Origin of the sequence: Pandoraea apista (genome assembly GCF_001465595.2) — a bacterium.
In the GTDB taxonomy this organism is placed as follows: Bacteria; Pseudomonadota; Gammaproteobacteria; order Burkholderiales; family Burkholderiaceae; genus Pandoraea; species Pandoraea apista.
The window spans coordinates 2,808,900-2,866,570 of the sequence record NZ_CP013481.2; the positions used below are offsets into that span (position 1 = coordinate 2,808,900).

A 57,671-nucleotide genomic window follows, 5' to 3' on the forward strand; every position below is an offset into this window, starting at 1 on the left:
TGCGGCCGTAGTGGGAGCCTGAACCGTGTGGCCGACGGTGCCATCGTCAATGAAGCACAAGTTACTCTCGGCCATTTCGCTCAACGGTCGGCTGCGGTTACAGAACCTCGCCGTCGTCTCAGTCGTCGTCATCCTGTGCACCAGCCTTCTCACCTGGGCCTGGGGAAGTTACCGGCGTGCCGATGACGCGTCCGTTGCGCTCGACGCTCTGCGCGCCACGTTGCTGGCGATGGAGAAGGCATCTGCCGAACGTGGCCCGGCCAACGCCGTGCTGGGCGCCGATCTTCCGCTGCCGAACGACGCCGTCACCGCGTTGCGCAATGCGCGCGAGGCGACCAACGCACGCCTACAGGAACTGCTCTCCGCACTTTCGGCCGACACTTGCGAACAATGTGCCGGCGGTCTGCGTGCGGTAGAACGCGCTCGTCTCGATCTGGCCGCGGCCAGTGCCAATGTCGATCTGCTGGTACAGCGCCCGCGCGAAATGCGCAGCGACGCCTCGGTGCGCGACGCTGTCGAGCGCATGATTCGTGTCGTCGCCGATCTCAGCCCTGTGGCTTCGTCTCGTATCGACTTGATTTCGCGGGGCGCTCCCGACGCGCTGCATTACATTATTCTGGCCCGTCTGGCTGCCGATTTACGCGAATATGCGGGTCAGCTCGGCTCGGACTTCACCGCAACCCTGACCACGGGCAAGCCGCTTACCGAAGCGGAGCAACGCGCTATCGAGCGAATGCTCGGCCGTATCGACCAACTGCGCGAGATGATCACGTCGCGTATGGTTGCGCCGCCGGAACTCGGTCCCGAGACGCTCAAGGCGCTCAATGACCAATACTTTGCCGGCGGTCTGCATTACGTGGCGACGGTCCGCACGCTGGCCAGCCAGCCTCGGCCAACCTCGATAACAACGGCCGAATTCGCGCACAACTACGTGCCGACGATGCGCGCCATTACGGATTTTCGCGACAGCATGCTTGAGTTGGCGGCGCATGAGGTAGACGCTCGCCGCTCGCATGCGCTGGAGTTGCTGATCTTCATCGCACTGGCCGAGGTCACGCTGGTACTGTTGATTTTCTTCGTGTTGCGTAATTTCCGTCGTGGCGTGGTGCAGCCGTTCGAGGCGGCGGCGCGCTTCGTCGATGCGCTCGCGCAAGGCGATCTCGACGCGCCGTTGCCCGGCGAAGGGTTGCCGATGCGACGTCCCCAGGTACGCACCGTGTTCGACGCATTGCGCGTTTTGAAACAGAACGCTGTCGAGTTGGTGCAATTGAGACGCGAACGCATGCGTCTGGTGGGGGAGCTGGAGATGTGCACCGACACCGACGCACTGACGCGTCTGATGAACTGGCGGGCGTTCGAGCGGCAGGCGCGCGCCCTGTATGCGATGCCGTCGCCGGGGCGTGTGGCGCTGATCAAGTTCGACATCGACAATTTCTCGCAGATCAATGCGACGTGGGGACACGCCGTAGGCGACGAAGTGCTGCGTCGCGTCGGTGCCGTCTGTCTGAATACCTGTCAGCCCGGCGACGTCGTCGGGCGGCTTGGCGCAGACGCGTTCGTGGTTTTTGCCCGCGTGCTCGACGGACCGCGCGCGCAGCAATTCGCGGAACTGCTGCGCGGGCGCATTGAAGCCACGGCATTGACCTTGCCGCAGGGCAGCGTCTTGCCGTTGACGGCGAGCTTCGGCATCGCGATCGACAATGGCCTGCCAGCCGATGCAAAGGGTGAAACGGCTGGCGAGCCGTCCAACGTTTCGGCCCTCCTGAGTCAGGCGGAACGCCAGCTCAACGTCGCGCGACAGGCGCGGCGCCTTGTCATCGAGTAAGCGTGCATCAAGGCCACTGCGGCGTGGCCGTGCCTAACGCCATCGCAGGCAAGGCCCAGTCGACGGGGGTACCTGCAATCGACATGGGCGTCGCCACCCGTCGCACCGGCCCCCACGACGTGTCTTCGATCCGGGCGGATAGATCGTCGGGCGTTTCGGCGGCGAGCGGCAAGGGCGCCTGCTCGGGCGTGCGATGCGTGGTGAGCAAGCGGGCGGTCCGGGCCAGCGAGGCCCGCACGGCACTGCCGATGTGCTGCGTCTGGCGAAGCGCCAGTGCATGAACTGCCGCCGCCGCCATGAGATACCCCGTGGCGTAGTCAATGCCTTGCCCGGGCAGCGGTACCGGCCGCTGGGCGCCCGCCGCCTGCATACCGGCGTCGGCAATGCCGGCACTCATCTGCAAGAGACTGTCGAAACCGCGTCTTGCCTGCCAGGGGCCTTGCCATCCGTAGGCGTCGAGGCAAACATCAATCAGCATCGGATTGAGTTCGCGACGCCGCGTGGCGCCGAGGCCGAGATGCTCCAGCGCATCGGGGCGATAGCCATGCACCAGGATGTCTGCTTCGCGCAGTAGCGCTTCGAGCGTCGCGCGGCCGTCGGTCTGCTTAAGATCGAGGCGCGCGCAACGCTTGCCGAGGACCACCTCCGGCACGGTGCCCGGTTCCTCCCAGCCCGGTGGATCGATGCGTAGCACTTGCGCGCCGAACCCCGCCAGAAAACGTGTTGCGGTGGGTCCCGCCAGAATGCGGGTGAGGTCGAGCACGCGAATGCCGCTCAAGGGGCGTTCACGCATCGGCTTCCACGCGTCGATGTTGCGCTGCGTGCCCGCCGCGCCGACGTCGAACGTTTCCCAATGCAGCAAAGGTTCGCGGGCTACGGCTTCGCCTTGCGGGTGGGCGTCCCATTGCGCGAGCGTGCGCATGGCTGCCGCGCATCCGCCGTTAGCCACGACGGCGGCTTCCAGTGCGTCTGCCTGCCAGGTGGCCACAAGGCGTGCCACGGCGGCGCGATCGGCCGCTGCGCCAAGCACAGCGAGCGCGGCGGCGCGATGATGCGGCGCATTGGTGTGCAAACGAATCCAGCCATCGACTGTGCGATAGTCGCCCGCAATCGGATCCCACATCGGCCCGGACGACCATCCCTGCGCGCGCAACGACGTCAGGAACCAGAACGATGCGAGCCGCCGGTCGACATTCACCGACGGTACCGGCGCGCCATCCCCAAGCCCGAAATTCCCCGCCGCGCCGGTTGCGAGTCCGGCGACGGCGAGCGAGGCGTTGGCGATGGCCGCCGTGGCGAAATCGGTATACGGAAACGCACACGGTAACGCGCCACTGCCACTGATCGTCAGGTTGACTGGCAAGGTTGGGGGCTCGGCGCCATGTCCGGCGATCGCCAGACGCATATCGTGCAAATAAGGCGCGACGAAATCGTGGGTCTCGGCGAGCGGGACAATGGGCGAGGAAACGGCGGAATGCATAGGAAGTCCTTGAGCGATTCGATAGGTGACATCGCAATGTGCTGCGATGCGAGACTGCCGGCGCAGTGAAGCTTATGCCGATGGATTTTATTGTCAATATTGATTAACTTAATCAAGTTGTTGGCCAATTTTTGCCTTCGTCATCTGCCTTGAACACGATGAATTACTTCACTGCCACACAAGCGGCAGAGCGCCTCGGCGTGTCGCTGCAAACCCTCTATGCCTATGTGAGCCGTGGCTTGCTGCGTGCGGAGCCGGGCAAGACTCACCGTGAGCGCCGCTATCGGGTAGCGGACGTGGAGCGGCTGGCCAAGCAGCGCACGCGGGGGCGCAAGCCGAAAGAGGTCGCCAAGGCGGCATTGGATTGGGGCATGCCGGTGCTGGAGTCGTCGATCACGTTGATCGACAATGGCCGTTGCTACTACCGGGGGCGCGATGCTCTCACGATGGCCGAGACGGCATCGGTCGAGGAAACGGCCGCATGGCTCTGGCAATGCGATGAAGCGTCGGCGTTCGCGATGGACGACACTTGCGGCCGTCCGATGGCCGACTGGCCGGTGTCGTTGCTCGAACGCTATCGCGACCAGCGCGCAGAGAAGGCGTTGTTGCCCACGTTCACGGTGGCGAGCGACGACGCATCGACCGCCATCTGGCAACGCGATCCGATGCGTGTCGCGCAGGGAAGTGCGGCCCTGTTACGCCTGATGACTGCGTGTTTGCTGGGCACTTTGCCCGACAACGCCCCGATCCATGAGCAATGTGCGCGGGCCTGGGGCGTGCGTGACGCCGATGGCGCCGACCTCATTCGCATGGCGCTGGTGCTGTGTGCCGACCATGAGTTGAACGCGTCGAGCTTTACGGCACGTTGTGTCGCGTCGACCGGCGCGAGCCTGCGCGCAGCGGTTATCGCCGGGCTCGCGGCGCTGACCGGGGGGCGGCATGGCGGCACCACCGCCCGTAACGAGGCAATGTGGGAGGAAGTCGGTGAAACGGACGTGGCGGCGCGCATGCGCGAGCGACTGGCCCGTGGCGAGAGGCTGCCAGGCTTCGGGCATCACCTGTATCCGGCGGGGGACGTTCGGGCAAGCGCGATGCTTGCGCGGGTGTTGCCGGCACATCCCGCATGGCAAACGATGATCGACGCGGCCGACGCGCTGATCGGACAACGTCCTTCGCTCGACTTCGCGCTCGTAGCGGTGCGGCGTCACCTGAATCTTCCGGTGGGTGCGGCGTTTGGCCTGTTTGCACTGGGCCGTACCATCGGCTGGATTGCTCACGCGATGGAACAGCGCGAGAGTACCCAATTGATTCGCCCCCGCGCCGCCTATGTCGGGGTGCAGCCGGCGGAAATTCCGTCGGCATGAACGCCCCGATATATCGCATGGTCATCCACGCGAGCGTCGTCCGAAGACGATGCGGTCGCCGGCCCAGACGAGTGCCATCGTCGCGCCCATCAACGGAAAGAGGCAGCCGAGCGTGAACATGCCGATTGTCCAGCCGCGCATTGGCGGTCGTGCTTGCGGGCGAGTCGGTGCGCCGAGCGAGCGGGCCGGCCGCCGCATCCACCACATCACGGCGCCGGTCGCGGCCATCGCGAACAACCCCATCGAAATCAGCGCGCACAGCCATTGATTGGCCGTCCCGAAGTACTTGCCCATGTGCAGGGACGTGCCGTATGAGATCGCTTGTGCAATGGGGCCATAAGCGTTGTAGTCGATGTCTCGCAGGACCTTGCCGCTGTACTGGTCGATGTGCAGTGTTCGTTCGTCGCGCGGATCTGCCGGGAAGTACGAGACGGTATAGACGCCGTCTGGCCGTGAGGGCACGACAAGACTGTAGCCGCTCTCGACGCCGCGTTTCGCCGCAATGGCCATAATGTCGTCGACCGGCAGCGCCCCTTCGGCGCGCAGGCTGGCGGGCGACATGCCTGTACTGCCCATGCCTTCGTGCCCCCGGTGCCCTTCATGACCCGAATGTTCACCACCGGCTTCGCCATGGGTTGCGTGTACTCCGCCGTCGTGCGTCATGCCGGGCATCGACGCCATGGGGCCCGTCGCCGGCATTGTCGAGACCGGGACCGTCGTGTTTCCGACTGCCCAGGGAATTTGCGCGATGGGCAGGTCATCCATCTTCAACGGCTTGGCAGGCACCTGCGAGCGCACCGGGGCTTCGCCCCAGACGCCTGCCGGCGACCCCATGCCGGCCTTCGTTGCCAATGCCTTGAACTGCGTGCCCCACAAGCCGGACCACGGCAGTCCCGTCAGCACGAATGCCAGTCCACCCGCGGCCAGCCAGAGACCTGCCACGCCGTGCAGATTGCGCAATAACGGGCGGCCTCGCAATTGCAGACGCGGGCGCAGCGCTGCCGCCCAGGTCGTTCCGGCACGCGGCCACCACAACGCAAGGCCCGTGGCGAGCATCACGAGCGTCCAGCAACCCGCCAACTCCATGAGCCATTCGCCCGGCTTGCCGAGCATGAGCGAACGGTGGAGCGCGCGGGCCTGCTTCATCAGCCGATGCTCCACGCTCAGCGTGCCAAGCACCACGCCGCTGTACGGATTCACGTAGACACTTTCCCTTTCGCCGCTGGGCAGACGAAAGACGAATTCGGCGCTGCGAGCGGGATCGCGATTGACCTCGACGGAACTGATTTTCGATCCGGCGGGCAGCGCTGCCGCCGCGCGCTCCATCAATGCCTGCTGGCTCAGCCGGGGCGACGCGGAGGCGGCAACAACCATGCGGTCGTGGTACAGCCACGGCTCGATCTGCGGCTGGAAGACGTAGAGGGTGCCGGTGATCGCGAGCACCATGAGCCACGGCATGACGAACAGCCCGGCGTAGAAATGCCAGCGCCAGAGGGTTCGGTATTGCCCGGCGGTGGCCGCCGGTTGCGCTTCGCGCGTTTGGGAATAGGGGATCTGCATAGGGCAACGATTCCGTCTCGTGTTGCCGCTGCGGGGTGCGATGCGAGGCAGCGACAGCGCGTGCATGCCGGCAAGAAGTCTGTGTGGCCGGCCGCGGGCGCAAGTGATGAACGACGCGCTCGCCGGCAACGGCGAGGCATCGGACTGAACGCGAGATCAGGAAACGGCAGGTGGCGCGCGTGCGGGCGGCGTGAGGGCGAGTGGCGCGTTGGTTGGACGACTGTCGGCAACCGGTCCCGCACGGGCAATCCATGCGAACGACACCGCGCCGGTGAGCGCGGGCATGGCGAGCGGCGGATGATTGGCCAGCAGCGAACAGTACCCGCAGACGTCGCCCTGACTGTCGTGCGACGAATGCGACAGGGACGTGTCATGCGCCGCTTGGCCGCCGTGCGCATCGGCGGACAGGGTCAGCGCCATGGCAGGGGCAATCCCATCGACCGTGCAAAACGCGACATCCAGTATTCGCGCCTGTTCCGCACGATGCGCGGCCAGTACCTGACTGATGGCCGGCATGCAAATCGCGAGCCACATGGCGGCGAGGCCGAGCCATGCGAATAAGCGTTTGCGTGCGGTGAAAGACATGCGTTGGGAGCGATAGCCGTGCGAAGGAAGCCAGAATGCTATCACGCGGGCCGGCCGCTCGCCGCCTCAATCGGGCGGGCGAGCGGCGAGGCATTTATCCCTGCCACTGCTGCACGGCAAAGTCGTTGCGTATCAGGCGTGCGCTCAACAGAAAGCGCTTCACGCCGTCAAGTATCTGAATGCCGGACGGCGGCAGTGCCTCGGCCGGATAGTTCGAGATCGGATGCGCGATCTTGATCGCGTCGACCGTAACGCCGCTGGTGCGCTGGTGAAAGTCGAAGTATGCCGCAGGGTCGCGATCAATGTCCGCCAACGCGGCACGGCGCGCCCGGTTCCACGCGGCCGGCAGGTCGGGGGCCCGGGTCAGAACCTCCGTCGAGGCCACAATGACCGACGACCCTAGCAGCTCGGGATGTTGGGTTGCGCGATCGATAACGGGGTAGCCCAGTGCCGCCAGTGTTGGCGCGAGATCCGATTGCGCAGCATAGGCGCCGACAGCGCCGTGTTCAAGGGCGGCACCCGCGTCGCGTCCGAGCATGTGAACGACCTTCGTGCGCCCGGTGAGCCCGGCGCCGTCGAGCACACCGAGCAGATAGCGATGGATATACGAGCCGAGCGGCACTCCGACAGTCTTGCCGTCGAGTTCCTTTACGCTGCGCACACCGCCGCGCGGCGTCAGCAGCCACGCGGCCAGACCGATTTCTTCGAAGCCGATCAGGCGTCCCTTGAGCCCTTGCGACCGCGCAACGACGGCAGGCGTGTCGCCGTAAATGCCTACGTCCAGCGTACCCGAGAAGAACGCTTCGTTAAGATCGGGGCCGTTCAGGAACATGTCGAAGCGAACGTCCCTGAAACCGAGCGGCGCCAGCTCGCGCTGGAGATAGCCGCGCGCGAGTGCATAACCCGTTGGCGCGGCCGGTGCCCGTGCCGGGCCAATCACGCCGAAGCGCAACGTCTTTCCATTGCCGCTGGCGGCGTGCACACCGCTGCCCGCGAGCAGCAAACCGCCTGCGGCAACGCCCTTGAGCAGGGCGCGGCGAGTGGAGGAAACTTCGTATCGTGGGTCTTTCGTCATCAATGGGCCTTCGTCAACAGAACATAACTGGCGTCGAGTGCTGCGGTGGAGTGGCGCCCCGGGCCCCAGCCCACGGCGTCGCGATAGCTGCCCCAGGTGGCATCGCGCAACACTTGTGCGTCATCGGCGGTGGTGGGCCTATCGGCCTGTGGCGCCACGAACAGGGCGTCTTCGGGGCAGTAGAGTTCGCACATGAAGCACGTCTGGCAATCATCCTGCCGTGCAATGCGCGGAATGCCGCCGTCCACGGCTTCGAACACGTTGGTCGGGCACGCCCGCACGCAGATGTTGCATCCCGTGCAGCGGGCAGGGTTCACGATCTCAATCATGCGAGGGCTCCGTTCAAAGCGGGGTTATTGGTCGATGGCATGGGCTCGTGAGCGGAGCGGGGCGCGCGCGTGACGACGGCATGGCGGCGCACCCAGACATCGTCGAGACCGCCGCTGAGCAAGCGGTGACGTTGTGAGTCGTCGGTGGCGGTGTATTCGACCCGGCGATGCATGCCCCGCGTTTCCGTGCGCGCTTGCGCACTGCGGTACATCCAGCGCGCTGTGGCGAGCATCGCGGCCGCTTCGCGCGCGCGCACGGCCTCTTGCGCGTCTCGCGCGGGCGCACGCGTACGAAGTTGTGCCCACAGGGCATCGAGACGCACTAGCGAATCCGCCAAAAGATCCGCGCTGCGCCACCAGTTGCGCTCGTAGGGGAACACCTCGTTCTGAACGGCGCGAATGATCTGGGCACTATCGATACCCTCGTGGGCAGAAGTCTCGCGCAATGCCGCGCCCCCGGTGTGATACCGCGTGGCCGACGCCGGGCGGCGGTTGGCGCGGGCGAACGTGGCTGCGCCGGCGCCCGCCCAGAATCCCGAGGACATCGCCCAGGCGGCGTTGTGGCTGCCGCCGCCGGTAAAGCCGCCGCAGATCAGTTCACGCGTAGCTGCGTCGCCCGCCGCGTAGAGGCCATGGACCGACGTAGCGCAGTCGTGCCCAGTCACGCTCAGTCCGCCCGTGCCTCGCACGGTGCCTTCCAGACGCAAGGTGACGGGGAAGTGCTGTGTAAAAGGATCGATGCCCAGGCGGTCGAACGGCAGGAAGAAGTTTGGCTGCGCCGTGCGCATCCATGCACGGACTTGATCGTCGGCCAGATCGAGGCAGCCGAAGACCTTATGCGACGTCAGTTCGCGGGCGATCACGCCGCGCCCGCGGGCCGAGCCGGCGCCTTCGATCTTTCGACCGTCTTCGTCATAAAAGGTGGCCCACTTGTAGAACATCGACTTGGTTACGGAGGCGAATGCCGGTCCAAGTCCGTAAGCGTTCGAAAACTCCATGCCGGACAATTCCGCGCCGGCCTCGGCAGCCATGAGTTGCCCGTCGCCCGTGAGCACATTGCAGCCGAGGGCGCGGCTGAGGAAGGCGCAGCCGCCCGTGGCAATGACTACGGCGTTCGCGAGCACCTGCCACGTCTCGCCCGTCTGACGATTGACCCCGGCCGCACCTGCCACCGCGCCGTCGTCGTCGACCAGCAGTTCGAGCGCCGGGCTGTGATCGAGAATGCGCGCACCGCTTTCCTTCACGCGTTTGCGCATCAGCCGCATGTACTCCGGCCCCTGAACCGAAGTGCGCTGCGATTGCCCGAATTCGTCCACGGGGAACGGATAACCCCACTCGGCCAATTGCTGGACGTTGTCCCATGTCTGTGCCAGTACGCGATCCATCCAGGCATGTTCGGCCAGACGGCCGCCCATCTCGAAACGGCTTGCCTTGGCGCGTTCGCGCGAGTCGCCTTCATCGGGCACATACCAGACAGCCGTGCCCGACGGCGCAGTGGCGCCTGACGTGCCGCAATACCCCTTGTCGGCCAGCACCACCCTGGCGCCATTTGCCGCCGCGCTGATCGCCGCCCACGTTCCGGCGGGGCCACCGCCGATTACGAGTACGTCCACGTCGTGACGCTTGCCGACGAAGGCGTCGGTCACTTTGCGCCGCTGTGCATTTGTCTGAGTCATTTCCATACGCTCCCGAGTCGAATTTCGATATGCCGATTCATTACTTGGCCGATGGGCGAAACGCGGTACCGTGACCGGTCGTCTCACGCCCATTTCCCCCATCCCACGGCGTCATGCAGCAAACCTCCGCACGTCCTGCCGGCTACGCGAATGCCGGCCAAGACATCGCCATTCAGGCGGCGTCCCATCTACCGTTGCGCTCGAACGGGCGCGATCTCACCGCACCACAGCGCGAAGTCATCTGGACCGCGTTTCGCAACAACGCGGGCTTGCGCTCGTGGTCCGACGAGGTGCTCAACGCGCTGATTCAAGCCGGCCATTTGGAGACCTATCCCGATGGCGCGCTCATCTACGCTGCCGGCGAGCCTTGCCCGGATATCCACGTCATCCTGTCGGGCGTGCTCGAGTGGCAGTGGACCAGCCCGGACGGCGGGCGCGCCGTCGAAGACTTCATTCCCCCCGGCGAGGTGGCGAACTTCATCGCAGTGCTCACCGGCGAGACATCCGTTCATCACCAGCGCGCCAGAGGACTCACCCGGTTGTTTCACATTCCCGCGCAGGCGTTGAACGCGCAATTCGATCGCGATCCGACGCTCAGCGCGTCGCTGCTGCGGTTGATCGCCGCCCGGGCGCGCGGGCTGCATGACCGGCTCGGACGCCACAGCCTCATGCCGTTTCGTGCCCGTCTCGCCTATCAGTTGCTGGCCCTGGCCAGACGCTACGGCGTGCCGGACGGCGAGGGCGTAACCCTGAGCTTGCGGTTGTCGCAGGAGGACCTCGCGGCCTTGCTGATGGCGTCTCGTCAGTACCTCAACCGTGAGTTCCGCTGGTTCCTCGATCGGCAACTGGTGCGCACGCGTTATGGCCGCGTGTCCTTACTGGACATGGATACGTTGCGAGACATCAGCGAGGGCAGGGAGGCGCACCCCTGACCGACGCGACAGCACCATTGTGGAAGTGAGGCGATGGCGCGATCTGTCACCAATCGGACAGTGTTTCGCGAGTTTTCTTCTACCTAAAGCGCGCGAGCGACTAATGCGCGGGGTGGCCAACGCTTGATTTTTCCGCCCACACGCGCTTGAATCCGGTATTCCTTTCGCTCAGGGCGGAGACCGTGGTTCGCACACTGATGAAATTCTTGCCGGCACTGGCGTTATGCCTGACCTTCTCGGCAACGGCAGCAGACGGGCGGCCGTCGGCAAGCGCAGGCAACATCGATCAGCCTCTGAATCAATGTCTGAACGATCCGGAAAAACAGTCGACCGGCGATCAGGACGAGTGCATCGTCAACGCGACGCACGCGTGGGACGCGCGTCTGAACGCCAGCTACCTGGCGTTGCGCGATGATTTGCCGGAGGCGGCGCGCCCGGCGTTGCTTGCGGCACAAAGGGCATGGCTGGCGAGTCGTAATGCCGACCTGACACTGATTGCCGCGGTGTATGCCACGGTGCGGGGCACGATGTATGCGCCCATGAATGCCAACGATGTGATGGTGCTGACTCAACGGCGTGCACAGACATTGACGCGTTACGGCGCAGATCTCGAGAACGCATCGGCAGGCGCTTTCCGGCTCGATGGACGGCTGATGCCTGCGAAGATAGAGAGAGAAGACGGCGGGAGCGCCGTGCCGCAGCGAGGTCTGGGATTCGAGCGAAAGCACTGCCAGGGTTTGACTGAGGCGGCTTCGCTCACGCGCTGCGCCGATCAGGCGGTGCAGTACTACATAAAGGATATTGACGAGCAAGCGCAGCGCATCGAGCGGCGCTTGCCCGGAGCGTCACGGGGTGCGATGCGCGCATCCGCCGACAAATGGCGACTGTTTGCATCGTCGGAGAAAGCTCTCGTGAGCGCCGTATGTCCGGCCGCCGACACCGCGCTGGGTCAGGCTTGCCGAGCCGTGCAGGCGCGCAACGAAGCCCTTGCGCGCTTGCAGCAGCTCGTTCATCTCGAAGCGTTGATCGGTGCCGACTGACAGGCGTTGTGAGTCGTGCCGTATGCGTTGCCCGATCGGGACACTCAGTCGATGCGTCGCACGCGCACCAGCAACCAGGCCATGACCGCCGTGGCAACGACCGTCGCGAGAATCGATTGCCACACCGAGTGGGTGGCGGCCCATGTCCCGACAAATGCCCCCGCAAACACGAAAATCGCGACCCATTCGAGCACCTTGTCGAGTTTGTTCGGGTCGCGATAGCGGTGCTTGTCCCCCGAGGGTTGCGCATCCAGGGGCTTGGAGGCAGCATATCGCGCACGCGGCGCACAGGCGGGAAAAACTTCCACCAACGATTGGCTGGGCCAAGGGTTGACCTCGGCGCCGGGGTTACCCGCGCCAGTGGTGCGCCAGACAGCGTCGGTATCGGCCACGTGTTTCAGATCGGCGATCTCCTCCGCCAGATCCGCGTGGATCTGGGGGCCGTGGTCCAGCGCCGTGATCTGGTCGAGTTCCGTCGCTAGCCAGTCGGTGGCGTCTGTGACATCGGGCAGTCCGCTGGTGCGAACCAGAATGAAGGGGCCGTAGGCCGTCGAGATATAGTCGACGAAGGCGTCGTAGATCGGGCGAAAACGCTCGCCGAGCAACGCGATCAGGTGATCGCGCCGTCGGGTGGTACGTTCAAGCGCGAGCGCTTTTGTGGTCACCAGATAGGGATATTTGGCGTCCCTTTCGGCTGGCGTGGCGTTCTCCAGAAACTCCTCGAGTTCCACCGCTGCCTCGTCGGGATCGAAGTCGTCGACGACGTAAGCGAAATGAATGTCGTCCGCAGCAAACAAAGTCCGCCAAAAGAGCGGGATATGGGCGTTCGCTTCCAACGAAGGGCCGTCGGCGGAAAAGTACGTCTTTAGTTCGCCTTTACGGCCCTCCGGCATGCGTGGCCAAGGCGGACTCTCGAGAAAGACAGGGTGTGACATTTCTTGAGCCTTCAAAGGAGTGGGTCGGTGCAATCGGAGGTTGGCACGCCAAACTTTCCGGCCAACGCGGGGCGAGCCGGGGAAATTCTGGCTCAACTTGCGGCGTTTGTCATTGTGCGGCGCCCCTGATGTCGTACCAGGCCTTTGTTCGATTGACGACACGCACCACGACAAGCATCAACGGCACTTCGACCAGTACGCCTACCACGGTCGCGAGTGCGGCGCCCGAGCGCAGGCCGAAGACACTGATGGCAGTGGCAACCGCCAACTCGAAGAAGTTGCTCGCCGCGATCAGGCTCGACGGTCCGGCGACACAATGTGCAACGCCAAGCCGGCGATTCAACGCGTAGGCGAGCCCGGCGTTGAACATCACCTGTACCGCGATGGGAACGGCGAGTAATCCGATGACTACGGGCTGTTCGATTATGACGTCGGCCTGAAAGGCGAAAAGCAGAACCAGTGTGGCGAGCAGGGCGGTTATGCCGCAAGGCGCAGCGGCCGCCGTCGCCCGGGTGAGTGCTTCATGGCTACGCCGGAGCAGTGCGCGACGCAAGCCCTGCGCAATTGCAACGGGGATCAGAATGTAGACGGCGACGGAGACCAGTAGCGTTTCCCACGGAATACTAATGGTCGACACGCCGAGCAACAGCGCCACAATGGGAGCGAAGGCAACCACCATAATGGCGTCGTTCAATGCGACTTGCGAGAGCGTGAAATAGGCGTCGCCTTTGCATAGTTGGGACCATACGAACACCATCGCCGTACACGGTGCGGCAGCGAGCAGGATCAGCCCCGCAACGTAGCTGTCCAACTGATCTGGGGGCAGCCATGCAGCGAACGCATGACGGATGAACAACCACGCCAGCAACGCCATCGAGAATGGCTTGACCAGCCAATTCACCGCCAGGGTCACACCGACGCTGCGCCAATGCTCTGCGACGCGGCGTAGCGCCCCGAAGTCGATCTTCACGAGCATCGGCACGATCATGATCCAAATCAACACCGCCACGACGATGTTGACGTGAGCGAGCTCGAACTGGGAGATAAGCACGATATGGGCCGGCGCGACATGCCCGATGAGCACGCCCGCCACCATACAGAGCAGTACCCAGACCGATAGGTATCGCTCGAAAGCGCCCATGCCGGCTGCCTTTTCGGGCTTCGCCGCCGACGGATCGGTGTAGCGAACGGAATCGTTCAAGTCATTCATTACGCCTCCTCGGCGCTAAGCCGGTCGCCGATTGCCTGAAGTTGCTTCCGTGTCGCGACCGGGTCCAGCGTTTCCCAGGGAAGACCCAGGAGCAACTCGATGCGTGCGCGAAGTTGCAGATAGGTCTGGAAAAACGCCTTGCGAATCTCGTCCGGCGGGCCCTGTGTCTGCGACGGATCGGGCACCCCCCAATGGGCCACGGCGGGATGGCCGGGCCAGATGGGGCAGGCCTCGCCTGCGGCGTTGTCGCAAACGGTCAAGATGAAATCGATACGCGGTGCACCGGCCCGCGCGAATTCGTCCCATGACTTGCTGCGCAGTGCCGAGGTGTCTGTCCCGCGCGAGGCCAGCAACTCGAGCGCGTAAGGGTTGGGTTGACCGGCAGGCTGGCTACCGGCGCTGAAAGCGACAAACCGATTGGCACCCAGGTCGTTGAGAATGGCCTCGGCCAGAATCGAGCGAGCTGAGTTATGCGTGCAGAGGAACAGCACGTGGCACCTGGCGATGTCAGCTTGTATCATAATGCAAAGGTTCTGGAAATATAGAAATATGGAATCCGTGTAAACCACGGGGTCATCGACGACATGCAAACTACCTTGAACGATACCGACGCCGTCAAAGCGCTTGCCGCACTGGCGCAGGGCAGCCGCCTTGCCGTATTCCGGCTGCTGGTCGTTGCCGGGCCCGAAGGGCTTCGTGTGGGCAACATCGCCGAGACGCTCGGGCTTGCCAATGCCACCTTGTCATTTCATCTGAAGGAATTGGCCAACGCCGGCCTGATCTCGTCGCGACAGGAGGGGCGTTACATCTACTACGCCCCGGCCATCGACAAGATGAACGCGTTGATCGCCTTTCTCACCGAGAACTGCTGTCAAGGCGTGCCGGGACTCTGCGAACCGGCGTCGCCCCGGAAGTGCTGATCTGATCTCAGAAATGCCTTTTCGGCCGAACACCTATCCGACGACACGGCCTCACGCTATCTGTTTGATATTTCCAATAATATGGAATATTTAGGCCGTGTGCAAGGGGCTCCTTACGAGGACGGGAGCTTTTGGGGGGGGGCGCATCACTCCCCATGCGTCACGAGGAAATGTCTGACGTCGATGCGCTGTTCCTCGAACGCCGCCTCGCAATACTGGAGATACAGGCGCCAGGTTCGCACGAACGTGTCGTCGAAGCCTTGGGCGCGCACGGTGTCGATCTGGGATTCGAAGGCCTCGTGCCAAAGTCGCAGCGTTCTCGCGTAATCCCGTCCAAAGCTCAAGGTTTGGGAAGCACTCATGCCGCTGTCTCGAGACGCCCTCACAAAGCGCTCCGCGCTGGGCAGCATGCCGCCGGGGAAGATGTACTCACGGATGAAGTCGCTCGACGTGCGGTAGGCGTCGAAGGCGTTGTCGTCGATGGTGATCGATTGAATGAGGGCCCGGCCGCCGGGGAGCAGGCGAGACTTGAGCACGGAGAAGAACGTCGGCCAATAGGCTTCGCCCACCGCTTCGAACATTTCGATGGAGACAATGGCGGCAAATTGGCCCTGTACGTCGCGGTAGTCAGTTAGCGAAATCTCAGCCAGATGACCCAATGTCTCGGCGTCGATGCGTGATTTGGCGATCGCGTATTGGGCCTGCGAAATGGTGATGCCATGTACGGCAATCCCTTGCCGGGCAGCATGCAGCGCAAAGCCGCCCCAGCCACAGCCGATTTCCAGCACGCGGTCACCGGCGCGAAGCCCCAGAGTGTCGATGATCCGCTGGTATTTTGCGTGCTGTGCGTCGGCGAGCGAGCGTTGATCGTCGCCCTCGAACCACGCGCTGGAATACGTCCATGTCTTGTCGAGCCAGAGGCTGTAGAACGCATTACCCAGGTCGTAATGCGCGTGAATGTTGCGCCGGCTGCCTGTGCGGGAGTTGGCGCGAAGGCGATGTCGCAATTGATACCAGAGGCTCGCGATCCGCGAGCCCTCCGCAGTCTTGGCGACCGACGGAAGATTCCGTATCGCCAGTCGAATCAGCGCCACCAGGTCCGGGGAGTCGACCCATCCGGCTCGATACGCTTCTGCGAAGCCGATATCGCCGGCGTGCAATATCCGGCGGCAGGCGCGCCAATCGCGCACGTGAAGCGTGGCGTGCGGCAGGCTATGGGAATCGCCGAACGCATGCACGGTGCCATCGGGACAAACCAATGTCAGATGGCCGCTACGAATCCGGCGCAACAGGGTAAGTAACAGACGCGCCCAGATCGGCACAACGGCGTGCGGCGAGAATAGTCGGAGCGGAATCATGGGTGGATCTCCCGATCGGAGGACGTTGGGTGGTGAGGTGTTGCTGCCGACAGTGCGGGCGGGGTCTTGCCATAGAAAGGCACACGCTTTACCCAGAGCCGCAATGCCTGCCAGTGGATTCTGATGACGACGTTCAGCGCATTGAAGGGCTGAGACAGGACAGCCCGAAACACGCGAGCGCCGGTGAAAGGTTCTGCACGCATCGCGATCGCTGTACGCAGCACCAGCGTGTCGCCGACCCGATAGTCGATGGCGACCGACCACGCCGCGCCTTCCCGACGAACGCGAAATTCATACTGACCCTCCACGTCGCAAAACGGAGAGACATGGAACACCTTGCGGCAAACGAGCCGGGTATTGCCGTGAATCGCGACATGCCCGGGGGCGCTGAGCAAATACCCGTGATGTTGTCCGAACGTGTTGCGCACGTCTGCATACAGCGCGCGCAGGTTTCCTTCGCGGTCGTGGCAATACCAGAAACTCACGGGGTTAAATGCGAAACCCGCCATACGGGGAATCGTCTGCAACCAGATCTCGCCGTTGGCCGGGATGCCGGCTTCCGCGAGACGTTCGCGCATCCACGCCGAGAGGGCGCTTCCGTCGCGCGGCCCGTAGTCGCGTGATTGCACGCAGAGCGCCCGAGTCCGATCCATGGCGAACCAACGGCCGTGCAGCCTCTCGGCACGGCCGACGTTACAGGCGATCTGAAACATCGGGTACGCGAACGCATGCCGCACGGGATGCAGGCGCTCATGGGTGACACGGCCGCGCAACAACCAGATGGCCGCCGGTTCGGAGGCCGGAGGAGACGCCGGCATGTCTGTGCGACTCATAGCTTCGCCCATGCCGGCAAGACATCGAAGTCGGCGGCAACCCGTAACGCGGATTTCAGGCCGTCTTCATGGAAACCGTAACCCGTCCATGCGCCCGCGAACCACGTGCGCCTTTGGCCCTGTAGCTCGGGCAGGTGCGATTGGGCGTCGACCGCCGCAAGATCGAGAAGCGGGTGGTCGTAGGCATAGCGGCCCAGCACCGTATGTGGCGCGGGTTCCTCCACGGGGTTGAGCGTGACGATCACGGGCGAGGCGAAGGGCAGCGCCTGAAGCTGGTTGATCAGATAGCTCACACATACGGGACGCTGCGTGTCGGCGATCCGGCCGCCACGGCTGACGTAGTTCCATGCCGACCAGACACGGCGGCGGCGTGGCAGCAGCGTCGTGTCCGTGTGCAGCACGGCGCTGTTCGGCTGATAGCGAACCGCGCCGAGAATGCGTTGCTCTGCCGGGCTGACGTCGCTCAGCAGTCGCAGGCTGTCCGGCGCATGCCCGGCGAGCACGACAGCATCGAAGCGTTGTGACTGGCCGTCGCCGAACGATAGCGTGACGCCTTGCGCATCGCGCGACACCCGATGCACCGGCGTTCGCAGGCGGACATCGCCGAGCGTGGCAACCATGCGGCGAACGTAGTCGCGTCCGCCGCCGGCGACCGTTTTCCACTGGGGGCGATGACGGATCTGGAGCAGTGCGTGATTCAGGCAGAAGCGAAGGAATGTCGCGGCAGGAAAGTGCAGAATATCGGCCGCCCGGCTTGACCAGATGGCGGCAGCCATCGGCAGGAGATAGTGGTCCTGAAACGGTTGTCCGTAACCGTTGGCCAGCAGCAAGTCGCCCACGGATTGACGTTGGCTGACGGCGTCGCGCAAATGCGCGTGTGCCGTCGCGTTAAAGCGCAGCACGTCGCGCAACATGCCCAGAAAGCTCGGGGAATAAAGGTTGCGGCGTTGTGCGAACACCGTGTTGAGGTTCGTTCCGGCCCACTCGAGCGCGCCGCCGTCGACCGACACCGAGAACGACATATCGCTTGCGACGGCGCTCACGCCGAGTTCGTCGAACAAGGCAACCAGATTGGGGTAGGTGCGGTCATTGAAGACCAGAAACCCGGTATCGACGGGGGCGTGAAGCCCTTCGAGCGAAACATCGACGGTGTTCGTATGGCCGCCGGCGTAACCCGTTGCCTCGAACAGCGTCACTTGATGCTTGCGTGCAAGCAGGTAGGCGCTGGCGAGTCCGGCGATACCCGAGCCCACGACGGCAACGCGCTGCCCCGGCGGCAGCGCCAAGGTCGACGCGTTCATTGGCGCCCCCCTACGGATGGGTTTCGAACGAAGAGGTAATGGCCGACACCCCATTCGCGGCCATGGGCATAGCCGAAGAGTTCGGCAACGGCCATATAGAACATGCGCCACCGCTGAAACTGAACGCGTGCCTGAGCGCCATATCCGGCTTCCAGAATCGGCAGCGTCTGGGCGCGCGAGGCATCGAGCGCCGCCAACCAGTCGTTGGCCGTGCGCTCGTAATGACGACCGTCGAGCCACCACCGGTTCACAACGCGGAGATCGTCCTGAAAATGCAGAAGCAGGTCCGCACTGGGCATGGTGCCGCCGGTGAAGAAGTGCCGCGACATCCAGTCGGTGCCGTCGCGGTTCTGGAAGAGGTAGGCCACATGGCGATGGGCGAAAAGGTGGACGAAGAGCTTTCCGTCGTCCTTCAGCCAGCGTGCAATCTTGCCGAGCAATGCGCCGTAGTTCTTCATGTGCTCGAACATTTCGATGGACAGCACGCGGTCGAATTCGCCCGGAACGGTGTCATCGAACTCGAAGTCGGCCACATTCCCGGTCACGATACGCAGATTGGAAAGCCCCCGACGCGAGGCTGCGGATTCGATGTAACGGCGCTGACCGTGGGAGTTCGACAGTCCTACGATCTGCGCGTGCGGGTATCGCGCAGCAAGCCAGAGCGAGAGCGAGCCCCATCCGCAGCCGAGATCGAGGATGCGTTGGCCGTCGGCAATCTCGGCGCGCTGCGCGTAGAGCTCGAGCATGGCCTGCTCGGCCTGCGAAAGGGTTTCGTTGCCGTTCGGGTAATAGCAACATGAGTACTTCATTGCCGGTCCGAGGTGCTCGATAAAGAAGTCGCTCGGCACTTCGTAATGCTGGGCGTTGGCGGCGTGGGTGTCGACGGCAATCGGGCTGGCGCGAAGGTCGTTCACCAGGGCAGCAAGCGCTTCGGCACTTCGCTCGGGATCATGCGCGTGCGCCTCGCGCAGCCGTTGGCGCATCAGCATGCGCATGGCTGCACGCAGGACTACGTCCGGTACGAAGCCGCGTTCGCAGAGGCGGATCAGTCCTGTTTCGTCTGGCACGGCGGTGCGCACGGCGGGCGGTTGCGTCAGGGATACGGTCATGGTGTCGGGCTCCTGGCTTCGACGTTTGCGGTTCATGACAACGATGTCTCGGCCGCCTTCTTCGGCGGCCAAGGGATCAAAGCACTGGTGGTCTGCATATAGGTCTTGTAGCCGGGGCGGGATTGCATGAGATGGGCTTCGAGCAACGGAATACCCGATACCCTGAGCAGCAGCCACGCCATGAGCAACGGTGAGAAGAGCGTGATCCATGCCCACGGTGTGCCAAAGGCCAGCACCGGGTACACGCACCAGTGCAGGCATTCGAAGAAATAATTGGGATGACGCGAATACCGCCACCACCCGATCTGGCAAACCTGACCGCGATGGGCTGGCGCGCTGGTAAAGCGTCGAAGCTGGCGATCGGCCGAGGCTTCGCCCGTGACGGCGGCCAGCCAGACAAGCGCGGCGATCACAACGGCAAGCGGGGCCGGCGAATGCTGGCTGAACGCAGGTACGAAGAACGCCGTGGCTAACAGCAAGGCAATGACACCCTGCAACTGGAAGAACCAGAACATGTTGCGATCGGCGTGAACCCCCCATTGCTCGCGGAATTGCCGATAGCGCGCATCTTCCGGATGCCCATAGTTGCGACGCCAGAGGTGCGCCGCCAGCCGCAGGCCCCAGAGGCCGCCCGCGACCCCGACGAAGAGCCGGTTGGCAGCGTGACCTCCACCGAGCGATGCCGCCAGTACTGCCACGCCCGCGAGCGTGGCTGCCCAGACCGGGTCGACCATGCCCGCATTGCGTGTTCGCCGCTGGTAGTCCCATGCGGCGAGCATGGCAACGCAGGTTCCAGCAAAGGCGATGATGACGACGACGGCAGACGGCATGCGGACTCCGGCAGGTTTGGTACGCGATGGCGATATATACGGAGGCCGTGCGCGATCGGATGCAAAGGTCGAATAAATATTCGACGGGGCGGGGCGGGGGATGGGGGACGGGAGATCGGGACGACGGAAATGAAGAAGGGGTTGCCCAACGAATGGACAACCCCTTCAGAGATAACGACTACGGAAGCCGCCGGGTGCGATCAGGCAGGACGGATCGCGCCGGTCGCCACCACTGGCCCGGTCGGCTGACCGGTGGGCGAACCGCCAGGCGGCTCGACGGACACGGCAAGCACGGCGTTGGTGCCCATCTGCGCGAGGATTTCCGGCGATAGCGTCATAGACGCCGGCTGGTCTGCCGGGAATACCCCAAGCGCAATGGGCTTTGCGTCAGGTGGTATCAGCCACAGTTCAGTAGCGCGTCCCGCAGCGATGACCGGCTTGTCTGCCGGCACCACCACCATGCTCGCGCGGCGCGTGTCGACCGTTGCGGTCCAGTGGGCCACGCCGTCCTGCCGCGCGATGGTCGCCACCATATACGGGCTGGTCACGGCCGTGGGCTGTTCCGCTTGCCTCAGTGCGCCGAAGTTGACGGCAAGCAGCACCAGTGCGGCAACGCCTGCCCCGATCCCCAAGCCGCGCCAGAGGCGCAAATTGTTCCACCACGAGGCAGGCGCCGATGCGGCAGGCCGGGCAGCCCGGCCGTTGAGCGAGATGCCGAGATCGCGCTGAATGCGTTGCCACACGCGAGGGGGCGGCTCGACAGGTGGGACATCTTCTGCCAATGGCGCAACGCGGGCCTGCCATTGATGCAGACTGGCCTGCAAACGCGGATTCTCATTGGCGTCTTGCTCCAGCGCACGCCGTTCGGTGGCGTCCAATACCCCGAGAGCGTATTCGGCGCAGCGCAGTTCGTCGTCTTGGTTGGCGGGCGTATTCATTGATCGAGACACACCTTCAATTGCATCAGGCTGCGACGAATCCAGCTTTTCATCGTCCCCAGCGGCACGCTCAGACGGCTGGCCAGTTCGCTGTAGGACGCGCCGCTGAAAAAGGCTTCGCGCACCACGCCGCGCTGCTGCGGCTCAAGGCGCTGCATGCACTCCTCCAGCCGTTGCCGTGCTTCGGAGGCTTCGGCAAGGGCGGCTGGGGTGGGATCGTCGGACGGGATGGTATAGGCATCCGATTCGTCGAGGGGCGATTCGCGATGCTCGCGCAAGCGGTCGATAGTGCGGTTGCGTGCCAGCGCGATCAGCCAGGTCATGGCGCTGCCCCGCGCCGGGTCGAAGGCGCTGGCTCGGCGCCAGACATTCACGAAAACGTCCTGAAGCAGATCCTCCGCCTCGGCACGGTCGCGGATCATGCGCAGGATTACGCCGAACACCCGCGCGGAGGTCAGCCGGTAAAGCGTGGCAAACGCGTCGCGATCCTCTTGACCGACCGCTGATAGCGTGCGGTTCAAGGAGTCGCGAAATTCGGTGTCGGCCGTTGTGTCGCTTGAGCGCTGAGCACCTGAGAATTGGTTTTGGTCAGTGCTTTCGGGCAAGTCGTTCATTCGGACGAGGCCGTGGCGTAGGCCTGAGCGTTGAGGTTCCGCGCAATATAGCATCTCCAACGCGGCAAAGGGCGTTGAGTCAGGCGCAGAACGGTGCGCGCGCGGCACAGGGCGGTGTTGAACGGCTGTCATGGCGGGAGATACGGATGACGTTGCCGATCGGATGCAGAACCGCGAGGTGAATTGCAAATGCAATTGTTGCGTGGCATGATCACCGGCAAATGAATTGCAAATGCAATTGTTCGTGAGGGTGCGTTGCCGCATCCCCATTTCCCCCCAACGAGTTTGAAGAAGGACGGGCCCAATGGGAATTCAGCTTTACGGTTTTTGGCGATCGAATGCCGCATTTCGCGTGCGCGTTGCGCTTGCGTTGAAACAACTTCCTTTCGAGGAAATCGAGGTCGACCTTTTGGCCGGGCATCAATTCGATGCCGACTATGCCGAGGTGAACGCCGAGCGCGTGGTGCCGACATTGGTTTACAACGGTCATCGAGTCTTCCAGTCGCTCGCGATCATGGAGTACCTCGACGAGATTCACCCGTCGCCGCGGCTGATGCCGGACAGCGCTGAAGATCGCGCCTATGCCCGAGCCATGGCCCTTGTGTCGGTTGCGGACGCCCACCCGCTCGTGGTGCCGCGCGTTCGCAAACATCTCGCCGAGACTTTTGGCGCCGATGCGAATGCTATCGAAGCATGGTGCCGGCATTGGGCGGAGGAAGGGCTGGCAACCTATGAGCGCATGCTCGTGAAACGTCCGGCGGCTCCCTTTGCGTTGGGGGCGTCGCTCTCGGTCGCCGACATCTGCATTGCGGGTCAGAAGATCATTGCGGATCTTCATCGTCTGGATATCGAGGCGTTTCCGAACGTTGCCGCACTGATGAAGCGATGCTTCGAATTGCCGGCGTTCGCGCAAGCGCATCCGTTCGAGCAAGCCGGATATCCGCGCTAAGCGTTTCGTTGGCACCGTAAACAGCGGGGGTCGTGCGCGCCTGCGAATGGTGCGCGCGCCTTGCATTGGTGCGAAATATGCCCCATCGGGAGGGCTTGCTCATTGGACATTCGTGCACGCTTTCGGCGCAATAGCGGGGTAACGCCTTTGGCCACGGGCGTTGGCACGAAACTTGAATTGCTCCACGCAGACTTGTACACAAGAAGGAGTACCAAATGCGTGGATGGACCATCGGCGATTGGCTGGCAGCCTACAGAGATGGCGCGACCCCGAGTTCGTTACTCACCGAATGGCGTCGGACACTGAACAAACCGGATGCCGCCTGGATTTCGGTCGTCTCCGAAGTCGTGCTGGCAGCGCAACTGGGGGCGCTGACCGATCGTCTGGCAGCCGCCGGCGGCGACCTTCGCCAGTTTCCGCTGTATGGCGTGCCGTTCGCGGTGAAGGACAACATCGATGTCGCGGGCTTCGAGACGACCGCAGGCTGCCCAGCGTTTGCTTACGCGCCCGACAAAAGCGCGACGGTCGTTGCCCGTCTCGTTGCAGCGGGCGCTATCGTCATGGGCAAGACCAATCTGGATCAGTTCGCCACGGGTCTGGTCGGCGTGCGCTCGCCGTATGGCATTCCCGCCAATGCGTTCGATCCGGCTTACATCAGCGGTGGATCGAGTTCCGGCTCGGCATCGGTGGTCGCGCGGGGGCTCGTGCCTTTCTCGCTGGGCACCGATACGGCCGGGTCGGGCCGCGTGCCTGCCGGTCTGAACAATATCGTCGGTATCAAGCCCACGCGTGGCGCGCTCAGCAATACCGGGGTGGTGCCTGCGTGCCGCACGCTCGACTGTGTCTCCGTGTTCGCGAGCACCGTCCCCGACGCCACCCGTGTCTACGACGTGGCTGCTGCACTGGACCTGACGGACGGACTCTCGCGCGAGGCGCCCCGATCGGCGTTGTCGTGGCGCATGCCCGATACCCCCCGGCTGGCGATCCCCGCCGCCCCCGAGTTTTACGGCGACAAGCTCGCCGAGCAGGCGTTTGCGGAAACCGTCGCAACGATGCAGTCGCGCGGTGCCGTGTGTGTGCCGGTCGACTTCTCATTGTTCGACGAAGTGACGGCGTTGCTCTACGACGGCGCCTGGGTGGCGGAACGTTATGCCGCCATTCGCAACTTCGCGCAAACGAATGAGGCGGATATTCACCCGGTGGTGCGAGACATCATCTTCAAGGCAAAACAGTTCTCGGCCGCCGACGCGTTCGACGATGCCTATCGGCTCGCCGATCTCAAGCGCAAGGCCGACGCGCTACTCGCCGGTTTCGATGCATTGCTCGTGCCCACTGCACCGACGCACTACCGGATCGACGAATTGCTGAGCGATCCCGTACGGTTGAACACTCGGCAAGGGAAGTACACCAACTTCGTGAACCTGCTGGACTGGAGTGCGGTAGCCGTGCCGGCCTGCCTGCGAAGCGACGGCCTGCCGTTCGGCATAACCTTGATTGCCGACGCGTGGCGTGAGCGGGCGTTATGCGAGTATGCCGCGCGGTGGCACGAAGCGACCGGGCTGCCGCGCGGTGCGACAGGCTTGCCGGTGCCTGAGCGCCTCGCGTCCGACACACATGCACCGGTGCCGCAGGAAGGGATCGAGGGCGACGTGATTCGTGTCGCGGTCGTTGGTGCGCACCTGCGTGGCATGCCGCTCAATCACGAGTTGACGTCGCGCAATGCGCGCTTCGTCGAGGCAACCACCACCCAATCGACCTACCGGCTCTATGCGCTGGCAAACACCACGCCGCCGAAGCCGGGGCTCGTGCGCGGCGACGACGGCCGTGCCATCCATGTGGAGTTGTGGGATGTTCCCGCCGCCGCGTTCGGCACGTTTGTGGCGGGCGTTCCTGCGCCACTCGGCATCGGCACACTGGAACTGGCCGATGGCCAGTGGGTGAAGGGTTTCATCTGCGAGCCGTTTGCCATTCGCGACGCCATGGACATTACCGAATTCGGCGGCTGGGCCGCCTACCAGCAATCGCTGCGTGCCGCCACGCCCAACATTCGCTAACGCCGGGACCCCTATGTTCGATACCGTTCTGATCGCCAACCGTGGCGAGATCGCTTGTCGTATTGCGCGCACGTTGCGTCGCATGGACATTCGCAGCGTTGCGGTGTATTCCGACGCCGACCGCAATAGCCTTCATGTCGGCGCAGCCGATGTGGCCGTGCCATTGGGCGGAAATTCGCCCGCCGAGAGCTATTTGCGTACGGATCTCATCATTGCCGCAGCGAAAGCGACCGGTGCGCAGGCCATCATCCCCGGATATGGTTTTTTGTCGGAGAACGCTGAATTTGCAGCGCAATGCGAGGCGCAGGGCATCGCATTCGTCGGCCCGACGCCCGAACAGATGGAGCAGTTCGGGCTCAAGCACGCGGCCCGCGAGCTTGCCGAACTCGCTGGCGTGCCGCTGACGCCGGGCTCGGGATTGCTCGCCGACGTTGACGCTGCGCGATCGGCGGCCGCTGTTATCGGGTATCCCGTCATGCTCAAGAGCACGGCGGGGGGCGGGGGTATCGGTCTTACGCGCTGTAACGACGAAGCGGCGCTTGTTACGGCTTTCGCGTCTGTGCAGCGACTGGGGAAGTCGTTCTTCGCGAATGCCGGTGTCTTTGTCGAGCGCTTCGTGGATCGTGCGCGGCACATTGAAGTCCAGATTTTCGGCGATGGACAAGGCAACGTCATTACGCTGGGCGAACGCGACTGTTCGCTGCAACGCCGTCATCAGAAGGTTGTGGAGGAGACCCCGGCACCCAACTTGCCTCCTCAAGTGCGCGAACAACTGCTGGCAGCGGCCCGTCGGCTGGGACAGTCGGTCAACTACCGGTCGGCAGGCACGGTCGAGTTCATTTACGACGCTGCCAGGCAAGCGTTCTACTTCCTCGAAGTCAATACGCGTTTGCAAGTGGAGCACGCGATTACCGAGGCCGTGACGGGGGTAGATCTCGTCGAGTGGATGATTCGCACCGCGGCCGGCGAGCCGCCGGCACTCGATCGGGACGTGACCGGCCACGGCGCCAGCATCGAGGTTCGGGTCTACGCCGAGAACCCATTACGCAACTTCGTGCCTAGTCCGGGCGTGCTCACGCAGGTCGAGTTTCCGGCAGAGGTGCGTGTCGATACCTGGGTCGAAACGGGAACGGAGGTGTCGGCGCACTACGACCCGATGATCGCCAAGGTCATTGTTTTCGGCGACGACCGGAAGGCGGCCATCGCCCGTCTTCGGGACGCACTGGCACGCGTGCGGCTTGGCGGTATTGCGACCAATCTCGACTACCTGCGCGCGGTTGTGGGCGCGGAAGCATTCGCTGCCGGGGATGTTTCGACGCGGGCGCTCGACACTTTTCCCTATGCGCCGAATGCCGTCGAAGTGCTTGACCCCGGTACTTACACAACGATTCAGGACTATCCGGGCCGCGTGGGTTACTGGGATATCGGCCTGCCGCCGTCGGGGCCGATGGACGACTGGGCGTTTCGCGTGGCCAATCGGATCGTCGGCAACGCTCCGCACGCAGCAGGTATCGAGGCAACGGTCCTGGGGCCGACGTTGCGCTTCTGGGCCGACGCCACGATTGCGTTGACGGGTGCACCGGCAGACGCCGAACTCGATGCGGCGCCGGTGCCGTTCTGGTCTCCGATTCACGTCAAGGCCGGGCAGACGCTGCGCATGGGCAAGGCACGAGACGGATGCCGGACTTACCTCGCCGTCCGTCATGGATTCGACGTCCCCGTCTACCTCGGCAGCCGCGCCACGTTCGCATTGGGACAATTCGGGGGGCATGCAGGGCGGACCTTGCGCGCATCTGACGTCTTGCCCATTGCCGACGTGACATTGCCTGCAACGCAGGATCTTGCGCCGGCGCATGCGCCGATGGCATTGCCCGAAGCGCTGATTCCCAGGTACGGCAAGACATGGGACATCGGCGTGCTCTATGGCCCGCACGGCGCGCCGGATTTCTTTACGCAAGCGTCCATCGACACGTTCTTCGCGGCCGAGTGGGAAGTGCATTACAACTCGAACCGGCTGGGTATTCGCCTGAACGGGCCCAAGCCCGAGTGGACCCGCGCAGACGGCGGCGAGGCCGGTTTGCATCCGTCGAATATTCACGATTGCGAATACGCGATCGGCAGCATCAATTTCACCGGCGACATGCCGGTGATCCTGACACGAGACGGCCCGAGTCTCGGCGGATTTGTCTGCCCCGTCACGATTGCGAAGGCGGAGCTGTGGAAGGTCGGGCAGGTCAAGCCCGGCGACAAGATACGTTTCCGGCCGATCTCCTTCGACGATGCGCTCGCGCTAGAACGCGCTCAGGACGCCTTGCTTGCCAATTGGAATGCTGCGCTGGTGCAAGCACCGGCCGAATCGGGCCAATTGCATGAACCGGAGCGCCTATATCGAACATTCCCCGAGGCCACGCCGATCCTCCACGCGGCACCCGCACGAGGCGAGCGGCCGAAGGCGGTCGTGCGGCAGGCCGGTGACAAACATGTGCTCGTGGAATATGGCGAGAACGTACTGGATCTGAATTTGCGCTTTCGTATTCATGCGTTGATGGAGGCGTTGCGGTCGCAGGCTATCGAGGGCGTGCTGGAGCTTTCACCCGGCGTGCGCTCATTGCAGGTGCGCTTTGACAGCCGCGTGATATCACAGCGCACGCTGGTCGAGATCATTGCGGCTGCGGACGACGGATTGTGCGACATTCGCACGATGCAGGTGCCCAGCCGCGTGGTCTATCTGCCAATGGCGTATGAGGATTCCGCCACGCTCGATGCGGTTGCGCGGTATCGCCAGTCGGTCCGCGACAAGGCGCCGTGGTTGCCGAGCAATACGGAGTTCATCCGGCGGATCAATGGGTTGGACTCTGCGCAGGCGGTGCAGGACACCGTTTTCGCCGCGAGTTACATGGTGCTGGGTTTGGGCGATGTGTACCTCGGGGCACCGTGCGCGGTACCGGTCGATCCGCGTCACCGATTGCTGACTTCCAAGTACAACCCCGCACGGACCTACACCGCGGAGGGAACGGTGGGCATCGGCGGTGTCTACATGTGTATTTACGGCATGGATTCGCCCGGAGGGTATCAGTTGGTCGGTCGCACGTTGCCGATCTGGAACAAGTTTCTCAAGAACGAGGCGTTCGTCGACGGCAAGCCGTGGTTGCTGCGCTTCTTCGATCAGGTGCGCTTCTATCCGGTAACGGAGGCCGAGCTCGACACGCTACGGCGAGACTTCCGGGAAGGGCGGCAGAGCGTGCGTATCGAGGAGGAAGTCTTCGATCTGGGCGAGTACAACGCGTTTCTGGATCGTATCTCGGGCGAGATGGCGTCGTTCAAAGCAGCGCAGAAGCAAGCGTTCGACGCCGAGGTCGAGCGCTGGGTGGCGGAGGCGTCGGCAGGCGAGGGCGCACAGGAGGACCGCGAGCCTGGCGCGCCGATCGAGATTCAGGGCACCGTCGTAGCGGCGGATATTACGGGGAACGTTTGGAAGCTGCTGGCAAAGCAGGGCGAGAAGGTCAGCGCGGGCGACCCGTTGTTAATTCTGGAAGCGATGAAGATGGAATTTCAAATTGCAGCACCGCATGACGGCGTGGTCGGGTCGTTTCATTGCCGGCCGGGAATGATGATCAGTGCGGGAGATCCGCTGGTGTCGCTGGTATGAAGACCGCTGCCATCGCCATCGTCGAGCCGGCCGACACGCATTCGCCGGAACGCGGCCCGGCCAGTAGCGCCGGATCGCTGGCTGCCCATATCTACGCCAGACTCAAGGCGGACATCTTCGACTTCCGCCTGCTGCCGGGCGACCGGTTCAGCGAGGGCGATGTGGCGAGCCGAATGCAGGTGAGCCGCACACCTGTCCGGCAGGCATTGTTCTGGCTGCAACGCGAGGGCTACGTCGAAGTTCACTTCAAGAGCGGATGGCAGGTGCGGGAGTTCGACTTCAAGTACTTCGAAGACCTTTACGAGATCCGCATCATGATGGAGTCCGCCGCCATCGCTCGTCTGGTCAGGGAGCATGCCTGCGGTGCGTTGACGCCGCTACGCGAGATATGGTGCGTGGCGCCGGCACAGCGCGAGCCCGAGCCGGCGAAGGTGGCGGCATTGGACGAAGCGTTTCATGCCGGACTGATCGCGGCCACCGGAAATCTGGAGATGGTCAGGATGCATTTCGATGTGACAGAGCGAATCCGGATCATCCGGCGTTTGGACTTCACGAAGGCACCGCGTGTGCTGGCGACATACGAAGAACACGCGGCGATTCTCGACGCGATTCAAGCCCGGGATGTGGGCCTCGCACAAGCACGAATCGAGGCGCATATCCGGCAGAGTCAGGCGGAGGTCAAGCAGATCACGTTGCACATGCTTCACTCGGCGCGGGAGCGATTCGACTCGCTGGCGAGACACGATCTCGTTTCGGGCAACTTCCCGGCGCCATTGAAATGAAAGAAGCCGCCTGAAATGGCGGCTTCCGGTTGCCTGGGAGCGGCGGGGCGGTGCGTGACCTTACGCTTGCGTCTCTGGCACCAGTGTGGTGGAAAAACGTTCGCGCAATTCTTCCAGCCCGAGCGATTCCAGCACGGTTTCAAGTCGTTCCGCGGGGCGGCGGCGGGGCAGGTTCTTGTACTGCGCGATGATCAGTTCGTTCTTCATCGAGTGTTCCCAACCCACCAGCTCGGTGACGGTGACGTGGTAGCCGTGGGCTTCCAACTGCAGGCAGCGCAGGACATTGGTGACCTGACTGCCAAACTCGCGCGTGTGTAGCGGATGCCGCCAGATCTCGGTCAGCGGATTGCCTGCGAGCAGCTTGCCCTTGTGCTTGCGCAATACACCGGCCACTTCGGCCTGACAGCACGGAACCAGCACGATGTGGCGTGCTTTTTTGGCCAGCGCGAAGCGGATAGCGTCGTCAGTGGCCGTGTTGCAGGCGTGCAGCGCCGTAACGACGTCGATCGTTTCCGGCAGTTCGGGTGACGTGATCGAGTCTGCCACGGACAGATTCAGGAACGACATGCCGGGAAAGCCCAGTCGCGCGGCCAGCCCTTGAGAGGACTTGACCAGTTCTTCGCGGGTTTCGATGCCGAAGATATGCGAGTCGTCGGCCAGCGCCTTGAAGAACAGATCGTAGAGGATGAAGCCCAGATACGATTTGCCTGCGCCATGGTCTGCCAGCGTCACGCGACCGCTTTCGGTCTTGACTTCCTGCAATAGCGGCTCGATGAACTGGAACAGGTGATAGACCTGTTTGAGCTTTCGCCGGCTGTCCTGATTCATCTTGCCGTCGCGGGTCAGGATGTGTAATTCCTTGAGTAGCTCGACGGACTGGCCAGGACGGATTTCGTGGGTATTCGACATGTGAGACTAAGTAAGCAGCGGGGCGCAATGTGTCCCGAATACCGGCAGTTTACCGAAAAGGAACGGACTCGACCCGAAACGCACTCGCGAGAATTTGCGGGAAACGCGTATCACGAAATGCTGTCCAGTGCCTTGGCGAGCCGGTTCACCGCGCCTTCGACGTCATGCAGTTTATCCAGACCGAACAGTCCGATTCGGAAGGTCTTGAAGTCGTCCGGTTCGTCGACGCGAAGCGGAACGCCGGCCGCGATCTGCAAGCCGACATCGACGAACTTCTTCCCGGAACGTATGCCATCGTCATCCGTGTAGCAGACCACTACACCCGGTGCCTCGAATCCTTTCGCGGCAAGACTTCTGAAACCTTTGGCTGCCAGCAGCGAGCGGACGCGCTGTCCGAGCTCGATCTGTTCCGCCCGAACCTTGTCGAAGCCGTAGGCCTCGGTCTCCTTCATTACGTCGCGCAATGTCGTGAGGCTGTCGGTCGGCATGGTGGCGTGATAGGCAAAGCCGCCTTTCTCATAGGCTTCCATGATCTGGAGCCACTGGCGGAGATCGCAGGCGAAGCTGGTGCTCGTGGTGGACTCGATTCTCTCGCGTGCGAGCGGGCTGAACATGACCATTGCACAGCAGGGCGACGCACTCCAGCCCTTTTGCGGTGCGCTGATCAGGATATCGACGCCACAGGCCTGCATATCGACCCAGACCGTACCGGAGGCGATGCAATCGAGGACGAACATACCGCCGACAGCGTGCACTGCGTCGGCCACCGCGCGTAGGTAGGTGTCGGGCAGCATCATGCCGGATGCGGTTTCGACATGCGGGGCAAAGACCAGATCCGGCTTGTGCTCCCGGATGGCAGCGACGACTTCCTCGATCGGTGCCGGAGCATATGCCGCTTGTCTGCCTTGCTCGACCGGACGCGCTTTCAACACGATCGATTCGGACGGAATATTGCCCATCTCGAAAATCTGCGACCAGCGGAAGCTGAACCATCCATTACGAATGACCAGACATTTCTTGTTTGTTGCGAACTGGCGGGCAACGGCTTCCATCCCGAAAGTTCCGCTACCCGGAACGATAGCGACCGATCTGGCGTTGTATACCTGCTTCAGGACACCGGAAATATCGCGCATGACACCCTGAAAGCGCTGCGACATATGGTTGATGGAACGATCGGTGTACACGACCGAATATTCGAGGAGCCCCTCGTGATCGACATCAGGAAGTAATCCGGGCACATCCGCCTCCGAAAATGGAAGAGTGAAATATCTAGACCAGATTCTACTCGCTGGAGAGTCGGGCAATGGATGCAGCGCACCATTGTCATTCATGGCGCTGCCCTCGCTGAAGGGGGGGCGCGGTGATGTCAAAGCTCGACGGTCAAATTTCTGCGTCGTCCGATGACAGGGACCCATGCACGTTCAGACATTCATTCCGGAAACTGTCGTTAAACGGCGCAATGAACGGTCAGAACGAAAATGCGGCAGTGACCGTTACTGTTCTCGGCAGCGCCGGAATGACCTGGCCGCCCAGAAAGTAGTTGGACGGCACGAAGTACTTCTTGTTCGTGAGATTAAAGATATTCAGCCCGTAGCGCGCTTTTCCAATTGTGTAAGACGCCTGTGCGTCCCACACTGTGCTCGCCGGTGTGAAGAACGTGTTGGCCGAGTTGCCCGGTAGCGCCGAGTTGAACGTCAACCCAAGACCCAAACCGAGTCCGGCAAGCGCCCCTGTGCGGATATCGTATCGCGTTGCCAGTCGAAGCGTTTGCTTGGGAACGTTGAATAATTGTTTATCGACCAACGCGGTGTTGCCATCGTCAACAATTTTGGCAGTCTGCTGAGAGTACGCCACTATCCACGTCCACGCCGGCGTCGCCTGCCACCGCACGTCGGCGTCAATGCCTCGTGAGCGTTGCTTGCCTGCCTGAATGTAATAGCCTGCGTTGGCGGGATCGGCCACCGCAACATTTTCGCGGTTCAGATCGAAGAGGGCCACGGTAGCCGTAATACCGCCAAGATCCTTGAGACGCAGTCCGATTTCCTTTTGGGTGTACTCCTCCGGCTTCGGCGGCGATGAGAATAGATAGAACGCCGGGACTCTGATGCCTTCGCCATAACCGGCGAAGGCCGATATTTTCGGCGTGATTTCGTAGACGGCGCCAACGCGCGGTGAAACCTTTGAATGGCTAGTGACGTTGTAGATGCCGTAAGCGTAGTTGTTGTCGGTAATTCTGATGTCGGAATAACGAACGCTACCCAGGAAGTGCCAGCGGCCCACATCGATCTGATCTTGCAAATAGGCAACCGTCGAGATGTAACGGTTTTGCTGATCCGGCGTTGACGGAGCAACGGGTTCTGACCAGGCCGGATACACGGGGTTGGTCAGGTTCACGTTGTCAGACGAGACAGGCCCAAGCATGTTCGAGTAGGCCATGAATTCGTCGTCGCGCGTGTACTCGTAATCCACCCCGAGATTCAACGTGTGCTTCAACGCGCCTGTCGTGAACTTGCCAGTGAGGCTTGGCGAGAGGGTGGTGGTCTTCAGGCGCGCCCACATTCGCACGCCGCACATGGTGTTGTTAAAGGGTGTCGCGCTTCCGAAGTCGCCACAGCCCATCGGGCTAGCCGAGTCCACCAGCCAGGTCCCTCGCTGATCGAGCCGCACTTCGTTGTAGGCGCTCAACAGCGAGAAACTCCAGGCCTCTGTCAGTTGCTGGGTCCACTGCAAATTGAGACCCTTCGACGTGTTGGTCGTATTCGGCAACCCGGCGGCCGCAATGTTGGTCTGCCTTGGCAGCGTGAATATCGATGTGTTTAGCGTACCGTTTACCGGTAACCCGCTGTAGTCGAGCGTGCTGGTATCGAGATAGCGGGCTCTTAGCACGACTTTGGTATCGGCGTTCGGCGTCCAGGACAGACTCGGGAACAGGGCTCGCTTTCTGAAGAAGACTCGATCCGTTTCACTGTCGCTGTTCGACGCTTCCCCCGTCATCCGGAACGCCCACGCGGAATTCAGCGGCTGGTTGACGTCGAAGTCCAGACCTTTCTCACCGTAGGCCCCCGCTTTGAAACCGATTTTCCGCACAGCCTCAAGTGTCGTCGGTTCCAGTGTGGTGATCGCAATCGTGCCTCCGGCCGTATCGTAGGCACCCACGCCCTGCGCGCCAAAAAGCGCGCCCGCCGGCCCTTTGATGACGTCGATACGGTCAACATTCACAAGACTCTCCTGATCCGTAAAGTTGCCTTTCATCGCGACACCGTCGACCACCGTGCCGGAATGAAATCCGCGAATGTTGAACACGGTATTGTTGGCGTCGCGCGAATCGATGGCATTCACGTTGCTGACGTTGCGCAGTGCATCGGAGATCGTTTTAGAACCCTGATCTTCGATCATGGCGCGCGGCACCGTGATGATCGATTGCGGGATGTTCTCGATCGGCGTATCTGTGCGCGTCGCAACGCTGCTGGATTCCACGACGTAGGCGTTGTAGCGCGCCGCACTGACTTCGGTCGGCGCAAGGGGTACGGCGTCGTCAGCCGTGGCCGCGCCAATGTAGCCCGCAGCCATCGAGCACGCCACCGTCGACTGCACGGCAAGCAGTGCTGCGGAAGAAGCTGTTCTTGATTTTTCCACGCAATCCCCCGGGAACTTTTTATTGAACCCCGAGGCTACTGGGAGCGCCCGCTACGACAAAGGCGGCAATTTGTCGCATACCTATGCATATTTTTTGGGCAATGCGCGATCAGGCGCTCCTGGAACCGTCCCGTGTTCAGGGCCTGCGGGCGCTACCAGCGACTTCGATTTGCGGTTGAAACGCGCCGGCAGTGCCCGTGACGGCAAGCATCATGAGTCATGCCACGACGAACCATCCGGCGCAGAAAATGCCAGCGCTACAAGGTGCGATGGCGGCCAGCAGCATTCGACGGGGTCGCCCGTGCTTGACTATGAAGCGTTTCCCTACTTTTTGGCCTCCTCGCGCCCGGCGTCAGATCGCGAACTTGCCTTCGATGAAGAAGGTGCGGCCAGCGTACGGGTGATAGACGAAGTAGCGCGTGTCGAAAAGATTGTCCACACCAATGCCGACTTGCGTGCGCGCCGTCGGTTTGTAGGTGAACTTTGCATCGACGACGGTGTAAGTGCTGGTGCCCCCAAAGGTATTCGGATTGTTATCGGTGTTGGTCAGTGTGTTGTACTGGCGGCCCGAGTAACGAACCGCACCGGTCACGGCCGTCTTCGCGTCGAAGCGGTAGGTCGCCACGAGATTCGCGCGCCACAGGGGTATCCGGTAGAAATACTTACCAACAGATGCCGGATTGTTCGTGTTGGCCATGATCTTCGACTGCGTGTAAGTCACGCCTGCCCCAATGTCGAGCCCCTGGAAGATGACGTCCTGGCCATCGAAGGCGGTATCGATACCGCGGGAGCGCACTTTGTCGATGTTCTGGAAGTTCGTGACATTTGGGAAAACGGTCGTGTTCGTCTGGCTGAAGATCGTGTTTTTCACGTCATCCTGGAACAGCGAGACCCGGACTTTGCCCGCCTCCAGTTGCCATTCGGCGCTCAACTCCTTGGCAAGATCGTCTTCAGGGCGAAGTCCCGGGTTGTTGTTGACGATGTTCGTTCCGGTAACCGAGCCCTGGAACAGCTCGGAGACGGTCGGGAAGCGGTACGCCCGCGCAATCGATGCACGCAGCGTCAGATCCTGAGTGGCCGCGAACGACAGTGAAAGTTTGGGCGAGAAGTGGCTGTCCGATGATCCTGCGTATGGCACCGTCACCCCGCCGAGCGTGCGCGCCCCCGAATAGGCGCGCCAGTCCTCGTAACGCAGGCCGGTAGTGAGCTTCCATCGGGGAAGGAACTGCCAGGTGTCCTGCGCGTAGAGCGCCTGTGTTAGCGTGTTCCCGCCAAATGCGTTCGCGAGCGACGTCCCGTTGCCGTCGACCCATGCCGTCGTGTTGAACGTTCGGTTATCGAGGAAGTAGGTGTCGAAGTGATAGCCGAACGCCAGCCAGTGCGCACCCGCGCCCACCTGAGCGGGTGTGTAAGTACTGCGCAGATCGATCGACTTCCAGCCAGTGCCGTCTCCATACGTCACCGTGCCCGGTCCGTTGCCCGGTGCGCCGGAATTGGCCGTGCGTGCCTCACTCTGGGAGATGTCGAAATAGGAGGCGATCGCTTCCCAGTTCCAGCCGGTCTTGTTCCGGGTCTTCAGCGAGAGGCCGTAGAGCATGTTCTCGCTCATCCCCTGGCTCGGCGCGAAGGCCGATGCAGGAATGACGTATTGATAGCCGTTGATGTTGACCGACCCCGAGTACACGGGGTTGCCGTTCGCGTCGCGAAGGAACGTACTCGTCTGACTGTTGTAGTTCTGATGCCAGTAGCCAAAGCTGAAGCCGCCTTGCAGCGTGGGTGTGAAGTCGTAGGTGGCCTTGAGCTTGAGCTGATCCTGCGTGACACGCTCGATACCTTCGCCGTTCACCCCCATCACAACGCCTGGCGCGCCGTTCTGGTCGCGATAGTTGTAGGCACCGCTCACGACCGTGTCGGTGGCCTTGGCCGGGGTCTTCGATTGCGACGCTGTGTAGAACTGGAGCGGTTGCCCCGTGTTCTCCATATGGTCGACCCCCACGAGCAGCGACAGGTCGCCGAACTTGTCCCCAACGCTCGCGCTCACGTTGCTGCCGTTGAAGCTGCGATTCACGCCGAACAGGTCGAAGTGCTGCGTGAAACCCTGGATCTTTGCGTCTGTTACGAACTTGTCGGGCATTCGCGTCGTGATGAGCACCGTCGCGCCGATCGAGTTGCCCGGATACAGTGCAGAGAACGGCCCGTACACGACATCGACCTGATCGATTTCTTCAGGAAACACCATCGACCAGCGCGGTGCGAAGGTCCAGGTGTTGCCGAGGAAGTTGCTCAGCAGCAAGCCGTCGGCGTAGACAAGGCCGCGCGCCGTTTGTGAGTTGCTCGTGCCGCGCACTGCGATGGTCGAATTCAGGTCGCCAATGAACCGGCGCCGTATGGCCATGCCTGGGACATAACGCAGCGCGTCTTCGGTCGTTTCAACGTTCTGATACTGCAACTGATTCGCAGTGACGGTCGCGCTGGAGGACGGAAGATTCGGGTCGAGCACGCGCTTGGGCGTGCGATCCGAAGAGGCGGTCACGGACGTCGGAGCGAGTTCGACCGTGGATGCGGTCGTGAGCGGATCGTTGTTATCTGCGGCTTGAACATAGGCCGGCAACATGGCGGCCAGCGCGAGGGCCAGCAGCGTCTTGCGCGTGAAAGGGTGAAACATGAGGTTTCCTGACTGCGATGGACGAATGAATGCCGTCAGTCCATTGCTGGGCAATGGCTGGCGGGACACAAGGGGCATCAGGAAAAGTACGGCGGCGCCCGAACGGGCGGAATATAGGCGGGCGCGAGTGCGGGGACTGGCGAGACGACAGCAGGCCCGGCACGGGCAATCCAGACAAACGACGCGCGAGTCGTCTGCGGCGGCGTCGCGAGCGGCGGATGGTTTGCGAGCAGAGAGCAGTAGCCGCAGACGTCGCCGTGCAGGCCGTGGTCAGTCGTTTGCGTCTGATGATGACTTGCGTGCGAAGTATCCGAAGTCAGATCCTGCACCAGCGACGGCGTCAAACCGGCGATCGAACACAACGTGGCGTCGATTTGAGATACGCCTGTGCGATGCGCCGCCAGCCACTGACTCACAATGGGCACGCAAAGCGCCAGGCACATGGCGGTTAAGCCAAGCCATGCGCTGAAGCGTTTGTGTGAGCGAGTGAGCATTTTGTATGACGAAGTCAGTCACGCAGGGCCGCCGGATCGAAAATTTTGCCCGGATCGTATCACGTAAGTCGGCAAAACGTGTTGATCGATGAACGTCAGGACGCTGCCGTTTTTATAGGAAAACCGAATGCGCCTTAGTCGACGCGGTAGCGTGTAGGCGCTCATGCCAACGCCTCCGCAAGTGCTGACGGCGAGCGTCTCGACTGGCGCTTGGGCGCCGGTCGATACAACGCCTCGAACGCGTTGCGCAAACGGATCATCTGACGTTCGTTTTTCCCGCTGTCGACGATCTCGCGGCAGGCGAGCAACGAGAGATAAGCCGCCGAGCGAACCAGTTTTGCAATGTTGGGCAGCAGATGGGCGTCGTCGAACCGGTCGGCCTTGATGCGGGTGAGCACCTCTTGACGCCCGCCGTGGCTCACGTCACACAAGTTCGTGTGAAACGCCATCATGGCCGACTTCGTTGCGCGGTCTCCCCAAAGACCGCTCTCGCCGAGATCACGTGCAATCGCCGTCGAGGGCGGTGGGCGCTGTTCGGCGCGGAGAAAGCCGAGGACCTGAGCGTCGGTGGCGCATCTCCGATACCACGCGCCTCGGGTAAAAGCATCGAACTGGGCTTTGTAGATGGAGCACGCCGGGGCGTAGGCCGCTTCGGACACGAGCGCCAACACGCCCTCGAAGTGTTCCAGAGACAGCAACTGGAAGGTGCCGAAGACACGTTTGCGCGCCGTGGCTCGCAAGTCGATCGCCTGCAGCAGGCCTTCGCGTTGTGCGACCCAGTCCTCCGCGAGCGATAGCTCGTCGTGAAGCGGCTGGGGGACCAGCCAACGGGCGCCGGAAATCGCGCCGACGGTCGATTTCAGTTCATCGTTGCGTGGCATCACCGCACCTCCAGCATTTCAGCGGCGTGCGTCAGGTGGAGTTGATCCGGAGAGAGGACATCCAGTTGCAGGTAAGTCCCTGCCGGCATGCCGTGAAACCAGCGCTTGAGCCTTGCACCTCCGTAGAATCGGCAAGCACCGCTCAGGTTCGACGTGCGATTGACGACGGACGCCAGTGGCTCTGTCTCATCCCCGATCCAAATTTTCACTCGCTGACCGTTCGGGCCGAAGTGGCGATTCAGGTCGCCCGCCGGAATATTGAAGAATCCGTTGTCCCGACAGGACGCGCGAAGCATCAGCGCAATGCGCACCGACTGACGGTCCGTGGCCTTGCCGGCTGCCTCAAATGAAGCGCTGTTCCAGGCAGGCATCAGTGCGCGAACAATGCTATCCATCAATCCATCGATGAGATTGATCGAGAACGCGCCGTGCAAGGGTTGAGGTTCCCCTGTGAAGACGTAGATGTCGATGCTCGGCACTTGCCGAAGTCGCGCGACAAGCTGCTCGTGACAACGTGCTTCGCGTGACGACGTCAGACACGCTCGCCGGTACAGATATAGACGTCCTTCCAAAGGCATGGCTGTCTTCCCGACGTAATGCACTTTGTCCTCTTCGACAAAGGCATACATCACGTTGCGATGCTCGGTACTTTCGTGCAACGTCAATCGCAATTGATTGCCGGACAGTGCCCAGTGACCAACATGACGAAAGCCGATGTCACGCAGTTCCGAAAGGCCCGGGGTGCCGCTTGTGTCACAGCTCGGGGAGGGGAGCGAGGGCGCTGCGCAGCCATACGCGCGCGCGCGAGTGCAGCGCCGCAGAAGGGGGCTTGGTGTCGAATTCATGAGCGTTTCGAGAAGCAACCAGAACACCCGGCGCCCAAGGGGCAGGGACCGGGAAGCAGGGGCGGTCGTTCAAGCGAAACGAGGGGGAGCTCTCGGTAGGGGGGACGGCGGGAATGCTTCGGTGCGGCGCGTCTCTAGTAGGGATACGCGCGTGCGCGCAAGCAAAACGCGCAAGGGAGATACCGGCCCCGAAACGCCAGGTGCCGGCGACAGATGTGCGGCAACCGAGCAATATCCACAGGCCTGAGACAACAGTCCGTGGTCATGCGATCGGCCGTGTGCGGACGTTTGCGAATCACTCGCAACGCATATCGCTGACGCCAGGGCATCGTCGAGCAACGCACGCTGTGCCTGTCGCCATTGGCTGACACTTGGTGCAATGAGCACCAAGGCCATGGCGACGAGGCCAAGCCAGGCGAAAAGACGGCGGTGCCGCAAACGGAGCATGCGAGACGGGCGAAGTAGGGAGAATTAGGGAGAAGTTACGGCGTCGCGGCGCATGACGACGCGCAAGACGCAAATTTACGAGTTATCCGTCTGCGTTTGGGTATTTGAGGCTGCGACATTTCGACGCAGGGTTTCGCCAGTTGTCGACCATGCCGCCCCTGCGGGGCTGGGCCCAGGAGGGCGCGTGGTCGTCAATTCAGCGATCGATTTCACAGGCACCTTCACAGGCACGTCTTGGGGATGCGCGGCCGACTGCTTATACTGCAAATCATTATCATTTACGTTTTAGCTAGCCATGCAGTTGTCGGAGTTGAGAAAGGGCAGTACTGCGACGGTGACTAGCGTCGCCGATGTCACGAACCCGGATGCGGTCGCGCATCGTCTTCGCGAATTGGGTTTCGTTGCGGGCGAGCCCGTGCGCGTTGTGGCACTGGCCCCATGGGGCGGAAACCCGATGGTTGTCCAGGTAGGCGCGACCCGGTTCGCTCTCAGGCGCGACGAGGCGGCACGTGTTCAGGTCCAACAAGGGTAGTGCGATGGTGTCAACAAGTATGAGAATTGCCCTTGTCGGCAACCCCAATTGCGGCAAAACCGCACTTTTTAATCAGTTGACCGGGGCGCGCCAGAAAGTTGCCAACTACGCCGGTGTTACGGTGGAGAGGAAGGAGGGGGCATTCGTTTCGCCTAAGGGAAAAACCATTCGTGTTCTCGACCTGCCCGGCACTTACAGTCTTTCTGCCACCAGTCTGGATGAGAAGGTTACGCACGATGTCCTTTACGGCATTTACGTTGGCGAGGCGGTGCCCGAGCTGATCGTTTGCGTGGTGGATGCGACCAATCTGCGCTTGCATTTGCGATTCGTCCTTGAAGTGCTTTCGCTGGGACGCCCGACGGTACTGGCGTTGAATATGATGGATGCTGCCCGGCGCCGCGGTATCGATGTGGACGTGCCGGCGTTGTCGCGTGAGTTGGGCATTCCCGTCGTTGAGACTGTGGCGATTGCGCGTACCGGTGTACGCGCGCTCGTCGACATACTGGACGACGTCTCTGTTTCGGGCGGTGCCGAGCATGCCAGGCGCGAAGAAGGGCGGCGAGCCCATGGCGACCTGCATGAAGAGGTACGGCGCATCATGGCCGGCTCCGTTAGCTTGCCGGCGGCCGCCGACACGCTCGACGAACACCTGGACCGTATCGCACTACATCCCGTGCTCGGGATGATCGTGCTCACGGCCGTGATGTTCCTGATCTTCCAGGCCGTGTATTTCATCGGCAAGCCCATGACGGATGCCATCGGCGACAGCTTTGGCTGGTTGGGGGAGCAGGCCGGCGTATGGCTGCCCGAGGGGCCACTGCGCAGTCTGATCGTTGACGGCATCTTTGGCGGTCTGGGCACCGTGCTGGGTTTTCTCCCCGAAATATTGGTGCTCTTTTTCTTTATCCTCGTGCTTGAAGAGTCAGGCTATCTGCCTCGCGCCGCATTCTTGCTCGATCGCATGATGGTGAAGGTCGGTTTGACCGGTCGCTCGTTCATCCCGTTGCTGTCGAGCTTCGCCTGTGCGATTCCCGGCATCATGGGCACGCGCAGCATTGCCGACCCTCGCCAGAGGCTCACGACGATTCTCGTTGCGCCGTTGATGACGTGTTCGGCACGCTTGCCCGTCTATGCCTTGCTGATTGGCGCGTTTATTCCGGATAAGCCAGTGTTGGGGGTGTTCAAACTTCCGGGGCTGGTGCTTTTCGCAATGTATGCCGCAGGGATACTGGGCGCCATGGCGGTCGGTTGGATCTCCAAGCGCTTGCGCGGAACGCGCTCACAACCGCCGCTACTTATGGAGTTGCCGTCGTATCGCATGCCGAAGGCGCGGAATCTGGCGCTTGGCCTCTGGGAGCGCGGCTGGATCTTTGTGCGGCGTCTCACCGGGGTGATCCTTGCGCTGACGGTGCTCATGTGGTTCATCTCGACGTTCCCGTCGGCGCCCGCTGGCGCCACCGGGCCTGCCATCGACTATTCGTTTGCGGGCTACATCGGACGTGCGCTCGAAGTCATCTTTGCGCCGTTGGGCTTCAACTGGCAAATCAGCATTTCTCTGGTGCCTGCATTCGCTGCGCGCGAAACTGCGGTCACCGCGCTCGCGACCGTTTATTCGGTGGCGGGTGGTGCCGATGACTCGGCTGGGCTGGCGGCCGCACTGTCATCGAATTTCCCCATAGCCACGGCGCTTTCGCTACTTGCATGGTTTGCCTTCGCGCCGCAGTGTATGTCGACGCTTGCGGTGATCCGGCGTGAAACGCAGTCCTGGCGCTACGTGTTGATTTCCTTCGGCTATATGTTCGGTCTTGCTTATTTCGTGTCGTTCGTCACGTTTCGTCTTGCGCTGTGGCTGCTTTGAAGTCAAGGAACTGTTGCTATGTCACATACCATTCAGTACGTCGTCATCGGGGCAATCGTCACGACAAGTATGGTGGCTGTCATCAGGCATTTCTTTCCGCAAGCGACGCGTGCGGTGATACAGCGCTTTCTTGACGAGCTTGTCAGGCGAGGTATCGCGGTGCCGGGCCGGTGGCGCAACAGGATTCCCGTTGTTTCCGGGTGCGCAACCGGGTGTGGGACTTGTTCGTCATCGCAATGTGCGAATCCCGGGCAAGTGGCACCTGTTCGTCTACATAGAGGCAAGTCGAAAGTAAGTTGAAAACACGAGAGATGCTGAAAATACTGAGTGCTTAGTGCCGTGAACCGAAGACAATCTTCGGTCCCGTTAGATGCCCGGGCCGCTTGGGCGGCCCGGGCATCTACTCTCGTTTTAACTCGGCATTACTTGGCGAGTTCTTGTCGAACGATTTCCGCGCCGGCGCTCAGCGCACTCAGCTTGCCCCGGGCAAGCGCACGGGACAGCGGAGCCATGCCGCAGTTTGTGCACGGGTAGAGCTTGTCTGCGTCGACAAACTGGAGCGCCTTGCGCAAGGTGTTGGCGACTTCCTCAGGCGTTTCAACCGTGTGAGAGGCCACATCGATGGCGCCGACCATCACCTTCTTACCGCGAATCAGCTCAATCAGATCCATCGGGACATGGGAGTTGTGGCACTCCAGCGAAACCATGCCAATGCTGGACTTTTGCAGCTTCGGGAACGCCTCTTCATACTGCCGCCACTCCGACCCCAGCGTCTTCTTCCAATCGTTGTTGGCCTGAATGCCATAGCCGTAGCAGATGTGCACGGCGGTTTCGCACTTGAGACCTTCGATGGCGCGCTCCAACGTGGCAACACCCCACTCATTCACCTCATCGAAGAAGACATTGAAAGCCGGCTCATCGAACTGGATGATATCGACACCGGCGGCTTCGAGCTCCTTGGCTTCCTGATTGAGAATCTTCGCGAATTCCCAGGCCAGCTTTTCACGGCTCTTGTAATGATCGTCATATAGCGTGTCGATCATCGTCATTGGACCAGGCAGCGCCCATTTGATGGGTTGCTTGGTTTGTTGACGCAGAAACTTCGCATCTTCAACGAAAACCGGCTTCTGACGGGCCACGGCGTCCACGACCGTCGGCACGCTCGCATCGTAGCGATCACGAATCCGAACGGTCTTGCGGTTCACGAAATCGACACCACTGAGGTGCTCGATAAACGTGGTCACGAAGTGTTGGCGGGTCTGCTCGCCATCGCTGACGATATCAATACCTGCATGCTGTTGTTCTTGCAGCGACAGGCGTAATGCATCGCGCTTGCCCTCGACCAACGCTTCATCCTGCAGCTTCCAGGGCGACCACAATTTCTCCGGCTCTGCCAGCCAAGACGGTTTCGGCAAGCTTCCTGCGGTCGATGTCGGCAACAATTTTTTCACGGCGGATGACCTTGTATTTTCTGATGAATCAAATAGCGTAATTGGCGGACCACTGATCAAGCACAGTCCGGTACGGCTTGATGAAGTGCTCCTCGACAAACTTCCCCTGCTCGATAGCCAGCCGGCTGCGTTCTTCACGATCATAGACAATTCGTGTCAGCGAATAGTCCTGATGCTTGAGGCTCGGCCGATAGGATTCCCCGGCTGCGGAATTCGCGTTGTAAATCTCCGGGCGGTAGATTTTTTGGAAGGTGTCCATCGTACTGATGGTGCCGATCAGCTCGAGACTCGTATAGTCGCCGAGCAGATCGCCAGAAAAATAGAACGCCAGAGGCGCAACGCTATTGGGAGGCATGAAATAGCGCACCTTCAGCCCCATCTTCTGGAAGTACTCATCGGTCAGGGAGTATTCATCCTGCAGGTATTCGACGCCCAGCACCGGGTGTTGATTTGCCGTCCGGTGATAGGTCTTGCTGCTCGAAACACTCAGACAGATGACAGGCGGCTTCTTAAAATTTTCACGGTATGCGCTCGAGTTGACGAAGCTCTTGAACAGCTTGCCGTGCAGGTCTCCGAAATCGGCGGGAACGCTGAACTCGGGTTGATTCTTGTTGTGCTCGAGTAGCAGAACGCTGAAGTCGTAATCCCGAACGTAAGAGGAAAAATTGTTCCCCACGATGCCGGCAACATTCTCGCCCGTCTTGCGATCGAGAATGTTGGTCTTGAGCATTTCGATCAACGGGAGACCATTGCTGCCATCCTCACCGTCGACCGTCATTTCAACGGAGATGATCTCGAGCTTCACGGAGTAGCGATCACCTTTGGGGTTGTCCCAATGCGCCAAGGCATTGAATCGATTGTCGACCATCTGGAAGGTGTTGCGCAGGTTCTCCTGGCGACTCTGCCCGCGTGCCAGATTGGCAAAGTTTGTCGTGATTCGCGTGTTTTCCGATGGGCGATAGTCTTCGTCGAAACAAATGCTCTTGATGGCAAATGTGAAATCTTTACTCATTGTGATTTGGCACCCAAATTTCCAAGGCAGGACCTGCGCCTACTGCCTGCTGCTTTCAGCACTTCTCGAACGTATTCGCTGACGTGTGACTCAATGGCCATCAAGTCGGCGATTTCCAAGGCGGATTCTATGTGGGTCGATGAATGAAAAAAAGTGAATTGATCTAATAAAACCATTAGTTTCATTCATGTGGGGGTAGGGGACGGGTGGTTTGCGCGCAGAAGCGCCCACGTCCGATGAAGAACGGCGGCAAATGCGGAAAGGAAGTGTGCGTCGGATGACGCACGGTGGGGCCAGACGGTTGCCTTGGCTGGCGTGCGTTATCCGTGGTGGTTGCGTGCTTGTGAGCGGACAGTTTTCATGTCCCTATGAACAGCGTTCATGGATGCAACAAAGACTCGGCATCAGGCGGCAGTGGGCTTTTTTGCCTGGTCGATGAATGCGCGTAGATATTCGGTGTCCATATCTGCTTCGCGAGCGCCCAGGTAGATGTGCTTCGCGATGCCATTCTTGCCCAGCCGGACCGGCACGACATCCATCTTGTCTGCGTACTCCAGCACTAACCAGCGCGGCAGTGCTCCCACGCCACGGCCGCTGGCAATCATCTGCAGCATGATGTCGGTGGTTTCTATCGCCTTATGGCGCCTGGGCGTAATGCCAGCGGGCGCGAGAAACATGGCGTAGATATCCAGACGGTCGATCGGCACCGGATATGTCACCAGCACCTCATCGGCGAGCTGCTTGGGCTTGATGTATGCCTCTTTGGCGAGCTTATGGTTGCCGGCAACGACGAGGACTTGCTCGTAGTCGAAGACCGGTTCGAATATCAGGCCCGGCTTGTCCAGCGGATCGGGGGTGACCAGCAGGTCGATCTCATAACCGAACAGCGCGCCGATACCACCGAACTGGAATTTCTGCTTGACGTCTACGTCCACGTCCGGCCACGCGGCCAGATACGGCGACACGACTTTCAACAACCACTGGTAACAAGGGTGGCACTCCATGCCGATGCGCAGGGTGCCGCGCTCACCTTGGGCGAACTGCTGTAACCGTTCCTCCGCCAGGTTCAACTGCGGCAACACGCGGTTGGCCACCGCAAGCAGGTATTGCCCGGCCTGGGTCAGGCGAAGGCTCCGACCTTCGCGCAGCCAAATGTCCGTGCCGAGTTGCTGTTCCAGCTTCTTCATGCTGTGGCTTAACGCCGACTGCGTGACGTGCAGGACGCCAGCGGCGGCGGTCAGCGAACCTTGCTTTTCCACCTCCTGCACGATGGACAAATGGATGCGATCAAGCATGATAAATGAGTGAAATTCATGTTTATGGCGGATTTCTCCATTCTACGTGATCACTCCGTGCACTGACGTTTTGTCAATTCGAGGATGTTGGAAGAGGGGGAAAGAGGGGGATCGTCTGCTATGAGATCCATCAGATTGTGAGTCGTCCAATCCCTCCGGACGTTTATTTAGGCGAGAATGCTCGCCGGGAAGAGGTGTCTGATGAATCGATTTAGATATGAAAAGTGGCATGCCACCACGATACCGAAACCAGCGCGTGCCCATTGTCTAGGGTCGCCGTCGCCGGGAAACTGATTCAGGCGAACCACTGCGCGGGTGTGAAGCAAGCTTTGTTGTACTGGTTAGCCAATGCTTCGGCAGCAGTATCGGGACGCGCGCGCGAAATCAGCCGAAGGACGACAGGTACCGGTACGGCATTTGAGCAATCATCAAATGGTGCCGAATCATGCGTGAGGTGTTGCTCGCATTCCGAGCAAAAACCAGCGCTAGCGCAACACTTCAAATTGGCACCTGTCATTCGCATAATCTATATTATGTTAAATATCATTGTGACCATATGTCCCAGCCGTCTCCGCTAACTATAGCGGTCACATTCGGCTACTGTTGCACCGACCTCGCGCCCGCCACCACCGTATTCCCTCTGAATCCATCGAGAGATCGGTTTGAAACCTGTGCCGCATCCGTGTCAAGCAACGGCTGAAGTACCGGAGCCAGGGACTTCAACAATTGCACCGCCATCGCACTCGTAAAGTCGTAGCGTGCCGCATACGGCGCGTGCACATAGGCGGTGAGCGCGCCAAAAAATCGATTGCCAATCCCGAAAACGAAGGTCGCCGTCCGATTAACCTTGCGTGACTCGATCAGTCGATGCTCCCGCGAGAATACGTTGAAGCGCTGATCGCCAGTCCCCGTCTTGCCGTAGACACCCAGCACGCGACCGTTAGAGATTGGAACGCCGTCTGCCAACCGCTTAGCTGTGCCGCCGAGGACGACGTCGCGCAACAATCCGTGCACCACCTCGACGATCTCGGGCGACAGCACCGCCTGCCCGCCCGCGGGCGCGTACGCAAAATGCGTCTCGTAGGGCGTGTTCTGCGCGAATTCGAGCGTGGTGAGGCTCCGGGCTGGCACCGCCACGCCCTCCCCCGCGACGATCCCGATCAATTGCGCAAGCGCAGCGGGCCGGTCACCCGAAGCGCCAATCGCCGCAGCATACGAAGGCGTGATCGCCGCAAACGGATAACCGAGCGCGCGCCACGATGCGCCGATTTCCTCATACGCCTGTAACTCCACCATGTGCCTGATCCGGCTATCTTGCGTCGCGTGATACCGTGTTTTGAAGAGCCACGAATACGCCGTCACGCGCGCATCGCGGCTGGCGGTTTGCACGTCCGCTTCCGTCGCATCAGGATGATCGCGCAGGTAGTTGACCGTCCAAAGTTCGAGCGGATGCACGCTTGCGATATAACCTCGATCGTTCAGGTTGAATCTGTCGATACCGTACTTCGCGTAGAGCTTCGCGAGATCCTCGGGCGTCAGCCATGTTGCTGGCGTGCCCTTCAGGGCGGCGCGCATCTGCGCGTCGAACCACGTCTCGGATGCGTCGGGGGCAACGCTGCGCAAGACCGTCGCAATCTTCGGCGGCGACTTGCGCACGTCACGCAGCAGCGCCGCTAGCGCTTCGTCGGGCGTCATGCCATGGTATTTCGCATAGAAGCGATGTTCGTAGACGCGGCTTTCCTGCTCGGCAAACCGCATAAGATACTTCCCGCGCTCGGCCGGGTCGCCGAGCCATTGTGATGACGGCCCTGCGGTCTGGATCATTTCGTATCGCACGATATCGCGCATCAGGCGCACAAACACCAGATTCACCGAATGCTGGAACGCTCGATGCACAGTGAGGATGCTGCCATTATCCGTCGCGTCGAAATTGGTGAATGTCTGAGCGCCACCGCCCGTGAAAAATGTCTCGCCAGTGCTCGCGGAATACTTGCGCTCGACGGCGGCATTGAGCATCGCGCGCAGCGAGCGATCCGACGTGTGGGACAGATAATCGAGCGCCCAGCGTGTCAGCACGTCCTGCCTGTCGGGTCTGATGTGGCGCAGATCTTCCGTGCTCATCGGCGCGTAGCGCGCATGCAGTTCTGAAACGATTTGCAGATACGTGATCAGTGTGCGTAGCTTGGCCGTCGAACCGAGATTCAGGCGCGCGCCCTCATTAACATCGAACGGCTGGTTCACGCTGTCGGTTTGCACGCGCACGAGGTTCGCGCCGTTGCTTCGCTCGAACAGTGTGAAGCTGAAGGCGATTCGCGACGGATCGTCCTTTGGCCGCAGCATCTCGAAGCCATACAGACCTGCCGCCTTCGCCCCTTCTGGGGTCGTGGCACGCGCAAGCCTTTCGCTAACCGCCTGTTGCACCGGGTCGTCAAGTGTCGCGTGTACGGAGAGGTCGAGGCGGTCGAGATCGTAGAAGCTCGCCACACCGAGTGTATTTAGCAAATCTGTGCGCAGCGCATTAATCGCCTTGCGCGTGACAAACGAGGCTTCCGGATGTATCGGCATCGCGTGCTTCAGATCAAGATGGACCATGAGTGTGGCATCGCGTAGCGATGTCGAGATGATCCCGTTGGTGGCCAGCAACCGCACATAGCTGTCCGTCAATTGTTCGAGCGCGGCGTTGTCCCGGCGCAGGAAATATGACGGCGCGCGCTGCGCAATGATCAGTGAGAGCACCTGTTTGAACGCGACCGCCTGCGCACCGAGTGTGTCGGCATGCTCAGGTGCCGACAGCAGGCGGTTCACGTCGTCGAAGTCGCGCCCATACCAGATCGCGAGGCCGTCGCCGATGCCCGCGATTTCGCCTACGCCGGGCTGCGCGGCCAGCGGCACCGTGTTCAGGTAGCTGACGACGATCTGCCTGCGCGCCAGTAGCGTCTCCGGCCCGCCGAGATAGGCGCGCACAGAGGCAGACGCGATTTGCCGCAGTTTTTCGGTCGGCGTCGCGGTGCGGCCGCCGGGCGAATGACGGAACTTCTCGATCTGGGTGGCGAGGGTGCTACCCCCTGGGCTCGGCTGGTTCCTGACGAACATGCGCACGCCCTGGTCGTACAGCGCACGACTGAGACGGCGCCAGTTGATCGCCGGGTTGAGGTTCGGCTGATCGGCGTCAAGCAGATTGCGGTCCTCGATGAATAGCAACGCATTGACGATGACTGGCGGAATCGCCTCGAAGCCGTTGTAGATCCGCTCTGGGTAGCGTGCGAGGTAGAGTGGTATTCCCGTTGCATCGAACAGTTGCAGCCCAGCCTGATCCTTCTCCTCGTACGGCAAAAACAGCCCATGATCCGCCATTGAGGTCATCTCGGGGGATTCGCGCACCTGCGCCGTGATGGAAAAGCCCCGGTCGGCCAAACGCCGCTCGAAGGTGGGCAAGGACGCGTAGCCGAGGCGCCTGTCGTATGGACCGCCGGCCACCGGGAATCGGGCGGTGTCGCTTGGGCCGTCGGCAACGGCGAAATGGATGTCACGTCCCAGCTCGGACAGGTAGCGCGCCTGCAGCCGAGAGGTTTCGATTTCGGTCCGAAGAAGTAGCGCCGCAATCACAAGGACGATCAGAATACCGGCGAGCAGCAGCCACCTGATTCGCCGCACAGAAGATGTGGTGGCAGGAGCGCGAAGAGGTACTTGAACCAGACGCCGATCCATGATGGGGTCTTCCGGGTGGCACGAGCCGTGCCGATATTAGTCGAGCATATTTCCCTGATAAATCGCCATGCGGAGTTTCCCGCGCATTGTCGCCGTATCTCTCAATCTTGCCGGAAGCAAATGAGAGCCACGTGCTGTACGAGCGTCGATACGACAGTTTCAGCGCGCGAAACGCACCAGCAGGACTGCGGGGTTGCGGGGTTGCCGCCGGAGTGAAGACGCTTTCCAGTCTTATGTCTTGACGGGAGGTGTTTTACTTTCGAGCCCTCCCCTCGCTTTCATCAGCCGATCGCCACTGGGCTGCCGACGCGCCCGCCAGCTCGCGCACCCGGGTCTCGTCGCTGGCGAATGTGCGCGCGTTCCCAACGTAGACCACCCGCCCGTCATCGAGCACACAGGCGCTATCCGCAATTGACAAAGCCGCACGCAGGTTTTGCTCGACCAGCAATACGGAGATGCCTTCGTCACGCATTGCCACCACAACGTTGAAAACCTCTTGTACGATTCGCGGCGCCAAACCTTGAGACGGCTCGTCGAGCAGCAGCAGCTTTGGATTGAGCATGAGCGCGCGGGCAATCGCAAGCATCTCCTGCTCCCCACCAGACAACTGGTGGCCTTTGCTTGCGCGGCGCTCGCCTAAGCGCGGAAAGGTCTTATAGATGCGCTCGACGCTCCATGTTCCGGCGCGCTCAAGCGGTACCTGCAGGTTCTCCTCCACACTCAGGCCTGCAAACACACGGCGCCCCTCGGGGACGTACCCTACGCCGAGCGATGCCGTACGGAATGGCGGCCAGTCGGTGGTGTCCTTGCCGAACATGCGAATGCTCCCGTCGCGGGGTGGCGTCAAGCCCATCAGACTGCGCAAAGTCGTGGTTTTGCCCGCGCCATTGCGTCCTAGGAGAGCCACGATCTCCCCTTCCCGTACCTCGATGGATACGCCGTGAAGAACATGACTCTTGCCGTAATAAGTCTGCAACCCGTTGGCTTCCAGTACCTTCATTTCGGCGCTCCCAGGTAGGCGGCCTGCACCTGTTCGTTCGCGGCAATCTCCGGCGGTGTGCCCTCGGCTAACACGCGCCCTTCTGCGAGTACTGTGATGCGTTGCGCCAACTCGAAAATGACACGCATGTCATGCTCGATCAGGATCATCGACAGCCCCTGCTCCCAATTGAGCTTACGGATAAGTTGCGTGATCTCGTAAGTTTCCTGGTCAGCCATACCCGCCGTAGGCTCGTCGAGCAGCAAAAGCGTCGGATTGAGCGCAAGCGACATCAGAATCTCGGTGGCGCGCTGGTCCCCCAGCGGCAACTCGTTCACACTTCGGTCGCAGCGCTCAGACAAGGCGGCCAGCCCGATCAACGTATCGGTACGCGTCTCGATCCGTCGGCGCTCCTCGGAGGGAAGCCACAAATCAAGGCGGTGGTGGGCTGCGATCTCGACCGCAAAGCGTACGTTCTCGCGCGCGGAGAGTTCAGGAAAGACCTCGGTAATCTGAAAGGTACGCGCCATTCCCATCGTGACGCGGCGATGGGCAGGGATCGCCGTGACATCTTCGCCCTTGAATAGAATGCGGCCCGCGGTCGGTAGATACAGACCGCTGAGCAGATTGAAAAACGTCGTCTTTCCAGCGCCGTTTGGGCCGATTACCGCACGTAGCTCGCCCATGTCGATCGACATCGATACCCTGTCCACGGCATGCAGGCTGCCGAACTGGTGCGAGACGTCGTCGACGACAAGCAGGCTCATGGTCTGCCTCGCCGATCGAGCACGCCAAGAACACCGCGCGGAAAGAACACCACGACCAGGATGAACAGCAGGCCAATGAATGACATCCAATTCTCGGTGCGGCTCGAAATGAAATCCTGGACCACCACGAAGATCGCAGCCCCGATCAACGGTCCCCAGAACGACCGCATTCCGCCAAGTACCGCCATGATGACGAAGTCGCCCGACTGATCCCACCGAAGGCCATGCGGGTCCGCAAAGTTATTCAGCAGCGCGAAGAGTGTGCCAGCCAAGCTCACAAAGAAGCACGAGATGACGAACGACAACCAGATATGCCACTCGATCGGAATGCCCAGGAAGCGCGCGCGCTTTTCGTTCTCGCGGATCGCCAGAAGCGTGTGGCCGAAGGGCGAACGCAATATGGCTGCCATGATGGTCACCGAAATCGCGAAGCATGCAAGCACGAAGTAGTAGAACAGGCGTTCGTCGGAGAAGATGTCGATGGCGTACGAGCCGAGCCGGATCGGCATGCGATGCCAGCCCGACAGACCGTCGTCGCCGCCGGTAACCGCGTTCCACGTAAACGCAATGAAATAGAAGACCTGACCGAAGGCGATGGTTGCCATCGCAAAGTACACACCGCGTAATCGAACGATCAGCGCCCCTATCGCCGCCGCAGCCAATGTCCCGGCGACAACGCCAATCAGGATTCCGAGCAGAGTGTCCGGTGTCAGATAGCGAATGGTCATGCCGACGCCGTAGGCGCCGAGGCCGAAATAAGCCGCATGGCCGAAAGAGAGCACGCCAGTGAATCCCAGCAGGAAGTTCAACGCCATCGCGGCCAACGCCATGACAAGCACCCGCGTGCCCAATGCCGGATAGCCGCCAATCGCGCCGATCCAGAAAGGCATGGTCAGAAGCGCGGCCCCGACGAGTCCGTTGCTCAGATGTCGCAAAGCCTGACTCACTTGATCCTCCCGACTTCTCCCAGGAGACCCCGGGGCCTGACCAGTAGCACGAGCGCCATCATCACGTAGATGACCGCCTCGGAAGCCGACGGCAAGAATACCGCTGTCACGCTGGCCGCCACGCCGATCAGCAATCCCCCTAACAGCGTGCCCGGCAGACTGCCAAGCCCGCCGACAATGATGGACACGAAGCTGGGCATGATCAGCGAATCCCCGATGGTCGGCGAGAGTCCAAGCATGCCGGCGGCAAGCACGCCCGCCAGACCGGCCAGATAGATACCCAGACCGAAGTTCAGGCTGCGCAGGATGCGCACATTCACACCAAGAGCCGCGACGGTCTCGAGATCGGCCGTACCGGCGCGAATGCGGATACCCAGGCGGGTTTTGTTCAGCACCAGAAACAGCCCGGCCACGACCGCGATGGCGAGCACCACCATGAACAAGCGATACCCGGTGACAAAGAAAAACGTGGCGCTCAAAGGCACGCTCAAGATGTCGGGAATTTGGTACGGCAACGTCTGAGCGCCCCAGAGGAAGCGCGTGCCGTCCTGAAGAATGAAGGCCAGCCCGAAGGTCAGCAATAGGCTGTAGAGCGGATCTCGGCCGTACAGACGTCGGATCAGAAGCGCTTCGACCAGTAACCCAAGCGCGGCGGTGAGCACCGGTGCCAGGAGGAGCGCAAACCAGAAGCCGGTGTAGGGCATCATCGTGTACGCCAGGTACGCGCCCAATGCCAGAAACCCGCCATGAGCGAAGTTGATCACTCCACTCAGGTTCAGGATCAGCGACAACCCCAAGGCCATGAGCGCGTAAAACGCACCGATGATTACCCCGTTGAACACGTTGAAGAGAATGAGCTGCGTCATACGGGCATCTTGCCTTTGGCAAACCCATCCGGCATACATGCCATACGCCGGATCGGCCGTCGGATATGCGTGCTTCGGTGACGACCGATTACGCCCAGGTGATATGACACCCGGTCTGTTGGACCGGCAACGCGACGTCTTCGCCTCTGATGACGGTATCGACGTGGAACAGGTCCTCCGGTGTGGGGCCCTGCTCTACTGCGTGCCCGACATAAAGCGATGGCATGAGTTGGTGGTCGCCTGCGCGATAAAAAGGCGTGTACGGCATTAGCCCGATTTCCGGGGGTAGCTTGAAGCCCTCGAGGGCGTGCGCGAGCTTGACGGCATCGAGCGTCTTCTCTTGGTTTGCCACAAGCGCTGCCGTCCAGACGGACGCATAACCGAACCAGTGCCTGGCTGTGGGTACCCGCCCGATTTTCCGGCGTATGTCAGCGACGAACTGCGCGACGTGAGGTACGTTGGGCTGATTCCAATACCATTCGAACACCCATGTGCCGATACGGGCGTTGGGCGGTAAGCCTTCCAGCACCTCAAGCTCCTGCTGCGCCCCCGCCAGATGAAAACGTTTGTCGAGACCGAATTGCACGGCCTGTTTCAGCGAATTGACGGCGTCGTCCCCGGCGGTGAGGAAAATGATGACATCCGGGTTTGCGGCTTGTGCCTTGATCAGGTACGACGAATAGTCCGTGGCGCCGAGCGGCGTCAACGACGCACCGACCTCCGTGCCGCCGAACTGCTTCAGACTCGCTTCGAAGCCTTGTTGCAGCGTGTGACCGAACGCATAGTCGGGAGTGATGAAATACCAGCGTTTTCCGTACTTATCGAAGAGCAGTTTCGATACCGAGTTGGTCTCCATGCGCGTGGTGTTGCACACACGAAATACATTCCAGTGGCAATCGGTACCCGTCACGGCGTCGGTATGGCCGCCGGTCACGATATGCAGCGTACGCAACTCGTTCGACACCTGCCCGATGGCGAGTGCCATGGCAGAGTTCACATTGCCAAGCAGGAAATTTACGTGATCGCGCTCGATCAGCTTGCGCGCTTTTTGCACCGCAGCACCGGTGTCGGCGCTGGTCGAATCCTCAACCACCAGCGATACCGGCCGTCCAAGGATCCCTCCCTTGGCATTGATCTGCTCGATAGCAAGCTCGCAACCGATTTGCTCGTTTTTGCCAAGCTGTGCGTAGGTGCCCGTGAGGGGGTTGCAGAGGCCGAATTTGATTGGCGTCTCGGCGCGCGCCTTGATGATGAAAGGACTGGCCAATTGCCAGGCGCCGGTCGCTGCAACTAACTTAAGAAGGGTTCTACGGCTAGGTTTGTCGAGTTCCTGTTGATTTTTCATTTTCACTCTCCTTCCAGGTCGACCAACCTCGGAGGGGGAGTATCAGAAACCTTCGGCGCGAAGCTGGCATGCGGGGCATTCAGTTCGCGAACCCGAAGCGGGGCCCAAATGACAGGGACAGGTCAGCACCTCGGGGATTCTCTGCCGAATTGCCCTGTCAGGGGAAATTCCGCTGAAAGCCACTGAATTGAATATAGGTCAAATTTCGGCGCCGACGGTCGGTTGTTGCTGATGCCACGGCCTTCCGGGCTACGGGCTATATCGGTTAGCAGGAGTCGCGATAGCCTGTGGCATTGCTCCGTGGCGTCTTTTCATTGGCCGCGCGCCAGATGGCGACAATCGGGGCAGCGGTGATTGAAGCCCGAATAGGCTAACGGTGGTTCAAACCGGGCCGATGCTTTCGAATTGCACTGGGCACCGGGTATAGAAAACGTGTGCCCCACTTTCTCTGACAATCGAAAGGAGCATGTCGGCTTCCTCGTCAGTCACTGCGAGGACAATCTCGACGGGTTGGTCGGCGAGTTCAAAGAAACGGGCGGCGTGTCTCTTACCCAGATGATCGATGCCATCGGAGCAACTCACTACGGTCGCGCCGCGAATGTGGCGTTTTCGCACTTGCTCAAGCAGCCAGTCGACAAACGGCAAATGATTCACCGTCTGGTTCTGACGCAAGAAGAATGTGAGTTGGCAACCGTCCATGGCCGGAGAAAACAGCGACTGCTGATCGACGACTGAAGTATAGGTCGAGGCGAGGGCCTCAGTGATCGCCCTCCTCTCCCGGCGAGTGGACACGACACCACCTTTCGTACAGTCGAACCGGGAGATCGGGCAGCCGGCCCGTCTCCTATGCCTTTGACGCTATCGGGAAGCGATATGGATAGCCTGCACGTAGTTGTTGCCGGGAAACTCGCATTGATCTGTGGCCCCTCTGGGGGATCTCATGCCGTGCTCAGCCATTAACTTGCGCGCCGGCAGGAGCGTTTCATCTAGACCCATGCCAGGAGGAGACGAGTGATCACCGCCAATGCGCCTAGCGCTAGCGCAGGGACGAGAATCGACGCGGCGAGTGCGGCAAGCAGATGCCTCGGAAGTATCCGCCAGGCCGTTCCGTTTTCCGTTCGCCGTCGAATGGCATCAGGGTCGTACCCCGCTGCACGAAGCAGCTCGTCCGACCTCGTCGGCCAAGCGTGCGCCGCTTCCGGCGTTGGCGTTTGCCGGTGCTTAACGGGGACTTCCGTTTGTTCAGGTTCTGCGGTCATTCCCGACGCCATTGTGACGCCTGCAATAGCGGCGTGACGAACTTCTCGAGACGTTGGGCGGTCCACGCAGGCGGCGCCGGATCGTCCCAGCCGTTGTGCGCTAACCGACCCGCGCGATCAATCGCGAAGTTCACAGGGATACGCCAGATTCGCCCATACCCGCCGGCGTATGCGCTGCCCAGAAATCCCACGGGAAAACTCAGGCTCGCAGCGATCTTTTGCACCATGGGCAGGTTCTCCGGCGTATCCAGACTGAAGCCCAGAATCTGAAGCCCGTCGCGCGCATGTTGCTCTGCGTAGGCAGACAGCAGAGGTAACTCTTCGTGGCAAGGATCGCACCAGGTTGCCCAGAAGGTGAGAATAACGACCTGGCCACGCAGCGCTTGCGTGGCGAACTCACGGCCGTCCAGCGCGTGCAGCACCAGCGGTGGCGCCGGCTGCCCCACCGTCAGGCCGTTTGCTTGGGCTTGTGAGCACCATCCCGATAACCCGGCGCTCGCGGCGATTCCTCCCGCGGCTTGCAACCACCGACGCCGCGGCAACGACGGACCGGCGTGCGGGTTCAATCGCTTAAAAGGCATAAGAAACTCCAACGTTCCCGGTCCAGCGGGGAAACAGTTGATAGCCGTCCAGCTTGCTGTAAAGCGCCTTTTGAACAAAACCGTACACATGGAGGTTATGTGTCACGGCCACCGTGACACCGGGGCTGAGATAAACCACGGTACCGCCGGTATCCGTTGTGTCGGCCAACGCGCCCTGATCGGCGCTTTTACGTGTGACGTTGATCTGAAGCTGCGGCACGATCGTAGGATTGGCTTCGTAACGAAGCCCTGCACTCACCGTGGTGAGGTTGCCGGGACGATAGTCCGCGTTGACCTGATTGAGCCTTTCCATCACTGCCGACTGAAACTGCATGTTCACGAACGCATCGAAATCCTGACTCACAGGCTGGTAATAGTAAGCCCCGAGGATGATGTCCGTGCTGCCTGTGCCGGGTTGCAGGCTCGTGTCGAGCGCTTGGCCACCCGCGGCATTCGGTCCGGTCGAGAAGAACACGGGATGCCCGACCGTGGCGCCGGTTACGACATTTTGACCGCCGTAGGCGCCGGTCGGGAGTTTCACGCCGAGTTGCACCCCAAGGTTGTGCGTCGGCAGAAAGCCTTGAAAGTTGGCAATCAGCTTGACGTCGCCGAGTCCGCTGCTCGTGGCACCGCTGACATTATCAGGGGTCAGTTGGCTTGCGCCGGCGTTTCCGTAGGTCGTGTGGCTACGGTCGATGAACGGCACGATAGCGCTGAAATTCCAACTGCTGTTCGGGCTATAGCTCAGGCCGAGGTTGTAGTAGCGATTGATTGTCTGCTTTTCGACTTCCTGGCTGCCCCCCGCGTCGTTGATCGCAGCAGCTTGCGAGGGCGAAACAGCGCCTGTCCCGCTTCGCAACTGGCTTTGGTTGATGAAGCTGTAGTCGAAGCTGAGGCGCCATCCGGGCAATGCCGAATACCCCATGGCAGCATCGGTGCTCAACGAGCAGCCGCAGGTGGCGCAAGCTTGCGCCAAATTAGATACGAGCAGACCGGCCGTGCAGACAACTGCGGCCCCCGCCAGACGCTTCGATGCGCTAGACATGATTTTCCTCCTGTATGTTCTGAATAGACGACTCCATGACAGGGCACCCGTGACGTAGCGCCACGGGATTCCCTGTTGTCATGCGCAGAACGCTAAGGGAGGGGCTCGGGGGCGCCCCGATAAAAAGGCGCCGACAGGCAGCGCTGGGCAAACGTGGCAACCGCAAGAACCACCACGATGCACGCGAGGTAAATTGCCGCGAGCGGCGTGCCAGGCACCACCGCGTGATGCTCAAGCAGGTGACAGTAGCAGCATGCGTCGCCGTGCACCGCATGCTGCGAGTGCTCGCCGACGCCACGCCCATTGGGGTTTTCGAATTGCGAGGTCGCCGAGCATAGCGGGCCGTGTGGGCCATCCGCCCGTGCCGCCAGTAGCACGTTACTGACCAAAGGCGCGACGACGAGCAGCCACATGGCGACAAGGCCAAGCCAAACGGTGAGTCGCCTTTGATTGCGCTTTGTCATGATATTCAATGGGCTAGCGCGCAGAGTCTAGCATCGGCCACGACGCCCATATAGCGCCTCAGCGCCCGGTCGACAGCCTGATTTATTACTTGATGCTACAACCAGGCCAGCGCGCAAGAACGCCGCCCCCCCGGATTCGCAGGTGCGACTTGCCTGCGGGAGGCATCGGGCGGGCAACTACGTTTGTAATCTCATGTAACGGATCGTCGCTATTCGACGACGATCGGCAAACGTATGTTCAGTGGAGCATCGTCACCGGTGTGGAGCAGAAGTGCCAAAGCCGGGCAAGGACGGTCCACCGGTGAAAGAAGCCGAGGTGGCTGGCGTCAAGGACCAC

The 57,671-nt window shown here is 61.5% G+C and carries 50 protein-coding genes (1 of these 50 only partly in view); 12 read left to right on the forward strand and 38 right to left on the reverse strand.

Translation table 11 applies throughout. From position 1 onward, the window contains the following. Positions 1–49: 49 nt before the first annotated feature. On the forward strand, positions 50–1,825 hold the full coding sequence (locus AT395_RS12980; protein ID WP_048629408.1) for a GGDEF domain-containing protein: 1,776 nt from the start codon (positions 50–52) through the stop codon (positions 1,823–1,825). Positions 1,826–1,832: 7 nt separating this feature from the next. On the opposite strand, the gene AT395_RS12985 is transcribed toward AT395_RS12980, so the two are convergent. Then, positions 1,833–3,305, reverse strand: a complete 1,473-nt coding sequence (locus tag AT395_RS12985) for a CoA transferase (protein WP_072632830.1) — start codon at positions 3,303–3,305, stop codon at positions 1,833–1,835. A gap of 158 nt (positions 3,306–3,463) precedes the next feature. Between AT395_RS12985 and AT395_RS12990 the strand changes: the two genes are divergently transcribed. Continuing rightward, positions 3,464–4,669 (forward strand): citrate synthase family protein, encoded by a 1,206-nt coding sequence (locus AT395_RS12990; protein ID WP_048629410.1) that lies wholly within the window; start codon positions 3,464–3,466, stop codon positions 4,667–4,669. Between the two features lie 21 nt (positions 4,670–4,690). On the opposite strand, the gene AT395_RS12995 is transcribed toward AT395_RS12990, so the two are convergent. The 5 genes from AT395_RS12995 to AT395_RS13015 all read right to left on the reverse strand — a co-directional run bounded on the left by AT395_RS12995 (position 4,691) and on the right by AT395_RS13015 (position 9,894). Then, positions 4,691–6,229: a PepSY-associated TM helix domain-containing protein gene (locus AT395_RS12995; RefSeq protein ID WP_048629411.1), complete on the reverse strand. Its 1,539-nt coding sequence runs from the start codon at positions 6,227–6,229 to the stop codon at positions 4,691–4,693. A gap of 156 nt (positions 6,230–6,385) precedes the next feature. Further along, positions 6,386–6,814, reverse strand: a complete 429-nt coding sequence (locus AT395_RS13000) for a DUF2946 domain-containing protein (RefSeq protein WP_053086389.1) — start codon at positions 6,812–6,814, stop codon at positions 6,386–6,388. A gap of 94 nt (positions 6,815–6,908) precedes the next feature. Beyond that, the gene (locus AT395_RS13005) at positions 6,909–7,889 is read right to left on the reverse strand and encodes an ABC transporter substrate-binding protein (RefSeq protein WP_048629412.1); all 981 of its coding nucleotides are present in this window, start codon (positions 7,887–7,889) and stop codon (positions 6,909–6,911) included. Then, a complete protein-coding gene (locus tag AT395_RS13010) occupies positions 7,889–8,218 on the reverse strand; it encodes a 4Fe-4S dicluster domain-containing protein (protein WP_048629413.1) in 330 nt (109 codons plus the stop codon). The genes AT395_RS13005 and AT395_RS13010 overlap by 1 nt, the downstream gene beginning before the upstream one ends. Further along, positions 8,215–9,894 (reverse strand): FAD-dependent oxidoreductase, encoded by a 1,680-nt coding sequence (locus AT395_RS13015; protein ID WP_048629477.1) that lies wholly within the window; start codon positions 9,892–9,894, stop codon positions 8,215–8,217. Before AT395_RS13015 ends, AT395_RS13010 begins: the two co-directional genes overlap by 4 nt. A 113-nt stretch (positions 9,895–10,007) precedes the next feature. Here AT395_RS13015 and AT395_RS13020 point away from each other — a divergent pair, with 113 nt between their 5' ends. After that, the gene (locus tag AT395_RS13020; protein ID WP_042115906.1) at positions 10,008–10,826 is read left to right on the forward strand and encodes a Crp/Fnr family transcriptional regulator; all 819 of its coding nucleotides are present in this window, start codon (positions 10,008–10,010) and stop codon (positions 10,824–10,826) included. Positions 10,827–11,008: 182 nt separating this feature from the next. Then, complete coding sequence (locus tag AT395_RS13025; RefSeq protein WP_156219746.1) at positions 11,009–11,866, forward strand: lysozyme inhibitor LprI family protein; 858 nt, start codon at positions 11,009–11,011, stop codon at positions 11,864–11,866. Between the two features lie 44 nt (positions 11,867–11,910). Here the strand turns inward: AT395_RS13025 and AT395_RS13030 are convergent, their stop codons facing one another. From AT395_RS13030 to AT395_RS13040, 3 genes are all read right to left on the reverse strand, one after another. Continuing rightward, entirely contained in the window at positions 11,911–12,801 is an 891-nt protein-coding gene (locus AT395_RS13030; protein ID WP_125347353.1) for a hypothetical protein, read from the reverse strand. A gap of 109 nt (positions 12,802–12,910) precedes the next feature. Next, entirely contained in the window at positions 12,911–14,011 is a 1,101-nt protein-coding gene (gene arsB / locus AT395_RS13035) for an ACR3 family arsenite efflux transporter (RefSeq protein WP_048629416.1), read from the reverse strand. Beyond that, positions 14,011–14,532: an arsenate reductase ArsC gene (locus tag AT395_RS13040; protein ID WP_048629417.1), complete on the reverse strand. Its 522-nt coding sequence runs from the start codon at positions 14,530–14,532 to the stop codon at positions 14,011–14,013. Before AT395_RS13040 ends, arsB begins: the two co-directional genes overlap by 1 nt. Before the next feature lie 75 nt (positions 14,533–14,607). Between AT395_RS13040 and AT395_RS13045 the strand changes: the two genes are divergently transcribed. After that, positions 14,608–14,931: an ArsR/SmtB family transcription factor gene (locus tag AT395_RS13045; protein ID WP_172417070.1), complete on the forward strand. Its 324-nt coding sequence runs from the start codon at positions 14,608–14,610 to the stop codon at positions 14,929–14,931. A 146-nt stretch (positions 14,932–15,077) separates the two neighbouring features. Here AT395_RS13045 and AT395_RS13050 read toward each other — a convergent pair whose 3' ends face one another. From AT395_RS13050 to AT395_RS13080, 7 genes are all read right to left on the reverse strand, one after another. Beyond that, positions 15,078–16,289 carry an SAM-dependent methyltransferase gene (locus AT395_RS13050; protein ID WP_048629418.1) on the reverse strand — a complete coding sequence of 404 codons (1,212 nt, stop codon included), beginning with the start codon at positions 16,287–16,289 and terminating at the stop codon, positions 15,078–15,080. Further along, complete coding sequence (locus AT395_RS13055; RefSeq protein ID WP_053086393.1) at positions 16,286–17,122, reverse strand: DUF1365 domain-containing protein; 837 nt, start codon at positions 17,120–17,122, stop codon at positions 16,286–16,288. The genes AT395_RS13050 and AT395_RS13055 overlap by 4 nt, the downstream gene beginning before the upstream one ends. After that, complete coding sequence (locus tag AT395_RS13060; protein ID WP_048629420.1) at positions 17,119–18,423, reverse strand: NAD(P)/FAD-dependent oxidoreductase; 1,305 nt, start codon at positions 18,421–18,423, stop codon at positions 17,119–17,121. Before AT395_RS13060 ends, AT395_RS13055 begins: the two co-directional genes overlap by 4 nt. Next, entirely contained in the window at positions 18,420–19,532 is a 1,113-nt protein-coding gene (locus AT395_RS13065) for an SAM-dependent methyltransferase (protein WP_048629421.1), read from the reverse strand. Before AT395_RS13065 ends, AT395_RS13060 begins: the two co-directional genes overlap by 4 nt. Positions 19,533–19,564: 32 nt before the next feature. Continuing rightward, positions 19,565–20,362, reverse strand: a complete 798-nt coding sequence (locus AT395_RS13070) for a DUF1295 domain-containing protein (RefSeq protein ID WP_048629422.1) — start codon at positions 20,360–20,362, stop codon at positions 19,565–19,567. A 200-nt stretch (positions 20,363–20,562) separates the two neighbouring features. Further along, positions 20,563–21,300, reverse strand: a complete 738-nt coding sequence (locus AT395_RS13075) for an anti-sigma factor (protein WP_048629423.1) — start codon at positions 21,298–21,300, stop codon at positions 20,563–20,565. After that, entirely contained in the window at positions 21,297–21,914 is a 618-nt protein-coding gene (locus AT395_RS13080) for a sigma-70 family RNA polymerase sigma factor (protein ID WP_048629424.1), read from the reverse strand. Before AT395_RS13080 ends, AT395_RS13075 begins: the two co-directional genes overlap by 4 nt. Before the next feature lie 304 nt (positions 21,915–22,218). On the opposite strand from AT395_RS13080, the gene maiA reads away from it, so the two are divergent. The 4 genes from maiA to AT395_RS13100 all read left to right on the forward strand — a co-directional run bounded on the left by maiA (position 22,219) and on the right by AT395_RS13100 (position 29,348). Beyond that, positions 22,219–22,863 carry a maleylacetoacetate isomerase gene (maiA, locus tag AT395_RS13085; RefSeq protein ID WP_048629425.1) on the forward strand — a complete coding sequence of 215 codons (645 nt, stop codon included), beginning with the start codon at positions 22,219–22,221 and terminating at the stop codon, positions 22,861–22,863. Between the two features lie 215 nt (positions 22,864–23,078). Further along, complete coding sequence (atzF, locus tag AT395_RS13090; RefSeq protein WP_058375200.1) at positions 23,079–24,917, forward strand: allophanate hydrolase; 1,839 nt, start codon at positions 23,079–23,081, stop codon at positions 24,915–24,917. Between the two features lie 13 nt (positions 24,918–24,930). Continuing rightward, on the forward strand, positions 24,931–28,566 hold the full coding sequence (gene uca, locus AT395_RS13095) for an urea carboxylase (protein WP_048629427.1): 3,636 nt from the start codon (positions 24,931–24,933) through the stop codon (positions 28,564–28,566). Next, a complete protein-coding gene (locus AT395_RS13100; protein ID WP_042115919.1) occupies positions 28,563–29,348 on the forward strand; it encodes a GntR family transcriptional regulator in 786 nt (261 codons plus the stop codon). The genes uca and AT395_RS13100 overlap by 4 nt, the downstream gene beginning before the upstream one ends. 60 nt (positions 29,349–29,408) lie before the next feature. Here AT395_RS13100 and AT395_RS13105 read toward each other — a convergent pair whose 3' ends face one another. The 8 genes from AT395_RS13105 to AT395_RS26370 form a co-directional block, all read right to left on the reverse strand. Beyond that, positions 29,409–30,257 (reverse strand): class I SAM-dependent methyltransferase, encoded by an 849-nt coding sequence (locus AT395_RS13105; protein ID WP_048629428.1) that lies wholly within the window; start codon positions 30,255–30,257, stop codon positions 29,409–29,411. A gap of 110 nt (positions 30,258–30,367) precedes the next feature. Then, positions 30,368–31,495, reverse strand: a complete 1,128-nt coding sequence (locus tag AT395_RS13110) for an aminotransferase class V-fold PLP-dependent enzyme (RefSeq protein WP_048629429.1) — start codon at positions 31,493–31,495, stop codon at positions 30,368–30,370. Positions 31,496–31,724: 229 nt separating this feature from the next. Further along, positions 31,725–33,893 carry a TonB-dependent siderophore receptor gene (locus tag AT395_RS13115; protein ID WP_156890206.1) on the reverse strand — a complete coding sequence of 723 codons (2,169 nt, stop codon included), beginning with the start codon at positions 33,891–33,893 and terminating at the stop codon, positions 31,725–31,727. A gap of 352 nt (positions 33,894–34,245) precedes the next feature. Beyond that, entirely contained in the window at positions 34,246–36,558 is a 2,313-nt protein-coding gene (locus AT395_RS13120) for a TonB-dependent receptor (protein WP_048629431.1), read from the reverse strand. Between the two features lie 77 nt (positions 36,559–36,635). Then, on the reverse strand, positions 36,636–36,983 hold the full coding sequence (locus AT395_RS13125) for a DUF2946 family protein (RefSeq protein WP_185756383.1): 348 nt from the start codon (positions 36,981–36,983) through the stop codon (positions 36,636–36,638). A 230-nt stretch (positions 36,984–37,213) separates the two neighbouring features. Further along, positions 37,214–37,933, reverse strand: a complete 720-nt coding sequence (locus AT395_RS13130) for a DUF6988 family protein (protein WP_042115925.1) — start codon at positions 37,931–37,933, stop codon at positions 37,214–37,216. Next, positions 37,933–38,412, reverse strand: a complete 480-nt coding sequence (locus AT395_RS13135) for a hypothetical protein (RefSeq protein WP_125347351.1) — start codon at positions 38,410–38,412, stop codon at positions 37,933–37,935. The genes AT395_RS13130 and AT395_RS13135 overlap by 1 nt, the downstream gene beginning before the upstream one ends. Before the next feature lie 435 nt (positions 38,413–38,847). Continuing rightward, entirely contained in the window at positions 38,848–39,225 is a 378-nt protein-coding gene (locus tag AT395_RS26370; RefSeq protein WP_072632832.1) for a DUF2946 domain-containing protein, read from the reverse strand. Positions 39,226–39,520: 295 nt separating this feature from the next. Between AT395_RS26370 and AT395_RS13145 the strand changes: the two genes are divergently transcribed. The 3 genes from AT395_RS13145 to AT395_RS26375 all read left to right on the forward strand — a co-directional run bounded on the left by AT395_RS13145 (position 39,521) and on the right by AT395_RS26375 (position 41,915). After that, the gene (locus AT395_RS13145) at positions 39,521–39,757 is read left to right on the forward strand and encodes a FeoA family protein (protein WP_042115927.1); all 237 of its coding nucleotides are present in this window, start codon (positions 39,521–39,523) and stop codon (positions 39,755–39,757) included. A 4-nt stretch (positions 39,758–39,761) separates the two neighbouring features. Further along, positions 39,762–41,615: a ferrous iron transporter B gene (gene feoB / locus AT395_RS13150; RefSeq protein WP_048629434.1), complete on the forward strand. Its 1,854-nt coding sequence runs from the start codon at positions 39,762–39,764 to the stop codon at positions 41,613–41,615. A gap of 69 nt (positions 41,616–41,684) precedes the next feature. Next, complete coding sequence (locus AT395_RS26375; protein ID WP_418303961.1) at positions 41,685–41,915, forward strand: hypothetical protein; 231 nt, start codon at positions 41,685–41,687, stop codon at positions 41,913–41,915. A 122-nt stretch (positions 41,916–42,037) separates the two neighbouring features. Here the strand turns inward: AT395_RS26375 and AT395_RS13155 are convergent, their stop codons facing one another. The 14 genes from AT395_RS13155 to AT395_RS13220 all read right to left on the reverse strand — a co-directional run. Beyond that, on the reverse strand, positions 42,038–43,066 hold the full coding sequence (locus AT395_RS13155) for a methionine synthase (protein WP_048629435.1): 1,029 nt from the start codon (positions 43,064–43,066) through the stop codon (positions 42,038–42,040). A 28-nt stretch (positions 43,067–43,094) separates the two neighbouring features. Next, on the reverse strand, positions 43,095–44,078 hold the full coding sequence (locus AT395_RS13160) for a DUF1852 domain-containing protein (RefSeq protein ID WP_048629436.1): 984 nt from the start codon (positions 44,076–44,078) through the stop codon (positions 43,095–43,097). Positions 44,079–44,482: 404 nt separating this feature from the next. After that, positions 44,483–45,373 carry a LysR family transcriptional regulator gene (locus AT395_RS13165; protein ID WP_042115932.1) on the reverse strand — a complete coding sequence of 297 codons (891 nt, stop codon included), beginning with the start codon at positions 45,371–45,373 and terminating at the stop codon, positions 44,483–44,485. Positions 45,374–45,970: 597 nt separating this feature from the next. Next, positions 45,971–49,081 carry a transglycosylase domain-containing protein gene (locus tag AT395_RS13170; RefSeq protein ID WP_048629437.1) on the reverse strand — a complete coding sequence of 1,037 codons (3,111 nt, stop codon included), beginning with the start codon at positions 49,079–49,081 and terminating at the stop codon, positions 45,971–45,973. Positions 49,082–49,334: 253 nt separating this feature from the next. Continuing rightward, on the reverse strand, positions 49,335–50,081 hold the full coding sequence (locus AT395_RS13175; protein ID WP_042115934.1) for an ABC transporter ATP-binding protein: 747 nt from the start codon (positions 50,079–50,081) through the stop codon (positions 49,335–49,337). Beyond that, positions 50,078–50,827: an ABC transporter ATP-binding protein gene (locus AT395_RS13180; protein ID WP_042115935.1), complete on the reverse strand. Its 750-nt coding sequence runs from the start codon at positions 50,825–50,827 to the stop codon at positions 50,078–50,080. Before AT395_RS13180 ends, AT395_RS13175 begins: the two co-directional genes overlap by 4 nt. Beyond that, entirely contained in the window at positions 50,824–51,717 is an 894-nt protein-coding gene (locus tag AT395_RS13185; RefSeq protein ID WP_082118039.1) for a branched-chain amino acid ABC transporter permease, read from the reverse strand. The genes AT395_RS13180 and AT395_RS13185 overlap by 4 nt, the downstream gene beginning before the upstream one ends. A 53-nt stretch (positions 51,718–51,770) precedes the next feature. Then, complete coding sequence (locus tag AT395_RS13190; RefSeq protein ID WP_042115937.1) at positions 51,771–52,640, reverse strand: branched-chain amino acid ABC transporter permease; 870 nt, start codon at positions 52,638–52,640, stop codon at positions 51,771–51,773. A gap of 88 nt (positions 52,641–52,728) precedes the next feature. After that, positions 52,729–53,985, reverse strand: coding sequence for an ABC transporter substrate-binding protein (locus AT395_RS13195; protein WP_048629438.1), 1,257 nt, complete (start codon positions 53,983–53,985; stop codon positions 52,729–52,731). A gap of 381 nt (positions 53,986–54,366) precedes the next feature. Then, positions 54,367–54,777, reverse strand: coding sequence for a DUF190 domain-containing protein (locus AT395_RS13200; RefSeq protein ID WP_224787574.1), 411 nt, complete (start codon positions 54,775–54,777; stop codon positions 54,367–54,369). A gap of 463 nt (positions 54,778–55,240) precedes the next feature. Then, positions 55,241–55,825 (reverse strand): peroxiredoxin family protein, encoded by a 585-nt coding sequence (locus tag AT395_RS13205; protein WP_042115941.1) that lies wholly within the window; start codon positions 55,823–55,825, stop codon positions 55,241–55,243. Continuing rightward, positions 55,815–56,870, reverse strand: a complete 1,056-nt coding sequence (locus AT395_RS13210) for a lipoprotein (RefSeq protein WP_042115942.1) — start codon at positions 56,868–56,870, stop codon at positions 55,815–55,817. Before AT395_RS13210 ends, AT395_RS13205 begins: the two co-directional genes overlap by 11 nt. Positions 56,871–56,962: 92 nt before the next feature. Then, entirely contained in the window at positions 56,963–57,283 is a 321-nt protein-coding gene (locus AT395_RS13215; protein ID WP_048629439.1) for a DUF2946 family protein, read from the reverse strand. 289 nt (positions 57,284–57,572) lie between these two features. Then, a protein-coding gene (locus tag AT395_RS13220) for a universal stress protein (protein WP_048629440.1) crosses the window boundary here: on the reverse strand, positions 57,573–57,671 show its final stretch. The gene runs 318 nt beyond the window's last position; only the last 99 of its 417 coding nucleotides appear in the window; the start codon falls outside the window, past its right edge; it ends in the stop codon at positions 57,573–57,575.

Bases quoted from the DNA above. Each gene is read 5' to 3' on its own strand.
- AT395_RS13065 (WP_048629421.1), bottom strand. From the start codon at position 19,532: ATGACCGTATCCCTGACGCAACCGCCCGCCGTGCGCACCGCCGTGCCA.
- AT395_RS13145 (WP_042115927.1), top strand. From the start codon at position 39,521: ATGCAGTTGTCGGAGTTGAGAAAGGGCAGTACTGCGACGGTGACTAGC.
- AT395_RS13105 (WP_048629428.1), bottom strand. From the start codon at position 30,257: ATGTCGAATACCCACGAAATCCGTCCTGGCCAGTCCGTCGAGCTACTC.
- AT395_RS12980 (WP_048629408.1), top strand. From the start codon at position 50: ATGAAGCACAAGTTACTCTCGGCCATTTCGCTCAACGGTCGGCTGCGG.
- AT395_RS13060 (WP_048629420.1), bottom strand. From the start codon at position 18,423: ATGAACGCGTCGACCTTGGCGCTGCCGCCGGGGCAGCGCGTTGCCGTC.
- AT395_RS13080 (WP_048629424.1), bottom strand. From the start codon at position 21,914: ATGAACGACTTGCCCGAAAGCACTGACCAAAACCAATTCTCAGGTGCT.
- AT395_RS12995 (WP_048629411.1), bottom strand. From the start codon at position 6,229: ATGCAGATCCCCTATTCCCAAACGCGCGAAGCGCAACCGGCGGCCACC.
- maiA (WP_048629425.1), top strand. From the start codon at position 22,219: ATGGGAATTCAGCTTTACGGTTTTTGGCGATCGAATGCCGCATTTCGC.
- AT395_RS13010 (WP_048629413.1), bottom strand. From the start codon at position 8,218: ATGATTGAGATCGTGAACCCTGCCCGCTGCACGGGATGCAACATCTGC.
- AT395_RS13210 (WP_042115942.1), bottom strand. From the start codon at position 56,870: ATGTCTAGCGCATCGAAGCGTCTGGCGGGGGCCGCAGTTGTCTGCACG.
- AT395_RS13005 (WP_048629412.1), bottom strand. From the start codon at position 7,889: ATGACGAAAGACCCACGATACGAAGTTTCCTCCACTCGCCGCGCCCTG.
- AT395_RS13215 (WP_048629439.1), bottom strand. From the start codon at position 57,283: ATGTGGCTGCTCGTCGTCGCGCCTTTGGTCAGTAACGTGCTACTGGCG.
- AT395_RS13030 (WP_125347353.1), bottom strand. From the start codon at position 12,801: ATGTCACACCCTGTCTTTCTCGAGAGTCCGCCTTGGCCACGCATGCCG.
- AT395_RS13195 (WP_048629438.1), bottom strand. From the start codon at position 53,985: ATGAAAAATCAACAGGAACTCGACAAACCTAGCCGTAGAACCCTTCTT.
- AT395_RS13015 (WP_048629477.1), bottom strand. From the start codon at position 9,894: ATGACTCAGACAAATGCACAGCGGCGCAAAGTGACCGACGCCTTCGTC.
- AT395_RS13165 (WP_042115932.1), bottom strand. From the start codon at position 45,373: ATGCTTGATCGCATCCATTTGTCCATCGTGCAGGAGGTGGAAAAGCAA.
- AT395_RS13070 (WP_048629422.1), bottom strand. From the start codon at position 20,362: ATGCCGTCTGCCGTCGTCGTCATCATCGCCTTTGCTGGAACCTGCGTT.
- AT395_RS13190 (WP_042115937.1), bottom strand. From the start codon at position 52,640: ATGACGCAGCTCATTCTCTTCAACGTGTTCAACGGGGTAATCATCGGT.
- AT395_RS13205 (WP_042115941.1), bottom strand. From the start codon at position 55,825: ATGCCTTTTAAGCGATTGAACCCGCACGCCGGTCCGTCGTTGCCGCGG.
- AT395_RS13170 (WP_048629437.1), bottom strand. From the start codon at position 49,081: ATGGATCGGCGTCTGGTTCAAGTACCTCTTCGCGCTCCTGCCACCACA.
- AT395_RS13180 (WP_042115935.1), bottom strand. From the start codon at position 50,827: ATGAGCCTGCTTGTCGTCGACGACGTCTCGCACCAGTTCGGCAGCCTG.
- AT395_RS13055 (WP_053086393.1), bottom strand. From the start codon at position 17,122: ATGAGTCGCACAGACATGCCGGCGTCTCCTCCGGCCTCCGAACCGGCG.
- AT395_RS13130 (WP_042115925.1), bottom strand. From the start codon at position 37,933: ATGCCACGCAACGATGAACTGAAATCGACCGTCGGCGCGATTTCCGGC.
- arsB (WP_048629416.1), bottom strand. From the start codon at position 14,011: ATGAATGACTTGAACGATTCCGTTCGCTACACCGATCCGTCGGCGGCG.
- AT395_RS13120 (WP_048629431.1), bottom strand. From the start codon at position 36,558: ATGTTTCACCCTTTCACGCGCAAGACGCTGCTGGCCCTCGCGCTGGCC.
- AT395_RS13160 (WP_048629436.1), bottom strand. From the start codon at position 44,078: ATGAGTAAAGATTTCACATTTGCCATCAAGAGCATTTGTTTCGACGAA.
- AT395_RS26375 (WP_418303961.1), top strand. From the start codon at position 41,685: ATGGTGGCTGTCATCAGGCATTTCTTTCCGCAAGCGACGCGTGCGGTG.
- AT395_RS13040 (WP_048629417.1), bottom strand. From the start codon at position 14,532: ATGATACAAGCTGACATCGCCAGGTGCCACGTGCTGTTCCTCTGCACG.
- AT395_RS13075 (WP_048629423.1), bottom strand. From the start codon at position 21,300: ATGAATACGCCCGCCAACCAAGACGACGAACTGCGCTGCGCCGAATAC.
- AT395_RS13020 (WP_042115906.1), top strand. From the start codon at position 10,008: ATGCAGCAAACCTCCGCACGTCCTGCCGGCTACGCGAATGCCGGCCAA.
- AT395_RS13185 (WP_082118039.1), bottom strand. From the start codon at position 51,717: ATGCCTTTCTGGATCGGCGCGATTGGCGGCTATCCGGCATTGGGCACG.
- AT395_RS13100 (WP_042115919.1), top strand. From the start codon at position 28,563: ATGAAGACCGCTGCCATCGCCATCGTCGAGCCGGCCGACACGCATTCG.
- AT395_RS12990 (WP_048629410.1), top strand. From the start codon at position 3,464: ATGAATTACTTCACTGCCACACAAGCGGCAGAGCGCCTCGGCGTGTCG.
- uca (WP_048629427.1), top strand. From the start codon at position 24,931: ATGTTCGATACCGTTCTGATCGCCAACCGTGGCGAGATCGCTTGTCGT.
- AT395_RS12985 (WP_072632830.1), bottom strand. From the start codon at position 3,305: ATGCATTCCGCCGTTTCCTCGCCCATTGTCCCGCTCGCCGAGACCCAC.
- AT395_RS26370 (WP_072632832.1), bottom strand. From the start codon at position 39,225: ATGCTCCGTTTGCGGCACCGCCGTCTTTTCGCCTGGCTTGGCCTCGTC.
- AT395_RS13175 (WP_042115934.1), bottom strand. From the start codon at position 50,081: ATGAAGGTACTGGAAGCCAACGGGTTGCAGACTTATTACGGCAAGAGT.
- atzF (WP_058375200.1), top strand. From the start codon at position 23,079: ATGCGTGGATGGACCATCGGCGATTGGCTGGCAGCCTACAGAGATGGC.
- feoB (WP_048629434.1), top strand. From the start codon at position 39,762: ATGGTGTCAACAAGTATGAGAATTGCCCTTGTCGGCAACCCCAATTGC.
- AT395_RS13000 (WP_053086389.1), bottom strand. From the start codon at position 6,814: ATGTCTTTCACCGCACGCAAACGCTTATTCGCATGGCTCGGCCTCGCC.
- AT395_RS13050 (WP_048629418.1), bottom strand. From the start codon at position 16,289: ATGATTCCGCTCCGACTATTCTCGCCGCACGCCGTTGTGCCGATCTGG.